51 protein-coding genes and 2 tRNA genes (1 of these 53 only partly in view) are annotated in these 56,981 nt (G+C 39.5%); 34 read left to right on the forward strand and 19 right to left on the reverse strand.

All coding sequences use genetic code 11. The features are described 5' to 3' along the window. The 6 genes from WA352_RS15730 to WA352_RS15755 form a co-directional block, all read left to right on the forward strand. On the forward strand, positions 1 to 2,466 hold the 3' portion of the coding sequence (locus WA352_RS15730; RefSeq protein ID WP_336143187.1) for a type VI secretion system Vgr family protein. 294 nt of this gene lie to the left of the window's left edge; only the last 2,466 of its 2,760 coding nucleotides appear in the window; its start codon lies beyond the left edge, outside the window; the stop codon is at positions 2,464 to 2,466. 8 nt (positions 2,467 to 2,474) lie between these two features. Then, positions 2,475 to 3,719 (forward strand): hypothetical protein, encoded by a 1,245-nt coding sequence (locus tag WA352_RS15735; protein WP_336143189.1) that lies wholly within the window; start codon positions 2,475 to 2,477, stop codon positions 3,717 to 3,719. Continuing rightward, positions 3,719 to 4,069, forward strand: coding sequence for a hypothetical protein (locus tag WA352_RS15740; RefSeq protein ID WP_336143192.1), 351 nt, complete (start codon positions 3,719 to 3,721; stop codon positions 4,067 to 4,069). Before WA352_RS15735 ends, WA352_RS15740 begins: the two co-directional genes overlap by 1 nt. A 120-nt stretch (positions 4,070 to 4,189) precedes the next feature. Next, positions 4,190 to 4,399, forward strand: coding sequence for a hypothetical protein (locus WA352_RS15745; protein ID WP_336143193.1), 210 nt, complete (start codon positions 4,190 to 4,192; stop codon positions 4,397 to 4,399). Then, complete coding sequence (locus WA352_RS15750) at positions 4,383 to 5,201, forward strand: DUF7738 domain-containing protein (protein ID WP_442892279.1); 819 nt, start codon at positions 4,383 to 4,385, stop codon at positions 5,199 to 5,201. Before WA352_RS15745 ends, WA352_RS15750 begins: the two co-directional genes overlap by 17 nt. 122 nt (positions 5,202 to 5,323) lie before the next feature. Beyond that, positions 5,324 to 5,611, forward strand: coding sequence for a hypothetical protein (locus WA352_RS15755; protein WP_442892280.1), 288 nt, complete (start codon positions 5,324 to 5,326; stop codon positions 5,609 to 5,611). A 59-nt stretch (positions 5,612 to 5,670) separates the two neighbouring features. Here the strand turns inward: WA352_RS15755 and purB are convergent, their stop codons facing one another. From purB to WA352_RS15780, 5 genes are all read right to left on the reverse strand, one after another. Next, positions 5,671 to 7,059 carry an adenylosuccinate lyase gene (gene purB, locus WA352_RS15760; protein ID WP_336143195.1) on the reverse strand — a complete coding sequence of 463 codons (1,389 nt, stop codon included), beginning with the start codon at positions 7,057 to 7,059 and terminating at the stop codon, positions 5,671 to 5,673. Between the two features lie 54 nt (positions 7,060 to 7,113). Further along, the gene (hflD, locus tag WA352_RS15765) at positions 7,114 to 7,845 is read right to left on the reverse strand and encodes a high frequency lysogenization protein HflD (RefSeq protein WP_004652818.1); all 732 of its coding nucleotides are present in this window, start codon (positions 7,843 to 7,845) and stop codon (positions 7,114 to 7,116) included. 18 nt (positions 7,846 to 7,863) lie between these two features. Next, on the reverse strand, positions 7,864 to 8,997 hold the full coding sequence (mnmA, locus tag WA352_RS15770) for a tRNA 2-thiouridine(34) synthase MnmA (protein ID WP_336143197.1): 1,134 nt from the start codon (positions 8,995 to 8,997) through the stop codon (positions 7,864 to 7,866). Positions 8,998 to 9,001: 4 nt separating this feature from the next. Continuing rightward, the gene (locus tag WA352_RS15775; protein WP_032865053.1) at positions 9,002 to 9,490 is read right to left on the reverse strand and encodes an NUDIX hydrolase; all 489 of its coding nucleotides are present in this window, start codon (positions 9,488 to 9,490) and stop codon (positions 9,002 to 9,004) included. 92 nt (positions 9,491 to 9,582) lie between these two features. Further along, a complete protein-coding gene (locus WA352_RS15780; RefSeq protein ID WP_336143200.1) occupies positions 9,583 to 10,275 on the reverse strand; it encodes a hypothetical protein in 693 nt (230 codons plus the stop codon). A 126-nt stretch (positions 10,276 to 10,401) separates the two neighbouring features. On the opposite strand from WA352_RS15780, the gene WA352_RS15785 reads away from it, so the two are divergent. The 3 genes from WA352_RS15785 to WA352_RS15795 all read left to right on the forward strand — a co-directional run bounded on the left by WA352_RS15785 (position 10,402) and on the right by WA352_RS15795 (position 12,949). Next, entirely contained in the window at positions 10,402 to 11,115 is a 714-nt protein-coding gene (locus WA352_RS15785) for a nucleotidyltransferase domain-containing protein (RefSeq protein ID WP_336143202.1), read from the forward strand. Positions 11,116 to 11,433: 318 nt separating this feature from the next. Next, on the forward strand, positions 11,434 to 12,609 hold the full coding sequence (fmdA, locus tag WA352_RS15790; RefSeq protein ID WP_004652821.1) for a formamidase: 1,176 nt from the start codon (positions 11,434 to 11,436) through the stop codon (positions 12,607 to 12,609). Positions 12,610 to 12,652: 43 nt separating this feature from the next. Further along, positions 12,653 to 12,949 carry an FmdB family zinc ribbon protein gene (locus tag WA352_RS15795; protein ID WP_336143207.1) on the forward strand — a complete coding sequence of 99 codons (297 nt, stop codon included), beginning with the start codon at positions 12,653 to 12,655 and terminating at the stop codon, positions 12,947 to 12,949. Positions 12,950 to 13,022: 73 nt separating this feature from the next. On the opposite strand, the gene WA352_RS15800 is transcribed toward WA352_RS15795, so the two are convergent. The 3 genes from WA352_RS15800 to WA352_RS15810 form a co-directional block, all read right to left on the reverse strand. After that, positions 13,023 to 13,565 carry a gamma carbonic anhydrase family protein gene (locus WA352_RS15800; protein ID WP_336143208.1) on the reverse strand — a complete coding sequence of 181 codons (543 nt, stop codon included), beginning with the start codon at positions 13,563 to 13,565 and terminating at the stop codon, positions 13,023 to 13,025. Between the two features lie 92 nt (positions 13,566 to 13,657). Beyond that, positions 13,658 to 14,806, reverse strand: coding sequence for a D-alanyl-D-alanine carboxypeptidase PBP5/6 (dacC, locus tag WA352_RS15805; RefSeq protein ID WP_004808276.1), 1,149 nt, complete (start codon positions 14,804 to 14,806; stop codon positions 13,658 to 13,660). A gap of 127 nt (positions 14,807 to 14,933) precedes the next feature. Then, complete coding sequence (locus WA352_RS15810; RefSeq protein WP_004808275.1) at positions 14,934 to 15,335, reverse strand: MCR_0457 family protein; 402 nt, start codon at positions 15,333 to 15,335, stop codon at positions 14,934 to 14,936. 329 nt (positions 15,336 to 15,664) lie between these two features. Here WA352_RS15810 and WA352_RS15815 point away from each other — a divergent pair, with 329 nt between their 5' ends. Continuing rightward, positions 15,665 to 16,027, forward strand: a complete 363-nt coding sequence (locus WA352_RS15815; RefSeq protein WP_336143210.1) for a VOC family protein — start codon at positions 15,665 to 15,667, stop codon at positions 16,025 to 16,027. 98 nt (positions 16,028 to 16,125) lie between these two features. On the opposite strand, the gene WA352_RS15820 is transcribed toward WA352_RS15815, so the two are convergent. After that, positions 16,126 to 16,500: an MCR_0457 family protein gene (locus WA352_RS15820; RefSeq protein ID WP_336143212.1), complete on the reverse strand. Its 375-nt coding sequence runs from the start codon at positions 16,498 to 16,500 to the stop codon at positions 16,126 to 16,128. Positions 16,501 to 16,837: 337 nt separating this feature from the next. Here WA352_RS15820 and surE point away from each other — a divergent pair, with 337 nt between their 5' ends. The 3 genes from surE to WA352_RS15835 all read left to right on the forward strand — a co-directional run bounded on the left by surE (position 16,838) and on the right by WA352_RS15835 (position 19,619). Next, on the forward strand, positions 16,838 to 17,608 hold the full coding sequence (gene surE, locus WA352_RS15825; protein WP_005202622.1) for a 5'/3'-nucleotidase SurE: 771 nt from the start codon (positions 16,838 to 16,840) through the stop codon (positions 17,606 to 17,608). A 119-nt stretch (positions 17,609 to 17,727) separates the two neighbouring features. After that, on the forward strand, positions 17,728 to 18,552 hold the full coding sequence (locus WA352_RS15830) for a peptidoglycan DD-metalloendopeptidase family protein (RefSeq protein ID WP_336143214.1): 825 nt from the start codon (positions 17,728 to 17,730) through the stop codon (positions 18,550 to 18,552). A gap of 137 nt (positions 18,553 to 18,689) precedes the next feature. Beyond that, the gene (locus WA352_RS15835; protein WP_004808267.1) at positions 18,690 to 19,619 is read left to right on the forward strand and encodes a LysR family transcriptional regulator; all 930 of its coding nucleotides are present in this window, start codon (positions 18,690 to 18,692) and stop codon (positions 19,617 to 19,619) included. Between the two features lie 45 nt (positions 19,620 to 19,664). On the opposite strand, the gene WA352_RS15840 is transcribed toward WA352_RS15835, so the two are convergent. Further along, the gene (locus WA352_RS15840) at positions 19,665 to 22,295 is read right to left on the reverse strand and encodes a Lon protease family protein (RefSeq protein WP_336143217.1); all 2,631 of its coding nucleotides are present in this window, start codon (positions 22,293 to 22,295) and stop codon (positions 19,665 to 19,667) included. A gap of 186 nt (positions 22,296 to 22,481) precedes the next feature. Between WA352_RS15840 and WA352_RS15845 the strand changes: the two genes are divergently transcribed. The 4 genes from WA352_RS15845 to rpmE all read left to right on the forward strand — a co-directional run bounded on the left by WA352_RS15845 (position 22,482) and on the right by rpmE (position 26,589). Next, the gene (locus WA352_RS15845) at positions 22,482 to 24,656 is read left to right on the forward strand and encodes an AmpG family muropeptide MFS transporter (RefSeq protein ID WP_336143219.1); all 2,175 of its coding nucleotides are present in this window, start codon (positions 22,482 to 22,484) and stop codon (positions 24,654 to 24,656) included. A gap of 2 nt (positions 24,657 to 24,658) precedes the next feature. Next, a complete protein-coding gene (gene gloA, locus WA352_RS15850; protein WP_004808260.1) occupies positions 24,659 to 25,060 on the forward strand; it encodes a lactoylglutathione lyase in 402 nt (133 codons plus the stop codon). 136 nt (positions 25,061 to 25,196) lie between these two features. Continuing rightward, the gene (locus tag WA352_RS15855; RefSeq protein ID WP_336143221.1) at positions 25,197 to 26,165 is read left to right on the forward strand and encodes a bile acid:sodium symporter family protein; all 969 of its coding nucleotides are present in this window, start codon (positions 25,197 to 25,199) and stop codon (positions 26,163 to 26,165) included. Positions 26,166 to 26,364: 199 nt separating this feature from the next. Continuing rightward, a complete protein-coding gene (gene rpmE / locus WA352_RS15860; RefSeq protein WP_004808257.1) occupies positions 26,365 to 26,589 on the forward strand; it encodes a 50S ribosomal protein L31 in 225 nt (74 codons plus the stop codon). Between the two features lie 87 nt (positions 26,590 to 26,676). Here rpmE and WA352_RS15865 read toward each other — a convergent pair whose 3' ends face one another. The 3 genes from WA352_RS15865 to epmB are packed head-to-tail and all read right to left on the reverse strand — an operon-like array spanning position 26,677 to position 31,533. Beyond that, entirely contained in the window at positions 26,677 to 28,767 is a 2,091-nt protein-coding gene (locus WA352_RS15865; protein ID WP_336143224.1) for an EAL domain-containing protein, read from the reverse strand. Next, on the reverse strand, positions 28,749 to 30,503 hold the full coding sequence (locus tag WA352_RS15870; RefSeq protein WP_005202631.1) for a hypothetical protein: 1,755 nt from the start codon (positions 30,501 to 30,503) through the stop codon (positions 28,749 to 28,751). The genes WA352_RS15865 and WA352_RS15870 overlap by 19 nt, the downstream gene beginning before the upstream one ends. A gap of 13 nt (positions 30,504 to 30,516) precedes the next feature. Next, positions 30,517 to 31,533, reverse strand: coding sequence for an EF-P beta-lysylation protein EpmB (epmB, locus tag WA352_RS15875; protein WP_005145955.1), 1,017 nt, complete (start codon positions 31,531 to 31,533; stop codon positions 30,517 to 30,519). 355 nt (positions 31,534 to 31,888) lie between these two features. On the opposite strand from epmB, the gene efp reads away from it, so the two are divergent. The 8 genes from efp to WA352_RS15915 all read left to right on the forward strand — a co-directional run bounded on the left by efp (position 31,889) and on the right by WA352_RS15915 (position 39,737). Further along, positions 31,889 to 32,458: an elongation factor P gene (gene efp, locus WA352_RS15880; RefSeq protein ID WP_004808248.1), complete on the forward strand. Its 570-nt coding sequence runs from the start codon at positions 31,889 to 31,891 to the stop codon at positions 32,456 to 32,458. Between the two features lie 196 nt (positions 32,459 to 32,654). Continuing rightward, on the forward strand, positions 32,655 to 34,757 hold the full coding sequence (locus tag WA352_RS15885) for a carbon starvation CstA family protein (RefSeq protein WP_336143225.1): 2,103 nt from the start codon (positions 32,655 to 32,657) through the stop codon (positions 34,755 to 34,757). A 2-nt stretch (positions 34,758 to 34,759) separates the two neighbouring features. Then, positions 34,760 to 35,062 carry a YbdD/YjiX family protein gene (locus tag WA352_RS15890; protein WP_004770453.1) on the forward strand — a complete coding sequence of 101 codons (303 nt, stop codon included), beginning with the start codon at positions 34,760 to 34,762 and terminating at the stop codon, positions 35,060 to 35,062. Between the two features lie 78 nt (positions 35,063 to 35,140). After that, complete coding sequence (locus tag WA352_RS15895; RefSeq protein WP_336143227.1) at positions 35,141 to 36,100, forward strand: AAA family ATPase; 960 nt, start codon at positions 35,141 to 35,143, stop codon at positions 36,098 to 36,100. 13 nt (positions 36,101 to 36,113) lie between these two features. Continuing rightward, on the forward strand, positions 36,114 to 37,031 hold the full coding sequence (locus tag WA352_RS15900; protein ID WP_336143229.1) for a DUF58 domain-containing protein: 918 nt from the start codon (positions 36,114 to 36,116) through the stop codon (positions 37,029 to 37,031). A 2-nt stretch (positions 37,032 to 37,033) separates the two neighbouring features. After that, positions 37,034 to 39,019 (forward strand): transglutaminase family protein, encoded by a 1,986-nt coding sequence (locus WA352_RS15905; protein WP_336143230.1) that lies wholly within the window; start codon positions 37,034 to 37,036, stop codon positions 39,017 to 39,019. Positions 39,020 to 39,054: 35 nt separating this feature from the next. Then, positions 39,055 to 39,131: transfer RNA gene (locus WA352_RS15910), tRNA-Val, on the forward strand. Between the two features lie 372 nt (positions 39,132 to 39,503). Continuing rightward, positions 39,504 to 39,737 (forward strand): hypothetical protein, encoded by a 234-nt coding sequence (locus tag WA352_RS15915; protein WP_336143233.1) that lies wholly within the window; start codon positions 39,504 to 39,506, stop codon positions 39,735 to 39,737. Between the two features lie 49 nt (positions 39,738 to 39,786). On the opposite strand, the gene WA352_RS15920 is transcribed toward WA352_RS15915, so the two are convergent. From WA352_RS15920 to WA352_RS15930, 3 genes are all read right to left on the reverse strand, one after another. Next, positions 39,787 to 40,470 (reverse strand): pirin family protein, encoded by a 684-nt coding sequence (locus WA352_RS15920; protein WP_251116898.1) that lies wholly within the window; start codon positions 40,468 to 40,470, stop codon positions 39,787 to 39,789. A gap of 194 nt (positions 40,471 to 40,664) precedes the next feature. After that, complete coding sequence (gene argG / locus WA352_RS15925; RefSeq protein ID WP_004652848.1) at positions 40,665 to 42,008, reverse strand: argininosuccinate synthase; 1,344 nt, start codon at positions 42,006 to 42,008, stop codon at positions 40,665 to 40,667. Positions 42,009 to 42,283: 275 nt separating this feature from the next. Continuing rightward, the gene (locus WA352_RS15930; protein WP_171548438.1) at positions 42,284 to 43,135 is read right to left on the reverse strand and encodes a LysR family transcriptional regulator; all 852 of its coding nucleotides are present in this window, start codon (positions 43,133 to 43,135) and stop codon (positions 42,284 to 42,286) included. Between the two features lie 156 nt (positions 43,136 to 43,291). On the opposite strand from WA352_RS15930, the gene WA352_RS15935 reads away from it, so the two are divergent. The 7 genes from WA352_RS15935 (at position 43,292) to WA352_RS15965 (ending at position 52,258) form a co-directional block, all read left to right on the forward strand. Then, on the forward strand, positions 43,292 to 44,209 hold the full coding sequence (locus tag WA352_RS15935) for a DMT family transporter (RefSeq protein ID WP_004808232.1): 918 nt from the start codon (positions 43,292 to 43,294) through the stop codon (positions 44,207 to 44,209). A gap of 300 nt (positions 44,210 to 44,509) precedes the next feature. Next, a complete protein-coding gene (locus WA352_RS15940; protein ID WP_004808231.1) occupies positions 44,510 to 46,540 on the forward strand; it encodes an NADPH-dependent 2,4-dienoyl-CoA reductase in 2,031 nt (676 codons plus the stop codon). A gap of 85 nt (positions 46,541 to 46,625) precedes the next feature. Next, positions 46,626 to 46,715, forward strand: a tRNA-Ser gene (locus tag WA352_RS15945). 343 nt (positions 46,716 to 47,058) lie between these two features. Continuing rightward, complete coding sequence (locus WA352_RS15950; RefSeq protein ID WP_336143238.1) at positions 47,059 to 47,268, forward strand: hypothetical protein; 210 nt, start codon at positions 47,059 to 47,061, stop codon at positions 47,266 to 47,268. Between the two features lie 38 nt (positions 47,269 to 47,306). Further along, entirely contained in the window at positions 47,307 to 49,184 is a 1,878-nt protein-coding gene (locus tag WA352_RS15955) for a potassium transporter Kup (RefSeq protein WP_336143240.1), read from the forward strand. A gap of 546 nt (positions 49,185 to 49,730) precedes the next feature. Beyond that, the gene (locus tag WA352_RS15960; protein ID WP_336143242.1) at positions 49,731 to 51,392 is read left to right on the forward strand and encodes a phosphoethanolamine transferase; all 1,662 of its coding nucleotides are present in this window, start codon (positions 49,731 to 49,733) and stop codon (positions 51,390 to 51,392) included. A 245-nt stretch (positions 51,393 to 51,637) separates the two neighbouring features. Further along, on the forward strand, positions 51,638 to 52,258 hold the full coding sequence (locus WA352_RS15965) for a thiol:disulfide interchange protein DsbA/DsbL (RefSeq protein ID WP_336143246.1): 621 nt from the start codon (positions 51,638 to 51,640) through the stop codon (positions 52,256 to 52,258). 212 nt (positions 52,259 to 52,470) lie between these two features. Here the strand turns inward: WA352_RS15965 and xseB are convergent, their stop codons facing one another. From xseB to WA352_RS15980, 3 genes are all read right to left on the reverse strand, one after another. Then, a complete protein-coding gene (gene xseB, locus WA352_RS15970) occupies positions 52,471 to 52,668 on the reverse strand; it encodes an exodeoxyribonuclease VII small subunit (RefSeq protein ID WP_004652856.1) in 198 nt (65 codons plus the stop codon). After that, positions 52,661 to 53,929 carry an exodeoxyribonuclease VII large subunit gene (gene xseA / locus WA352_RS15975; protein ID WP_336143248.1) on the reverse strand — a complete coding sequence of 423 codons (1,269 nt, stop codon included), beginning with the start codon at positions 53,927 to 53,929 and terminating at the stop codon, positions 52,661 to 52,663. The genes xseB and xseA overlap by 8 nt, the downstream gene beginning before the upstream one ends. 158 nt (positions 53,930 to 54,087) lie before the next feature. After that, positions 54,088 to 55,446, reverse strand: a complete 1,359-nt coding sequence (locus WA352_RS15980; protein WP_336143250.1) for an amino acid permease — start codon at positions 55,444 to 55,446, stop codon at positions 54,088 to 54,090. A gap of 111 nt (positions 55,447 to 55,557) precedes the next feature. Here WA352_RS15980 and WA352_RS15985 point away from each other — a divergent pair, with 111 nt between their 5' ends. Together WA352_RS15985 and WA352_RS15990 are read left to right on the forward strand one after the other, a co-directional pair. Further along, positions 55,558 to 55,914: a hypothetical protein gene (locus WA352_RS15985; protein ID WP_336143252.1), complete on the forward strand. Its 357-nt coding sequence runs from the start codon at positions 55,558 to 55,560 to the stop codon at positions 55,912 to 55,914. A 127-nt stretch (positions 55,915 to 56,041) separates the two neighbouring features. After that, the gene (locus WA352_RS15990; protein ID WP_336143254.1) at positions 56,042 to 56,764 is read left to right on the forward strand and encodes a hypothetical protein; all 723 of its coding nucleotides are present in this window, start codon (positions 56,042 to 56,044) and stop codon (positions 56,762 to 56,764) included. Positions 56,765 to 56,981 lie beyond the last annotated feature (217 nt).

A 56,981-nucleotide genomic window follows, 5' to 3' on the forward strand; every position in this document is an offset into this window, starting at 1 on the left:
GACGGTAGCTTAACTTTATATAAGCTGACACTCGAAGACCCAACTGCACTGTGGAAACAACGCCGTAACAGCCGCGTGTTTATGAACAAGAGCGTACGAGATGTGGTGGAAATCATTTTTAAAGAATGGCAACAAAAGAGTCCACTCTTTGCATCAAGTTTAAGTTTAGATTTAAGTGGACTCAGTCAAGACTATGATGTCCGTCCATTCATTATGCAGTCCAATGAAAGTGATTATGACTTTCTCACCCGTCTCATGCGCAGCGAAGGCATTAACTGGCTCATCGACGAAGCTGAGCGCACAGTTCCTCTCAGCAGTGCCGCTATCCAAGCACAAAAACTTCGTTTGATTGATGACAATAGCCAGTATCAAGCGCTCGATCGCAGACAGATTCGTTATCACCGTAGCAGTGCCACTGAACAATATGACAGTATGAGCAGCCTAGTTGGACAACGTTCATTACAGCCCAGTAGCGTCCATGTACAACGTTGGCAAGCCGATGCCTTAGAACAGGAAGAAGGTGCAGGTAGTGTACAAAGCACCCATAAGCACAGTGATCAGCATGACAATGCCAGTCTTGGTCTAGAACAGGCATGGCATTTCTCTCCCGCTTGGATGCAAGATATCAATGGTGAAGATGGTGCGACCAAATCGGGCAATGCCCAAATTGAAAAACTGAATCGGAACTTGGGTCAATACTACGATCTTCAATCCAAACAATTTACTGCCCATACTACCGTCCGTGACACGCATGTGGGTTACTGGTTTGAATTGGCTGAACATCCTGAAATTGATCAACACGCTGGCAGTGATAAAGAATTCCTGATCACAGGCAAAAACTTCTATAACCAAAATAATTTGACTAAAGATCTACATCAACAGATCAACCAATTATTAGTACAAAGCAATTGGCAACCCACGCAACAAAGCACAGAAGAACGCCAAGCCAACCAGCTGATTCTGCAACGCCGCAATATCAAAACCGTTCCTGAATTTAACCCATTACAACATCGTCCAACTGCCTCACCACAACGTGCCAAAGTGGTTGGGCCAAGCGGCGAAGAAATCTATGCGGATGAATGGGGACGAATTAAAGTCCGTTTTCTCTTCACTCGGAATGACGATCATAGCCACGATGGTGGTGCAGGTGCCAATGACAACGACACCGATTCAGCATGGGTGGATGTACTGACGCCTTGGGCAGGTGAAGGTTATGGCGCACGTTTCCTGCCCCGTATTGATGAAATTGTGGTGATTGACTTCTTTGATGGCAATATCGACCGGCCATTTGTGGTCGGACGCATTCACGAAGCTCATCGTAGTCCAACCAAGTTTGACAATGCAGGCAAGCTGCCAGATACCAAGAAACTAGCAGGAATCAAGTCCAAAGAAGTTCAAGGGGAAGGCTTTAACCAACTGCGCTTTGATGACACTACAGGTCAGATCAGTGCTCAGTTGCAAAGCAGTCATGCAGCCAGTCAACTCAATCTCGGCAAACTGAGTCACCCTAAAGCAACCGCAGAAAGTGAAGATCGCGGCGAAGGTTTTGAACTGCGCACTGACCAATGGGGTGCAGTACGTGCAGGTGAAGGTCTACTCGTTTCCACGCATAAACAGGATCAAGCCCAAGGCCAGCATCTTGATGCCCAAGTTGCTAAACAGCAGCTAGAAGGCAATCAAAACAATGCCAAGGCACTCAGCGAAGTGGCTAAGAATCAGCAAACTGATGAGGCTGAATCATTAGCACAGTTAAAAGCTTTTTTCGAGTCAATTGAATCGGATATTGCCAAGTTTAATAAAGCTGTACTTTTGCTCAATTCACCAGAGGGCATTGCTCTGAGTACGAATGAAGATATTCATTTATCTGCGGATGGCCAGATCAATCAGTTTGCTGGCGACAGTATTAATCTGAGCACACAAAAGAATCTGATTACACATGCGCAAAACAGAATCAGTGTGTTTGCAGCACAAAGTGGCATTAAACAAGTCGCAGCGAAAGGCAAGTTTGAAATGCATGCTCAAGGCGATGGAATGGATTTTCTTGCCAAACAAGGCATCCAGATTATTTCGACTGAAGATCGTATTGAAATCACTAGCCCGAAAGAGATTGTGATCACAGCGGGTGGTTCTCAGATCAAGCTCAATGGTTCAGGTATTTTTCCTGTGACCAGTGGCAAGTTTGAGGTGAAGGCAGGGCAACATTTGTTTATGGGTGGGGCAAATTTAATATTACCAAAAATTCAATTACCTGTCTTAGGTGATTTGAATAAGTACAATTTGAGGTATTTATTGCAAGACAAAGATGGAAATAGTTTTTCCAATTATAATTATGTCGCTTTTTTACCTAGTGGAGAGGTATTAGAGGGATCAACTGATGAAAATGGCTATACAGAGCTTTTTAAATCATTTCAGCCAGAAGAGATATCAATTCATTTATTCAAAGATGAGAAATTGGATGTAGAGTAGTTATTAAAATGTCAAAATATTATCCATATGTTGTTTTAGAAACGAATGTAAATCCCCAGCAATTGAAGTATAGATTATATGTCTATAATACGGTGAAAAATATTGTAGAAACATCTATACTCTTTACAAGTAATCAATTGAAAAAGGTGGGAAATAATCTTTATCAAACTAGACCTGTTGAGATTGATAGTACTAAATTAGGAGTGGAAGCTATTAGGGATTGTGTCATAATCTTTGATTTATATAGATTAAGCAACTCTGGAAAAGAAATTTTAGTGATAGAGCAGTATATTGTTCCTGATAAAATTGAATTATACCTCTCTCAAAACTATAATCAAAACTTAAATATACCAAAAGTAAAATATAATGAAGCTAATTATGTAACTAAAGTAGTTGATGATGATAAATCTAAAAATACTTTTCAATTAGCTATAACAAGAAATCGTGCCTTTCAATGTATAGATTCTGGCTGTAGACCTGGTGAGGCTAAAGATCCTTTCTCTAAAATTCAGATAGAGGCTGGTCTACAAGCGCGATTAAATGAACCTTTACCTAATCAAGACTTTGCATCTTTGTGTGGACCAGCAGTTTATTTCTTTTGTTTAATTAATTTAAGCCAAAATAGATATAAATTGGCAGTTAAACAGTTATGGGAAACTGGCCAAACTAAGATTGGAGACTTAGAAATAAAACCATCATTAGATGGATGTAGGCGTGTTAAAAATTTTTATCGTAAAAATGGAATACCTAAAATCCCCCCTATTGATTGGATGACGTTAGCTAGTTTGAGGGAATCAGAAAATACAGTTCTCATTTTAAAAGATCCGAGTCAAGAGGTCGCAGGTATTACACTTTGGGGAGCAATGAAAAACTGGTTTGAAAAATCAGGTTTTAAAGGAATTAAGAGCTTTCCATTTTATATTAATGGATATAATCCGAGTTTAATTGATGAGATTAATAAGTACGCAGGGTCTGGTTATTATGTTATTTCGTTAATTTCTGCGAGTCTTTTAGATGGTGGGGCTAGTTCTGGTACACAAATTTTCCCAGATCATTGGGTAGTTTGGACTGATAAGTTAAGACACACTAATGGAATAGCCGTAACAAAAGAAGCTAACCCATATACTTCTGGAGTAATGTTGAAACTATTCTCTTGGGGTGAAAATAGACAACAGCTTAAGAGTAATATATCTTTATATGATTTTGAGCGGAAAGTTTTTTTTGCTATGGTTATTAAAAAGGAAAAATTTTAATGAAGAAAATATTTTTATTGACTATATTCTCTTTGATGGGGTGCAGCCAAAGTTATCAAGCACAACCTAGTGAATTACCTATTGCTCATATTAATGAAAATTATAGTCAGGATATTATGATTACAGGTGGAAGAGTTGTAGAAAGAAGTTTTGAAGTAAAAACAAACTTCCCAAGTGATATGGGTGTTGAAGTAAAGCCTATTAATATAAATGATATAAGTGCATATAATAAATTAAGGGTAGAAGGAGTCCCAAAATATAAGGGAGTCTATGATATTAGTATTTCTATGGGTTTTTATGGGGCGGGTGATGATGAGTTTAGTAAAACCTACAAATTTGTTGTAGATTAAACTTTTAGAAAATAACTTTCTAAATTATAAAAAGCAGAGCTGAAGCTCTGCTTTTTTTTGAGTCAATTAGTTTTAGACACCGCTAAAAGTTATTTTAGACATCCAAGTCGATGTAATTTGATGGATGAAACAATCAAACAATGGGCTAGAAAGAATGGTGATAAAATTAGCCAAGCAAGTGATGGTATTGGGCAGAAAGCATGGGATGGAACTAAACAGGGAGTATATAAGGGAGGCAAAGCGGTACAAGGTGCATACAATGATGCGAGTAAATCTGTGCAAGAAGGTTTAGACAAAGTATTCGGTGGTAAAAATGATGAATTATTCTAAAAAGGTTCTACTAGGCTTTTTACCCGTTATTTTATGTATCAGTTGCAGTAATGACCAGTCAACTGCTCAGACAGATTATGATACCGAAGGGTTTATAAAAAAATTAAATCCGCAACATCGGTTTAAGGTTCATGGCTGTGCAATTAATTATAACGGTACAGATCTTTATATGAATTCCGGCGTTGAACCTTGGATTAAGGTATTCGGAAAAAATTATAGAAAAGTGGACAGTACCGATGGGGCTAATTTAACCAATTTATATATCTATGATGATATAGGCGTTCGCTTGGTTGAGAGAAAACATGATAAGCAAATCGATAGTTTTCGATTTCGTTTAGAAAGGCCAGAGCACGATATAAAGAAAGAAACAGATGCAGAAATAGAAGAAGAGCTAAAGAAACCTGATACAGAACAAGTGAGAAGCATATTTAAAGATGGGATTGATGTAGATGGTGTACTCGTTGGTGCTTATCCAATGCATGATGAAATTAGAAGTAAATTCCATTCAAAAACACGGGTGAGCTATAACCTTACGGCAGATTGTAATGAAAATCAAAAAGGTGAAGCATTTGGAATTGAGTTAAGTACCAGTTTTAATGATCCCGAAGTGATTGATCATATGTATTTTTATAATTATTTAGATTCGATGACCGAAGAGCAAAAAAAGGCATTAGGACGTAGAACTGATGAAAATGGTAGAGAAATTTGTGGTGATTATATGGATGTAAAAACTATGAAAATTGTTCCAAGTTACTGTACGCCAGAGGAGTTAGAGGAGGAAAAGAAAAATACTCATAAATAATTTTGTCAAAATATAAAGTGTTTGTAGAGAAATATTGAGATGAGAAATTTTATTTTCTAATGGCGGTTATAGACTAAATAATTTTAGGTTGTTGAAATCAAAAGATGAAGAGCGATCAGCCAATGAAAAATATAGATAAAATGAAAAAGTCGAGTATAAGGTTAATTACCATATTTTTATTATTTGGTTGTACGAATTCACAAGCTAAATATCAAGAGAAGTTTATGGCTCATGTCGCAGAAAAAGTGCCTGCTCCTTACAAGGAATGTATGGTTAACTTCTTAAAAGAGAATTGGGATGAGGCTTGGAAAACTTATAATAATGAGAAAAAAAGAGAACCCAGAGGGGATGCTGACATAGTAAACTTTATGGTTGAAAAATATATTGATCAGTGCAAAAAAGAAAAATAATTGTATGCTGATGAAATAAAAAAGCAGAGCCGAAGCTCTGCTTTTTAAGTTAATCAGTTTTAGATATTGCTGATCAAATCGTTGATTTGTTTTGCTTGTTCAGCTGCATTACCAGTATAAGTTGCAGGTGTTAACTCAGCTAGACGAGCACGTTCGTCTGCTGGCACTTGTGCAAGTTCATCACCATTGACGAAGTTCACCATCATTTCACGTGTCATTGCTTGACCACGAGTAAGTGCTTTTAATTTCTCGTATGGCTTTTCAACGTTATAACGACGCATAACAGTTTGAATTGGTTCTGCAAGAACTTCTTGTGCTTGGTTTAAATCTTCATCTAAACGTGCAGCATTCAACTCAAGTTTGCCAACACCTTTTAAGCAAGCATCAAAAGCAATTAAGCTTTGTGCAAAACCAACACCCATATTACGTAATACAGTTGAGTCAGTGAGGTCACGCTGCCAGCGAGAAACAGGAAGCTTTTCACCTAGGTGACCTAAAACAGCATTGGCAATACCTAAGTTACCTTCTGAGTTTTCGAAGTCAATTGGGTTGACTTTGTGCGGCATAGTTGAAGAACCAACTTCACCATCTTTTAACTTTTGTTTGAAGTAACCCAGCGAGATATAACCCCATACGTCACGGTTAAAGTCGATTAAGATGGTGTTGTAGCGACGTAAAGCATCAAACAATTCAGCCATATAATCATGTGGCTCAATCTGCGTGGTGTATGGGTTGAAGCTTAGGCCTAAAGACTCAACAAATGCTTGTGCATGTGCAGCCCAATCAATTTCTGGGTATGCAGAAAGATGTGCATTGTAGTTACCCACAGCACCATTGATTTTGCCGAGTAACTCAACATTTTCGAATTGCTTGATTTGACGTGCCAAGCGATACGCAACGTTTGCCATCTCTTTACCCAAGGTAGTAGGGCTTGCAGTTTGACCATGCGTACGAGACAACATTGGTTGTTCAGCATGCGTTGTTGCCAAAGCTGAAATCGCATTGAGAAGTTGCTTCATGCTTGCAACTAAAACTTCACGACCATTTTTCAACATCAGCGCATGAGACAAGTTGTTGATGTCTTCAGAGGTACATGCAAAGTGAATAAATTCGCCTGCATTTTGTAATTCATCAATGTTGGCAATTTTTTCTTTAAGGAAATATTCAACTGCTTTTACATCGTGGTTGGTGGTGCGTTCAATTTCTTTAATGCGGTTTGCATCTTCTTCAGAGAAGTTTGAAACGATTGCATCTAAAGCAGCATTGGTTTCATTTGAAAACGGCGCAACTTCAATAATTTCTGCACGATTTGCAAGTGCTTGTAACCAACGCACTTCAACCGTGACACGAGCGTGGATTAAACCAAACTCAGACAAAAAAGGGCGTAGGGCATCGCATTTGCTAGCGTAACGTCCATCAAGTGGCGAGAGTGCGGTTAAAGCATTCATACAGATTCCTTAATTTTGGAATAAACATAAAAATAAATTCGTTGTAGCATCGGTCTATACCACCTGATACTGCAAACGAGCGAGAGCTTGAATATCTTGCAATAATTTGCGTTTACTAAAGATCATACTCCAAGAGCTTCCACCGAGCTGCTTCCATAAATGCGCAAGTTGTAAGCCTGTAAAGAGGCATGCACGAATACGGTTGGTATGATTGATGTCTTTAAATGCTTCGGCATTACCACGGACTAAAATACGCGGATTAATCTGTCCTGCCGTTTCTACATAGGTTTGTGCAAGGTTGGCAATGATGCTTGGGTGTAAATAGTTATTATCGAAAAAGGAGAGTTGCTTTAAGATTTTTTGTTGCGAGCTTTCTATAATTTTTACGTATTCAGGGTTACTGTAGACTTTCTTTTCCAACTGCAACAGGGCCATCGCATAGGACATGGGTAGTTTTGCTGTCGACATTTTAGGAACTCGGGATTTTGGTGCGGTATTAAAAGGCTGGGTAATACAGCCTTCTAATGTTTTTAATCCGAGTGAAATGTCTGCAAGTTGATTAAAAAAATCTAAGGTCTGAGTGGCATTATTTGCTGCAGGACGAATATTCAGACTGGCTTTAATCAATAACTCAAAATAGAAATTACCACTATCGCCAATGCTTTGCTGGCCAGCCATCGCAGTCATATGTGTTAACTGAGTTGCCTGAAAGACTGCGGCCAATGCTAGAGCACGGTTCTGTCTAACATTCAACGCTTGAGTGTGCTGAAAGGGTAACTCGACCATGCTTCGCTTCCAATTTCCTTAAATAAAATCTGGTTCAGGTGCATTGGTATGATGAATAACACCACCACCTAAGCAGACCTCTCCAGAATAGAACACCACGCTTTGTCCTGGAGTCACAGCGCGTTGCGGCTCATCAAACTCAACACGGATACCATTTTCAGTCTGTTCATCACGATATATGGTACACGCTTTATCAGGTTGACGATAACGGGTTTTCGCTGTGCAGCGGAATCCAGCCGATGGAATGTCCTGTTCACCTGCAACCCAATCAATTGACTCACTCCAAAGCTGCGTACTTTGCATCAGTGGGTGTTCATGTCCTTGACCAATCACCAAGCGATTATTGGCAATATCTTTATGTAATACGAACCATGCACCTTCTTGTACACCTTTCATACCACCGATACCAATACCACCGCGTTGACCCAGCGTATAGTACATCAAGCCATGATGTTCACCAACTTCTTTACCTGATTCCAAAACAATTTTTCCGGCTTGTGCAGGTAAGTATTGTTTAAGGAAGTCTGTAAAGCGGCGCTCGCCAATAAAGCAAATACCCGTTGAGTCTTTTTTCTTGGCTGTTGCTAAATCAAGTTGTTCTGCAATACGACGGACTTCTGGCTTTTCAATTTCACCCACAGGGAACAGGGTTTTGTTAATTTCACGGCCATGAACTGCATGCAGGAAATAGGTTTGGTCTTTATTGTTATCGACACCGCGGAGCAATGGGGCATAAGTCTCGCCGCGTGAGTTTTGTGTGCTTGCACCACGACGTGCATAGTGACCTGTTGCAATAAAGTCTGCACCCAAAGTCATGGCATGATCGAGGAAGGCACGGAATTTAATTTCTTTATTACATAAGATATCAGGGTTTGGTGTGCGACCTGCAGCATATTCAGCCAAGAAGTGCTCAAAGACACGATCCCAATATTCCATGGCAAAGTTGGCAGTATGCAGTTTGATGCCAATTTTATCCGCAACGGCTTGAGCATCTGCTAAGTCTTCCAGTGCTGTGCAGTAATCCGTACCATCATCTTCTTCCCAGTTTTTCATGAAAAGGCCTTCAACTTGATATCCTTGTTGAAGTAATAATGCGGCAGAAACGGAGGAGTCTACACCACCAGACATACCGACGATGACACGTTGTTGCATCTAATTAAGCATCCAAATGAGAAGTTAATGAGGGAGAAAAAGGGTGCTCATAAATAAGCGATAAAGGATATTTTTTGCCAGCTAGGGCATCTTCAACGGCTTTTAAAACCAATGGGCTACGCGCACGTGCTGTTTCTTGTAACTCATCCAAGTTCATCCATACAGCACCAACAATACCTGTATCCAGTTGCGCATTTTCTTCAACTGCCGTGACATGGGCCAAGAAGCAAAAACGGTAGTAGGTACGATCAGGAAACATTGGTGGGGTATAGGTATAGATTCCAAGCAGATGATCAATTTCAACATGATGACCTGTTTCTTCTAAGGTCTCACGGATCGCTGCTTGAATAATGGTTTCGTCACATTCGACATGACCTGCCGGTTGATTAAACACGGTATGTACAAAGCCCTCGCTGTGTTCTTCAACAAACAGAAAACGTCCGTCTTTTTCGACAACAGTGGCGACTGTGACATGAGGTGTCCAAGCGGTCATAGAAAGCACCATGATTTTAAAAAACGTATTCTACAAAATTTGAGAGTTTTTGGCTATGGTGGTTGAATCGTAGATTTAGCCGCTAACTGCTTTTATTCGTGTTTAATTTTACTATTAATAAATTTTCGTAGTTCTTTTGCCGATTGGCATGCTGGATCATCACCTCCATATTTACAACTATAGTTGAGAACATTTAAAGCTTTTTTATAGTTAGGTTCAGTATTTTCCTCAGAAATTAATTGGTCTGCGAACATGGTGCATCCCCAAGGATCACGCCAGTCACAAGTTTTCTCAAATGTTGAAAAAATACACTTTTTTTGTTCAGCAGCTAAGTGTTCTTTAAAATTCAACATTCCAGCAGCCCTGTTGGTGCAACCTGAGGCGATCCCTAGCTCACAACTTCTTTGAAATAATTGTTCGGCTGGAAGTTTATAATTCGCTTCTTGTAGTGATAAGGCTGAAAAGTAACAAGCAACGGCGTCATTTTTTAAACATAATTGATAACATTCTGATTGATTATCTTCACAAGCATTTATTGTGCTATCAGAAGTGCTTGAAAGTAATGTTTGTATTATGGGAGAGGAGCTTGCTGGACATTTCTGTAAATTATTTCTAAAAACTTCTTTGTTTTTTATATCATTTACTATGGAATTGAGAACTAAATTAAGTGATGGAGCAGTAGAAGAGCTGTCTAAAATATCTTTATCCAATGTCGTTTTAGTACATGCTGATAAACAAACACAACTCCATAGAGAAAAATATAAATAGTTTATTTTTTTGCTCATAAAAATTCCTGAAGTATTTAATACTATTAATTAATTCAATAGAAAATATAACTAATATAGGGTATTTATTAAATAAAAATAGACGGTGATGGTCTTTTTAATATATTCCTGCGTAGAGATATAAATATGATTCAAAAGGCATATCAGCCAGTTTTAAAAGATCTAATCTCGGTTTTTACCAGAGAGTTCACAACTGAGCTTGATAGCCTTTATATTTATGGAAGTGTCGCGAAAGGGAAAGCGGTTGTTGATCGGTCAGATTTAGATATATGTGTGGTTTTTAAGCATCAAATTGAGCATCTGGATCAAAAAATTGCTGAAATTAAAGTAAAGCTTATTAGTATCTATCCATTTATTGCAAAGATTGATGTCGATGTTGGCTATTTAAACGAAGTTCTGCATGAGAAAAATAAGAGTCGATGGGGAGCGTGGATTAAGTTTTTTTGTACCAATATTTATGGGAGGGATTTAAGCTGTTTTTTCAAGGATATCGAGATTGATAGACAGGTGATCCAAGCAATCAATGATGGATATCACGAGGAAATACAAGCATATTTGGATGTGTTGGAAGTAAATGACAAGCCTCAAGCTGAGTTGCTCAACTTAAAAAAATCTTTAATTAAAAGAATGATTCGCCTATTGCCTTTAACAATGAGGCATATTGAGGAATGGCCATTAAGTTTAAATGACACCGTCGAAGAAACGATACAGGTCTATCCTCAGCAAAAAGATCGACTGTATTTCTTGTTGCAAGAACTTGATAAACCCACGTTAACTGATGTGATTTCTTTAAATCGCTTAAGAGAGACGTATGCTTGGATAGAAGCTCATTTGCTGTAATTTTTGCTTATCCCATTACTGGTTGAAATAAATACCCTTTACCTAAGAGTATAAAATTTGACTGTTTTTGGCTACATAGGAAGGTTAATTGGCTAAAGTAGAAGAAAAATATTTGCTGTGACCCGTGTGTATTTGATGTGTTGAGAATCGAAAAGGAATTGCTTCAAAAAAACAGAATGTGCTAGTGTATTTTTTGACCGCAAGGTAAAAATAATAATTCCGTCTAAGCGATGTATTATTTGCTTAGGCCTTTCAATAATTTAGAAGTAGAACAGATGAAGAATTAGGCTCATATACAGCACACGGAGTTAAAGTATTATGCAACATATTAAAATTAAACCTGGTGTCGCTTTAGCAGAACAAGCAGAGATTGGCCATAATCGCTGGCATCCAGATATTCCATTTTTAACATCGGTGAAACCAGGCGAAGAAATTCTCATTGAAAGCCTAGATTTCTTAGATGCACAAATTAAAGATACCGATGATGTGTCTGATGTAAAACATGTTGATCTCACTCGAGCACATCCTTTGACAGGACCTTTTTATGTCGAGGGTGCTGAGCCGGGCGATTTATTGGTGATTGATCTTTTGGATATTCAACCAATCTCAGCAGTTGGTTTTTCTGGCGTTTTTGCGAAAGAAAATGGCGGTGGTTTTTTAGCGGATTATTTCCCTGAAGCGGATAAGGCAATTTGGGATTTAAAAGGATTATTTGCAACGTCACGTCATATCCCTGGTGTTCGTATTGCGGGCTTAAAACATCCAGGATTAATGGGGACGCTTCCTTCACATGAGCTTTTAAAAGAGTGGAATCGTAGAGAGGCCTTATTGGTGCCTAAGGGGCAGGCTAATCCACCTGATCCAAGAACTGCGGTGTTACGAGGTGTGACTGGGGCAGAGTTTGATCGGATGGCAGTTGAAGCGGCTCGTACAGTGCCGCCGCGTGAACATGGCGGTAATACCGATATTAAAGATCTAGCTGCGGGCAGTCGTATCTATTTTCCTGTGTATCAGAAAGGCGCTGGCTTCTCGATGGGTGATCTACACTTCTCACAAGGTGATGGCGAAATCGGATTCTGTGGTGCGATTGAAATGGATGGGGTAACGCGTGTTGGTTTTGACCTGATTAAAGGAGGAATGGAAAAATATAATATTGATTCACCGATCTTTGTTCCAAGCAATGTCAGACCTAATTACGATCAGTGGTTAACCTTTGAAGGCATCAGTGTGGAAAATGGGGTAAATCATTACTTGGATGCTACGGTTGCTTATCGTCAGGCCTGTTTAAAGGCGATTAAATATCTTGAGAATTTTGGTTTTACGGGATCTCAGGCCTATATGTTGCTGACCGCTGCACCTGTTGAAGGGCGTATCGGTGGTATTGTGGATATTCCAAACTGTGCCTGCACAATTTCTTTACCAACCTCTATCTTTGAGAAGAATATTTTGCCGCAAGGTGCCTTAAACGAGAATAAGTTTTGGGGACATCGTTAGTCTTGGATGAATGCAAGATTGATCGCTAAAGAAGGATTTTAAGATGCCACTGTATGATTTTAGATGTGAACATTGTGAAGGGATTTTCGAGCAGAATGTCCCAATGGCCAGTATTGCAAGGGATAACATATCTTGCCCGTATTGCCAGCAATCCATTTTATTGAAACCAATGATTACAGGGCATCAAAAGATCTCAGTCAAAAATAAATGGCGACCCTCATCGAGTGCCGAGCAACTGGCAGGGCCCTTGGTTGGAGGGCCTGGGACCAGCAAAAAAAGTGCTCGGACATCGGTGTTGCATAACTGCCGAGGTGTGAATTGTTCTTTATGTGAGCTTTAATATCTCACTACTCTTAGTGTTTAAGACACATATTTAATCACCATTTAACACCTGTTATATGCTGATTTTAAAATTACTTATCTTGATCTAAATAATTATCCTTCACTTTTACATAATGACGTGCTGAATAAGGAAGGAATTCCATTTCCTTTTCAGTCAGTGCACGAACTTGCTGTACCGGGCTGCCAACATAGAGATAACCGCTTTTTAACACTTTACGTGGTGGAACAAGGCTACCTGCACCAATCATCACATCATCTTCAATAACAACATCATCTAACACCACGGTATTAATCCCGATCAAGACACGATTACCAATGGTGCATCCATGTAAAGTCACATGATGCCCAACAGTTACATCTTCTCCAATGACCAGCGGAGAACCATTCGGTTTGGATTGATTCTTGTGGCTGACATGTAACATACAGTGATCTTGCACATTGCTGTTTTTGCCGATTTGAATCGAATTTACATCACCACGAATCACAGCAAAAGGCCAGACGGAAACATTCTCTGCTAATTTGACATCACCAACTACAACTGACATCTCATCTACATAGCAGCTTGAACCAACGTCAGGTTTTTGGTCTAAATAAGGACGGATGTTCTTTGGCATAATGGCTTTCGATCGGAAAATTTAAAGGAATTATAAAATAAAAAAGCATCCATGCCCAAGAGCATGAATGCTTAATCGTACTCTTCTAAAATTTAGAATAAGTTACTGAAGAACATTTTGATATGGTCAATCATACGTGCAAAGAAGCTAGCTTCTTCAACAGGTTTTAATGCAACCAGTGGTTTTTCAGCAATCACTTTGCCATCAAGACTCGCGACTAATTTACCAACCACTTGACCTTTGGCTAAAGGTGCATTCAGTTTTGGTTGAACCACAAGCTGAGTTTTAATCTTGTCTGCTTGGCCTTTAGGCATAGTCACATTGAAGTTTTCAGCTAAGCCAATTTGAACTTCGTCTTGTTTACCAAACCATACTTTTGCTTTTGCAAGAACTTGGTTAGCAGGTTGAACGTTTGCAGTTTCAAAGTTTGCAAAGCCCCAAGCCAATAATGTACGTGTTTGGCTGGCACGTTCATTCATGCTTGGTGTACCAAAGATCACCGAGATCAAACGCATTGGACCGCGTTTACTTGACGTGGTTAAGCAGAAACCTGCTTCATTGGTATGACCTGTTTTTAAACCATCAACACTTGGATCTGTATAAAGCAGGGCATTACGATTGCCTTGCTTAATCCCGTTGAAAGTAAATTCTTTTTCAGAATAAATTGGGTAGTATTTAGAGCTATCTTTGATAATGTGCTGAGCAAGAATTGCCATATCTTTTGCTGTTGAATAATGACCATCAGCTGGCATACCTGTTGAGTTGATGAAATGCGTATTCACCATACCCACACGTTTTGCTTCTTGGTTCATCATGTGGGCAAAAGTACCTTCATTGCCCGCAATGTGTTCGGCCATTGCTTTAGATGCATCATTACCTGACTGGATAATAATACCACGTAGCATTTCTAAAACTGTTGCCGTGCCATTTAAAGGAACGTACATACATGATTCAGAACTGCTACCACGACACCACGCAGATTCATTCATGCGTACTTGTTCGTTTTCAGTTAATTCACCCTTTAAAAGTTTCTGCTCAATGATGTAGCTTGTCATCATTTTTGTCATTGAAGCAGGTGCAAGTTTTTCATCTTCGTTTTTAGCAGCGAGAATCTGTCCAGTCTCGTAATCCATCAATACATAAGATTTATTATTTAATTCTGGTGGAGCAGATAGGACAGTTGCTGCATATGAAAAGCTTGGCAAAAGGAGTAATGCAGCAAGAGCGCTTTTTTGAGTCATTCTAGGTGGTTCCAATATCTTGTATGAAGCAGACGAGCCTAGCATTTTAGGACAAAGCAAAGCCGACTTCTACGGGGGAAGTCGGCTTTTTCATACAGTATTGTAACCTGAAGCTTAATTGGTCGGATTATTTCGAGTAATAATTACGAACATCATCGCAAATCTGGCGATTATCATCATCAGAAGCTGCTTTTGCATCAGCACGCGCTTCTTTTAATGCCTCTTGGTAGTCTTTGCCTTTGACGCGTTTATTGAGGGTTTCAACGGCATTCGCTTCATTGTTTAAATAAGCTTTAACGAGGTTGTCATAGGCTTTATTAAATTTTAAATCTTTGCCAATTAAACTTGGACAAATTTCAGAAAGAACATAGATAGCAGCAAGTTCTTGCTTGGTCACACTATCAGACATAGGCGTGACTTCAATCTTTTCAGGTTCTGACTTTTTTTCAGCTGCAAATGCTGTTGGCGCAAGCGCACTTGAGGCGATGAGGAATGATAAACCTAGTGTTTTAAAAACATTTTTCTTCATAACAAATCAAACTCAAAAACAAGACTTAAAGAATTTGAACAACTTATAGCACAAAAGCATGTTAAAAAATGTATGTTTGCTGTAGGAAGCATGGAGAAAATGTGGGTATAGATATAATGTAGTAATCTTTTTGAGGTTTGATGAGCTATGTTTTGACATGCTTGCTTGTACATGGTTTGCTTTAAAAGTAGGCGATTTAAGATGAGTTTATCTTAATAGGATTGCGATGAGCATGGAAGAAGCCACTAAGCCACAGGATGATAGGCACGCAAAGTAAATAAAAAAATGCGAGAGAAAATAAGAAGTCTGTAGATAACAGGAGTAATAAGATGAAAGCAAAATTCACAGGTGGTGTTGATATTGCACTTAAACTTCCACCACATCAATTTGAAGCTACCGTCGAGTTTTATCGTGATGTGATTGGGCTTAAACAAATTACAGAAAAACTGCCTGATATAGGCTTTGAACTTGGACCCGTTAAATTATGGATCGCTGCGGCACCTGAGATGAGTCAAGCTGAGCTTTGGCTTGAATTGTTTACCGATAATTTCTCAGAAGCTGCTGAATATTTGGAAGCGGCGGGTGTAATTCGTTGTGATGCAATTGAACCCTTAGCAGAGGGATTTCGAGGAGGGTGGATTGCTAGTCCAGCTAATATTATTCATATGGTTCGTGAACCGGATGCTTGGTAAGTATTATTCGAGCAATATCAGAACTTTTATTAATTAGATACAGCGAAGTGGTTTTAACTCATTCAATCGTTAAAACCACATCAGATTTCTAAAAGTGATTAACCTTCAAAATTAATTACTTCTTCACATACTGATTTTTGTTCGGCTTTATCCATTTCTGATGCTGCTTCACGAGCATCTTTTAGCAAAGTTTTAAACTCAGCATCTTTCTGTAAGCTGTCCAAAGAAGCAGATTTATCAGAATAATTACTTAAATATGAACCCATCATTTTTTTGATATTTTGGTCAAATTTAGCATTTTTACCAATCAAGTTTGGGCACATTTCAACCAGTACTTGTGCATTGGCGATATCATCTTTAATCAATGCATCTGCTTCTTTTACAGAAACCGCTTCATCAGCAAAAACAGTAGGTGCTGCTAAAAGTGTGAAACTCACCCCAAAAATTCGGATAAAATTAGATAAATGTCTCATGGCTGTATAAATTTCTAATACTATGAAGACCTAAATATATATAATTCAAGGAATAATTCAATTGGAAAAACTGTTGAGTAAGCTGAGGTCAGTTGACAGTTCAACGATGTTGATGGCATGGGTCATATTCAGTTTATCTTATCAACTTTGTTGAACGTTCAAATCAATTTGTGTCAGGTTCTTTGCGCGCAGTTTATTAGAATTGTCTCTAATTCGAGGATGAAACTTGACAAGGGCAGTGTCATTGCCTAGGTTTCATGCCTGATTTAAATTATGTTGGCCTAAACACAGGGAGTGGCTGAAATACCAGTTATCCCCAAATAGAGAATAGATTCCAGTGAATATCTTAATAGCAAATGATGATGGTGTGTTTGCACCTGGGCTACAAGCTTTAGCGCAAGCATTAAAACCTTTGGGCCGTGTTGTAGTGGTTGCGCCAGAAAGTGAGCGCAGCGGTTATTCTAGCGCTTTAACACTTGATCGCCCTTTGCGGCCTATACAAATTTCTGAAGATGTGTGGGCAGTCAATGGAACACCTGCGGACTGTGTCTATTTATCCATGAATGGGCTATTTGATTTTGAATTTGATCTTGTCGTGAGTGGCATCAATAGTGGTGCAAATCTTGGCGATGATGTTTTATATTCAGGTACGGTGGGTGCAGCTTTTGAAGGGCGCTTGATGAAACATCCTGCGATTGCAGTTTCTTTAGCTGGATCAAATGTACGTTCTTATGAACACCCACAACATTATGCAGTGGCAGCGCAGTGGGTTCATGATTTTATCGCGAAAGGACTCCCTGTTTTACCACCACGTCATATCTTTAATATTAACATTCCAGATATTGAACAGCTTAAGGGCGCACAGGTAACCTATCAGGGGCGTCGTGCTCAATCCAAGCCAATTAGTAGTCATGTTGATCCGCGTGGTCGTCAGGTGTATTGGATTGGGTTGGCAGGAGAGGCGATTACCGATCCACAAGCAGTATCCAGTGATATTCAGTCCGATTTCTTTGCGGTTTCGAACGGTTATGTCAGCATTACTCCAATCCAGATGGATGCAACCAACTATGCTGTGCTTGAAAATTTGCATGCTCATGTAAATGGTTAGCCGTATGAATGTTATAACTTTGTGAATATAGAAAGTGAGAACTCGTTTTTTCTCACTTTTTTGGTACTCTTAGGCGCAAATGTAATAATGAATTAAGGTTTTTTTCGATGAGGGCGAAGATGCACTTAAACCATGTCTCGGTTTTTCTATCACAGAAAATGATTAAAACAATCGTTTTGTCTATGGCGGTTGCAACAGTGGCAGTTATGACGGGTTGTGCATCTAAACCGCAAGTAAATGGTGGCGCGCGTTATGTGCAAGCACCAAATTATTATACGGTTCGCTCTGGCGATACCTTAAGCGCGATTTCAAATCGTTATGGCTTGAACTACTTAGATGTTGCAGCTTTGAATGGTATTGCGCCGCCGTACCGTATCTATGTCAATCAATCTCTACGTTTAAAAGGTTCTGTCGCACAACGTACAACCTCTACGCAAGCAATGACACAGACCGCACCAATTCAACGTCAAAGCATTAATTTACCGACTCAGCAACCTGTGGCTCCAAAAACACAGCCTGCGATCCCAAGACCAGTGGTTCCAGCAGTGCCTGTGAATCCATCTACGACCTTGGCATCAAGTCTACGTTGGGTGAAGCCATCGAATGGACCAATTATTCAAAGCTATAATATGGCGAGTAATGTAAAAGGAACGCGTTATGGTGGTAATGAAGGGGATCCAATCTTCGCAGCAGCAAATGGGCAAGTTGTCTATGCCGCAGATGGTTTAAAAGAGTACGGTAATCTTGTTTTAGTCAAACATATCGATGGTTATATCACGGCTTATGCTCATAACAGCAAAATGTTAGTCAAGAGTGGCGATACCGTGACTGCGGGGCAAAAAATTGCAGAAATGGGTTCATCGGGCGCTTCACGTGTCATGATGGAGTTCCAAGTCCGCTTAGACGGGAAACCTGTGAATCCAGTCACAGTTTTACCAAATTAACCTTAAGATTATTAACAATATTTCAATTATTTATTAATAATCCTCTAGTGCGTAAATAGACTTCCTTGTATACTGAAATGAGATTGCTTTCATTAGAACAATAAGCATATTAATAAATTAAGGTAAGAGGGAAGTCTATGCTAGATCAATTGCGTGCAATGGGGGTGTTCGCCTGTGTTGTGGAAAAAAGCTCTTTTAGTGGTGCAGCAAGAGACTTAGGAATTACAACCAGCGCAGTCAGTCAACAAATCCGTTCTTTAGAACAAGAAATGGATGTTACGTTACTCCATCGCTCAACTCGAAAACTCAGTCTCACAGAAGCAGGACAAGCATTCTTTTTAAGTTGCCAAGAAATGTTAGCTGCGGCTGAACGTGGCAAAATCAGAATCAATGAATTGCGGGACGATCTCGTTGGAGATTTACGTATTGCAACTACGCCAGAGTTGGGTGCACTACATGTGATTCCCGCACTGTCACATTGGATGTCAGCGCATAAAGGCTTAGCCATCCATTTTGAAGCGGATCACCGTTATATTGATTTAATCGAAGAACGTATTGATATTGCGATTCGTATGAGTCTGAAAGTTGATGATCATCAATTAGCAGCTGTACCTTTAGCTCGTGTAGATCAGGTGTTGGTTGCTTCACCAAGTTATCTCAATCAAGCTCAGCCGATTACTCGTCCAGAAGATTTACGTCACCATGAATTACTGCCAATCACGTTAATGCAAGGCTACCAACATTTTGCATTCCGTCATGGTACCAGTGGTGAAGTTGTCAATGTGGATATGAAATCACGTTTAGGGACTAATAATGTCTTTGTCGCAAAATCACTATGCCAACAAGGGCATGGTGTTGCACGTATTTTGTATATGGATATTCAAAAAGAATTGATTAATGGTTCTTTAGTTGAGGTATTACCCGATTGGCAATTGCCAGCGTATACCTTGCATGCTTTAACCTCTAAGCGTGAGCAATACCCAATGAAAGTACATCGTTGTATTGATGCGCTGAAGCAATATTTTGCTCAACTTCCTGGTGGGCGTTCCTTGCAGGGCGTAGCCTAATAAAAAAAGCCATGTTCCTGAAGGAACATGGCTTTTTCTTTAGCTCTATTTTCGTTTCTTTTTGCTGAGTGGTTTTAAGCTCTTTGCTTCAACCGCTGTTTCTTCAGAAGTTTTCGCCGAAACTTCATCCTTCTTGGTTTTTTTTCGCTTCTTCTTTTTCTTTGGCTCCTCGTCCTCAACGGCTTCGCCATCCTCGATCGCTTGCCAATATTCAAGTTGCTCCATCACTGCAGCATAGATCGAGTTTTTGCTATAGCGACCCTTTTTATCAAGGGTTCCGACTGGACGTGCCATTAAGATTTCTAAAGCTTGATCAATGGTATCAATCGCATGAACATGGAATTGTCCAGCTTGGACAGCATCGCTTACATCCTGACGTAACATCAAGTGCTGCATATTTTGACGCGGGATGATGACACCTTGTTTGCCAGTTAAACCTTGCAATTTACAAGCGTCATAGAAGCCTTCAATTTTGGCATTGACACCACCAATTGGCTGTACTTGACCCAACTGGTTCATCGAGCCTGTGATTGCCCAAGACTGATCAATTGGAATTTGGCAGATCGCAGAGATAAGCGCTGAAAGTTCTGCAACCGTAGCACTATCACCATCGACTTGCCCATAGCTCTGTTCAAACGCTAATGCAGCAGAGAAGTGTAGAATTTGCTCACGACCGAAATGAGCTTTTAAGAAGCTCGACATCAGCAAGACGCCTTTGGCATGCAGTGAACCACCGAGTTCTACACTACGCTCAATATCGAGGATATCACCGCCACCTTGATACACAGATGCGGTCAAGCGAGAAGGTAGACCAAACTCAACATCAGCATAGTGAATCACAGAGAGGGCATTGATCTGACCAAGACGATGTCCTGAAGTCTCAATCAGCTGTGTTCCACGAGACAGGTCTTGCCAATACAATTCACGTAAATAGCCTAAGCGATATTGACGATGATGTAAGGCCTGATTAACGTGCTGATCAGTGACGATCTTGTCATCCGCTTTAAAAGCATGATGATGCGCTTCACGAATTAAATCACCCAGCGTTGAGGCGTGGAGTGATAGTGAACTTTGATCTTCGGCTTGGCGGCTTGAATCGGTCAATAAAGCCGCGAGCGCAGAGCGATCAAATGGAAGGAGCTTGTCAGCTTGCACATAATCGGCAATCAACTGCATGTAAGCTTGTTCGTTACTGTCATTACGTTGTAATGTATCGGTAAAGTCAGCACGGATTTTAAAGACACTACCTAGCTCTGGCTCAACTTCCAGAATTTCATAATAAATTTCAGGTTCGGCCAATAAAATGACTTTAATATCAAGCGGAACTGAAGCTGGCTCAATTGAAATACTCCCTGTTAAGGTCAGCATGTGTTCGAGTGATGAGAGCTTAAGTTGTCCTGATTTTAAGGCACGCTTTAAACCTTGCCATGCATACGGCTGCTCAAGCAATTGTTCAGCTTCAAGCATGAGAAAGCCACCATTGGCTTGATGCAACGAGCCTGGACGAATCAAAGTGAAGTCAGTCGTGATCGTACCATTATGTGTGAGTTGCTCAACGTGACCCAATAAGTTGTAGTGGGTTGGAAAATCTTCAAAAATAACGGGAGCACCGCTATTCGGTTTATTGGCAACAATCACATTGGCTTGATAACGTGACGGGACACGATTAAATAAGGCAGGGGTAAAGTCATCTTCTTCTTGCTCTAAAATCAGTTCAACATTATCAATAATGTCTTCAGCATAGTGTTTTAGAAACAAATCTAAGCCTTTCACCTCTTTATTCTTATTTAAGATGGACTCAATGCGTGGCATGACCACTTGCGTCGCAATATCTCGATTGAGGCTCGAAACTTGATCGCGTGCATCATCTTCTAAATCACCTAGATGTAAACCTAAGCGCTCTAGCTTTTTCTCCATATAACGAATATTAGAATTAATTTCTGTACGTTCTTTGGTTGGGAGTGCATTGAGCTCATTCTGCGTTAATTCATGATATTCATCATTTCGTAACTGCATTGCTATAAAGACATGTTTGTCATTGCGAGAAACTAATTTTAAATCGAGCTCTTCGCCTTCTTTAGTGAGTTCAACCAAAGCTTGCTGTTGTACATCTCCAGTATCTTGACGAATACGCTCAATACGGTTGTGATAACTTTCTGCACTAAAACGGCGTTCCAATTGTTTCAAAATGATTTGCCATGCTTGTTGCAATGTATTTTGAAATTTGGTGCCTTGTCCTGCAGGAAAGTGCAGCGCGATTGGTTGTCTTGGATTTTTGAAATTGTTTACGTAGACCCAATCATTTGGTGTCGGCATGGTTTTGGCGTGTTGCTGCAGCAAACGCTTGATCATGGTACGTTTACCTAATCCGGCCGTGCCAACAGCAAAAATATTATAGCCTGAGTAGGGTAATGAAATACCAGCTTCAACAGAGGCACGTGCGCGATCTTGCCCTAAAAAATTATTGAGCGGCTTGATGCGTTTGGTCGAACTTGGTATTTCAGCTAGGTCTGGAATATGAGTGAGTTGGTCTGCACGTAGTGCGGTTTTAATCAGTGTTGCTTGTATGTCCGTCTGGTCAAATGCGCTTGGTAAAGAGTTTATATTTGCGGTGATAGTGTTTGTTGGTGTTAATGATAAAGTTGTTGCAGTCATTTGATCGAGTTTTTGGGTCACTGTTGCTATCCAACAAATAAACTAAAGTTGAGTAATTAAAGGTATACAGTTTTAGCCCTAAAGATCAAGCGAACTTGTGTTTTTTATCGACAAAACAAAAGAATGATTGCATAAAGCAACTTGCAAGCAAGGGCAAGAAACGATTGAATAAGCACATTCACGCATGTTCATGGAAAATAATAACCAATGACAACTCAAGCCTCTGGTTGGGCATCGGCATTTAAAGCATTTTTGGATCGCCGTGCTCTGATTATGTTATTTCTTGGTTTCTCCGCAGGGATTCCAATTTTATTGATTTTTTCTAGCTTATCGTTATGGCTAGGTGAGGCTGGTATTGATAAAAGTGCAGTCACTTTTTTTAGTTGGGCCGCGTTGGGTTATTCCTTTAAATTTGTTTGGGCACCATTAATTGATGAATTACCGGTCCCATTTTTAACCAAGAGTTTAGGTCGTCGCCGTGCTTGGTTGCTTATTGCACAATGTTTAATTATCTGTGCAATTTGTATTATGGCTTTTTCAGATCCTGCGCTTGGTCAAAGCTATTTAATCCAAATGGCATTTGGTGCAGTATTACTGGGCTTCTCAGCTGCAACACAAGATATTGTGATTGATGCTTACCGTATTGAGTTGGCTGAAACTGAAATGCAAACTGTGTTGGCTTCAACTTACAATGCGGGCTATCGTATTGGGATGATTGTTGCTGGTGCAGGAGCGTTATTCTTGGCAGCCTATTTGGGAACGGCCAAAGGTAATTACATCTATGAAGCTTGGAAATATACCTATTTAACCATGGCCGCAGTGATGGTGGTAGGTATTATCACCACCTTATGTGTTCGTGAACCGCAAGTGAATCGCGTTTATAAACATTATAAAACCACGGATTACTACCGTTTGGTGTTTGTGTTTTTTATCGCGGTTGCAACTTTTGTGGTGAGCTATATTTATTCAGGTAACGTTACTGAGGCCATTGCCAAGGCAGCAGCAATTAAAGACACCGCTGCATTATTTGGTTTAGAAGCGCTGCGCTTTTTAACTGCAACCGCAACTGCCTTATTGATCGGTTTTGGGCTGGTTAAAATGGGTGTTGTCAATCAGCAAATGGCGAAAGAAACATGGGTCGCACCGATTCTGGATTTCTTCAAGCGCTATGGCGTTAAACTAGCATTGGTTTTATTACTGTTAATTGGTTTCTTTCGTATCTCTGACATTATTGCAGGGGTGATTTCAAATGTGTTCTATCAAGATCTAAACTTTAGTAAAGAGCAGATTGCTGAAGCGGTCAAAATCTATGGTGTAATATTTAGTTTGGTCGGTGGCTTCTTAGGTGGCCTGTTGGCGCAACGTATGAACATTATGAAACTCATGTTCGTTGGTGCAGTATTGGCAAGCTCAACCAATTTGATCTTTATCGGTTTAGTTAAATCTGGCAAGCCATTGGATCAGGTTGAAGTCCAAGTGGGCGCTCAGTATTATCAAGTGCAGACCGACGAGGTGGGATATTGGAAGTTACAAGTCCCAAATGAAGTCTTAGCTAAAGCAAATACGGTTCAGGTCAGTACTCAATATCAAAACCAAGCAGACTCGAAGGCTCAGTTTGAAGTTCCTTATCTGGTGAATGCGCAACACGCCCAGATTCAACTGCTACCAATGAGTGGTGATGATCAACTCACGCCGAAAGAGTTAAAACAAAGTCTGGTAATCAAAGGTCAGTTAGCCGGTGTAAAAGCTGAGCAACTCAATGCAGAACGTCCTGTCGTTTTAACATTAGATGGGCAGGAATTTGTAGCGAAAGTTGATCAAAATGGCTTATTCACAGGTGTGATTGATGGCAAAATTTTGCAAGCATCACCGACCAAGACCATTATGGCTTTGGCTAATTTAACCAACAATACGGGCAGTGAATTGTTGGCAAGCAGACAATATCGGGTTGATACGGCATCTCATGCAGAGACGGATTTAAATGTGGATATTCAACCGATTACTGTGGTTGATCCAGCTCAATCAGGTATGGTTGAATTGTCTGGTAAGGTGATTAAAAGTTATAGCTCGTTATGGTTATATTTTGCCATTATTGTCGATAATTTAGCTTCAGGTTTAGCTGGCGCGGCATTTATTGCCTTTTTATCGAGTTTAACCAGCGTATCATTTACTGCAGTTCAATATGCGATTTTCAGTTCATTAATGACTTTAACACCAAAATTATTGGGTGGTTATTCAGGAACGATTGTCAGCAATATTGGTTATCCGAATTTCTTTTTAATGACGACTTTAATTGGTATTCCAATTTTAGTTTTAGTGGTATGGGTTGCGAAACTGTTACGCGATCATGAAAACCAAACAACTCAACAGACAGGTGAATAACTATGCGCATGTTACATACGATGCTACGAGTAGGTAATTTAGAACAATCTTTGAAGTTCTACACTGAGGTACTTGGTATGAAATTGCTACGCCAACGTGATTACGAAGAAGGGCGTTTTACCTTGGCTTTTGTTGGCTACGGCGATGAAGAAAACAACACTGTGCTTGAGCTCACGCATAACTGGGACACAGCCAGCTATGATTTAGGTAATGCTTATGGTCATATCGCCATTGGTGTTGATGATGCTTATAAAGCATGTGAAGAAATCAAAGCACGTGGTGGAAAAGTCGTACGTGAAGCGGGTCCAATGAAAGGTGGTGTTACAGTGATTGCCTTTGTTGAAGATCCAGATGGTTATAAAGTTGAATTGATTCAACAGGATCAAAACGCACGTAATAATTAATCTTTGGTCTATTGAGTCCAAGATTTCTAATCTAAAGCCCTAGCTTTATTTATATAGCCCAGTATGATGATGCGATCAAATGATCAACAACATCATATTGGGCTTTTTAGTTTTAGTGAGTAGATAGGGATAAGTTATGTTGAAGCAACTGGCAGTGGACCGCTTTACAATATTATTAATCGCAATGGTAGTACTGGCGACTTTTTTACCCGTCTCAGGTCAGATTGCACATTATTTTAATATTTTAACCACGGTCGCAATTGCTGTGCTGTTCTTTTTACATGGCGCTAAGTTATCACGTGAAGCCGTGGTTGAAGGGATGCTGCATTGGAAAATGCATGCTTTGGTGTTTGCTTTTACGTTTGTGATTTTTCCTGCGATTGGATTGCTGGCTAAACCTGTGTTGGAACCTCTACTGGGGCAGCAGTTGTATTGGGGTTTCTTATTTATGTGCTTTTTGCCATCAACAGTACAATCCTCTATTGCATTTACTTCGATGGCTAAGGGTAATGTGGCAGCCGCTGTATGTAGCGCATCCTTCTCCAATATTATCGGGATGTTTATTACCCCGATTTTGGTGAGCTATTTTATTTTGGGACAAAGCCAACATGGTTTTGATCCGACCACATCAATTATTCAAATCACCTTGTTACTACTGGTGCCTTTTATTTTAGGGCAATTATTACGTCCTTATGTTTTTCCATATATGGTCAAAGTCCCTAGTATCGTCAAAGCGTTCGATCAGGGATCGATCTTAATGGTGGTTTATGGGGCATTCAGTAGTGCTGTAGTGGCAGGTTTATGGCATCAGGTCAGTGGTTTAACCTTGTTGTATCTGGTATTTGCATGTTCGGTATTATTGACTCTCGTGATGTTGCTTGCGTTGTATGTACCTAAGTGGTTAGGTTTTAATCATGCTGATCAAGTGACGATCTTCTTCTGTAGCTCCAAGAAAACCTTGGCGAGCGGGGTGCCAATGGCTCAAATCCTGTTTATCGGGCAGCCTTTAGGTATGATCGTACTGCCAATTATGATTTTCCATCAAATTCAGTTGATGGTTTGTGGGATGATTGCGAATCGTTGGTCAAAATCAAATCAGGAATAGTTCGCAAAATTTAATTTTTTGGCGTATAATCTTCGGCACTTGTTGGCTTTGCTCTGACCTTTAGAGTCTCGGTGAGTCAAAAGAAATGGTCTGTTGTGGTGTTGATCTGCAAGTGTGAAAACACTTTGCTTTCCTCAAGTTGAGAGTGATCAATTGCGATAACAGCTTAAGCCTTTCTTACTAAATAGGAGCATCGACCATGCGCGCCGATATTCACCCTAAATATGAAAACTTAGTTGCTACTTGTTCATGTGGTAACGTAATCGAAACTCGTTCTGCTCTTGGTAAAGAAACAATTTACCTTGACGTATGTTCAGCTTGCCACCCATTCTATACTGGTAAACAAAAGAATGTGGACACTGGCGGTCGTATCGACAAATTCAAACAACGTTTCTCTGGTATGTCACGTTCTGTCAAACGTTAATATCAAGAAAGAAAAAACGGGCGATATGCCCGTTTTTTTGTGCCTATATTTTATCGATAATGTATATAGACAGTGGTGTACAAGACCTTATTGGTCTTGTACATCGGTTAAGCGATCAAGCTTTTTCTGGAAGTAGTTCCCTTGTAAAAAACGTGCTTCAACATTCCATGCATTGGCAAACAGGTTCATGTCATTGAGTTCCATCAAGAAAATTTCCACAGGTTTTTGGCCAATAAAATGCAGGATTTTTTCTTGTAAGTTTGCCATGTCTTTTTCAGAGGCAAGCATTTTGGTCAATTTGCCATGTAGACTCAAATATTGAGCATCAATCTGTTGCAGCATCGAGTCACTATAAAGTGAATCACCGAAACCTCGGATCGAAACTTCAGCACCATGTTGACGCAACAAGGCAATTTGTGGCTGTGCTTGCGATAGGTTCTGTTGCAGTGCTTGTTCAGAAAATTGCAGAATTAATGGGTGTGCTTGTTTACTGCCAATAATAGTGAGTAATTTTGCAACTAACTCTGGGAGTTTTTGATCATTCAATAACACATGATGATTGAGGTTGACAATCAGCTTGGCTTTTGGATATTGAGTGATGAAGTTATGTAATTGCTTACATGCCTCAACAAGAATCCAGCGGTCTAGTTGAACTGATAATTCAACATCATCTTTAAGATCGGCTAGATCACTTAAGTCTTGCCATTGATTGTTATAGATAAAACCGCCAGAAACCTCATAAGTATGTGTATGCTGATCTTGTTTATCATAAAGCTGCTGATATTTAAGATGAATATCACCGATATCCAGTTTCTGTTTTAGTTCTTGTAACAAGCTTAACTGGACTTTTGTTGGAATGTGTTCGGTTGTTAAACCAATATCAGTATCAATTTTTGGACTATTGAATACTGGTAAAGCCGTAGTGAATGCTTTACTTAGGACTTGCTCAAAAACCGCTTCATCTGGAATGGCTTGTGCAAGTTCGCAATAACCCAATTTAAGATGCAAAGGGAAGGTATGTTGAGCGGTTGCTAACAGTTGTGGTTTCTGCAAGCTATTTAAACCGATCAGCAATGAATTTAAAACATTCTTAGATTCAGTTTGAAACAAAGCAACGTAGAGTGTGTTATCGACTGGATAAACAGGAGCGCTGACTTGTTCTTTGATAAAGTTTTGGATATTGGCAAAATAAGCTTTAGTGCTACGCCAATCACTTTGAAAAACCTCATTTGGACAACTGCTCAGGCTAAACAGCACAACTGCATTGGCATTGGCTGGATGATTGGTCAGCTGTCGATTAATCTGTTGTAAAGCACTATTTAAATTGGATACTTTCTCAGATGAAATGACAGTTGCAGGTGCTGCAGTTACTTGTGATGATGTTCCACATTCAATATTGAGTTGAATTTCCTCTTCATTGCCTGAAGGTAAAAACTCAAGATGTAATGGGTTGTTCTTCACAGTTGTATTTTGAGTACGCAGCTCAAAACGTCCTTGCTCGAATTGACCTTGAGAAATCTTTTTAAAGCGCAGTTTAAATTGTGCTAAATCTTCAGGTTGCAAAACATCGAGGATCGGTAAGCCAATCAGTTCATCTTCACTCGCAAATCCAAATAGGTTGGCATATTCAGTATTGGCACTGATGTGAATACCTTCTTGTAAAATGGCAACAGCTTTATGCGTCTCTGCGACTAAGGATTGAGCTTGCGTTTGCGCTGCTTCCAGTTCATTGAGCAAGCGGTGTTCAGCTTGAACCAGACGACTATAAGACAATGCACGGATCATGCTGATATAGAACGTTTCAGGTACTTTAAGATTCAAAACATCATAGATGCCTTTGTGAATATAGGTCTGATAGTGATCATGGTTATAGTCATCAGGTTCCAGTAACAACACAGGTAAGCTTGGCTGCGATGAAGCTTGAATCAAGGATAGGGTTTGTTCGATTTTTAAGTCATAAGCACGACCAAAAATCACAATATCCCAGGGTAAATTTAACTGTTTTTCAAATGTTTTAAGATCATCTAATAAGGTGGCATGAATTTGATGATCTTGCCCCTTAAAGATCGCGGCAATTTGATTATAACGAAGTTGATTGTCGTCAATAATTAGTAAACGGGTTTCTGTCCGTTTGAGTTTCTTAGACAGTAAAGAATTTCTCACTTTAATGCTTCCCATAAATCTTGATCAATTGTGTCCATATTTTTTTGTGCCATATATTTTTGAAGAACCGGAAGTTCCTCATCATTTAGCAGTTCAAATTCAAATTGAACAAAACTCTGGGTAATTAATTGTGCGTTTAATAAATACACCTTGACTTCCTCTTTCCCCAATCTTAAATGAACAGCTTGATGTTCTCTAAAAATTTGCGAACCTGGTAAAATTAAAGTTGTTTTTGTTTCATCCAGATTTTGGTTTTTTAATAAAAGTGTTGGATGATAATTACTGATATGTCGATCAGCCTGTATGCGAACAGCACAAGGGAAGATCTCTTGTGCTAATACTTCTAAACCGAGTTCTAGACTTTTCTCGCTTGATTGTTTGAGCCAACGAATGACGCCTCCACGCCAATGCCCATGTGATGTTTCTTTGACTAAAATATATTCGCCAGTTCTTAGATTCTTTGGTGCTTCTCCAGACCACTTAATACGATAACCATTGACACTAATATCTAGAATATCAGCTTGATAAACGGCTTTACTTTCACGACTTAAACGTTGAATCGCAGACTCTTGGTTGTCAGAAGCACTTTTTTTGTCCCAAGCCGACATAAACTTCGATTCATTTTGTAGACCATAACTGTGGTCTAGCAATAAGGTCTCTGCGAAATTCTTAGCTTTGGAGAGATAGAAGTGCGCAGTCAGTAAACCAAAGCAAATATGCAGTTGCGCTGAGTATTCATAACGCTCATGACGGCGTTCTGCAGTTGTACCTAAAATAGTTTGCACATGAAATTTCAGTGCTGGGGTTAAATAGATTTTTTCATTTTTAGAAATATATTCTGCATTTTTATGCAGTGTTGCTGTGACATGATCCAACAAACTATGTGTGCTGATAAAGATGTTTGGGTTGAAGCCAGAACTTTGTTTTTTATTATAAATCGGCGGATGGTCTTTACTGGTATCTACTACATACTTGGTTAAATCTGTTTCCTTCGCCAAAATTTGAACCATTTTTGCCCAGTCAAAACTACACTGAAACAGAGCCTGTATTTCAGATTGGCGAATTTGATTGGTATTAAAAATATCCATCAAGATCAGTTGAGCATAGGCCTGAGTAATATTGGTAATCGAACTTGGTTTACCCTGAGACTGATCTAAGTTGGTATGCTGATATTTATGTGTCACTGCTGCATCATAGAGCTGATGGGCAATTAACCACTGCCCAGCAACTGGCTCGCTATACAACATATGTTGTTGATAGAGTAATTGGGTCAGTTGCTGTAACGATTGAAAGGTGGCAAGTGTTCTTGCTGTTTGCAGATTTTTCTTTTGATTCAGAGCGAAAATAGAAAACTTTTGCTGATCAAGCTGGTCATTACTGCGACGCACAATATTGATATAGATTGCAGCGAAGTAGCAACGCAGTAACATGGCCAGTTCAATAATATGTTCATTACGATCTGAACTAATCACGCCCTGATTGAAAAAGTTCTTTTCCAGACTTCCCAAAACATTTTCAATGGTTGGGTGCAGAACCTGAACCAAGTCAAAACGTAAAGTTTCCGAACATTCCAGTTCACTCAGCTCTAATAAAGCTGCAAATAGTGCTTTGGAGGTATCGCCCAACTGCATAATGGATAGATTTGAAATCCATTCATTCAGGCTTTTAGAATTGGTATCACAAAAGCTAAGTTTGTCCCGTCTTAAGACTGTTGGAATTTGAAAAATATCCGAAAAAGCATTATTCATCATTGTGTTATCAATCTCAGAATGTTTGAACCCCAAAAAGCGGTGTTTTATTTTTTTCGCCCGCAATTTCCCTGACGAGTTTCGGGACGAGATATCCTGGTAAACTCGCTAATACATCACTGTATATCTGATCTATCTCTGAAGATCTTAAATCAAAATGCTGAGCACCTTTAACTTTATCCAAAACATGAAGGTAATAGGGCATTACTCGTGCTTCAAATAAACGGCTACTCAATGCATTTAAAGTTTCTGCAGAATCATTCACACCTTTGAGCAAAACTGCCTGATTTAGGACGGTTATATGCTGGAATGACAACTGTAGCAACTTCGAGCAAGTGAAATCATCAAGTTCAGCTGCGTGATTTGAGTGTACCACTACTACAATACGTAGCCTACTGTTTTTTAATATAGAAATCAGCTCTTCATCAATACGATTCGGGATCACAATAGGAACCCGTGAATGAATTCTCAATATCTTAATCTGAGGGAGAGATGCGACTCGTTCTAGCCACAACGAAATTTTTCGATTGTTTAACGTAAGGGGGTCACCACCACTCAAAATCACTTCATTGATTTGTGGATTTTGCTCAATATACTGTTTGATATTTAACCAATCGTCATTTTTAGGAAGATTTTCCTGATACGGGAAATGACGACGGAAACAGTAGCGACAGTGAATCGCACATGCACCTGTTAAGGTCAGCAAAAAACGTGATTGATATTTATGTAAAACCCCCGCCATTTGATTTGCGGCTTCTTCGCCTAAAGGATCCGTCACAAACTCAGGATGTTCTTCCAGTTCGAGATGATGGGGTAAGACTTGCAATAGCAGAGGGTCAAGCGGATCGCCAATGGTCATTTTTCCGACGAATGCACGTGGCACGCGCAATTTAAACTGTTCAGAGGCGAGGATTGCCCCTGATAATAGTTGATCGGTAGATAACTCAAGCAGATTTAACAGCTCTAAAGGATCAGTAATTAGGTCACTGAGTTGTGATTGCCAGTTTTGCTCTTGATGTAAATAGTTTATCATGCCATACGTAAAAATAGTGTTAGCCGCAGCTGTGTGCCTAGTCTAGCATTGGGGCTTGTTTAACGTTCATATATGAATTGCGTTATCGGTTAAAATTTAATCATGCGAGGCGTGAAACGCAGGGAATGGCTATTCCCTTGCCAAGTTTCATAACGAAGTATGAGGAAATTTTAGCCATAACCCTACGGGACAGGGAGATTTTTTTGTAGCTACTGCGTTATGTATGGTTCATTTAGAATAACTAAATTTCACCATCCATGCCTTGTATCGTCGAAAAAATCTCCTGTGCCGCAACCAAATATGAATGTTAAACAAGCCCATAAGATTTGATTTTTAAGTTTGGAGTGCGCCTTTCATGGCCTATTATTCTACAAATGATTTTAAAGCAGGCCTTAAGGTTATGCTTGATGGCAACCCATGTTCAATCATGGAAAATGAATATGTAAAACCAGGTAAAGGTCAAGCGTTTAACCGTGTGAAATTACGTAACCTTCGCTCTGGTAAAGTATTAGAAAAAACATTCAAATCAGGTGATTCTTTAGAAGCAGCTGATATTGTAGAAGTAGAAATGGATTACCTCTACAACGATGGCGAAATGTGGAACTTCATGGATCCTGTATCTTTCGAGCAAATCGCTGCTGATAAAACAGCAATGGGCGATGCTGCGAAATGGTTAAAGGACGATTCAAATGAAAAATGTACGATCATGTTATTCAATGGCGTACCTTTGAACGTAAATCCACCAAACTTTGTTGTGTTGAAAATTATTGAAACTGATCCAGGTGTACGTGGTGATACTTCTGGCGGTGGCGGTAAGCCAGCGAAGCTTGAAACAGGTGCGGTAGTACGTGTTCCATTATTCGTACAGCAAGAAGAAAGTGTTCGTGTAGATACGCGTACTGGTGACTACCTAGAACGTGCATAATTGTGAATGAGTAGCCAAGCTACTCAAGATATACAATTATCGAAGGGATGATTAAACAATCATCCCTTTTTTTATGCCAAAGTATTAGATAAATAATTGAAGCTAGAAGGTAAACTTACAAAGATATTTCTTCTACAGAAAATATGGAAAGGGAAATCTAAATAACCACGCGTTATGTATTTGAGAGGTTTTTTGAATGGAGACAACACAAGCAAAGTCATCACTTCCCTCAAAACTCCTATGGAGTTTGGTTGCCATTGTCGGGGCAATTTCATTTGGGATATTGGCGGTTAGTCGTGGTGAGCATGTCAATGCGGTCTGGTTAGTTCTTGCCGCAGTATGTGTATATAGCATTGCATATCGGTTCTATAGTTTATTTATTGCAAACAAAGTTTTTGAATTAAATCCTAAACGGTTAACCCCAGCTCATCGCCTTGCCGATGGTCTGGATTATGTTCCTACTAATAAATTTGTTCTATTTGGTCATCACTTTGCAGCTATTGCCGGTGCAGGGCCTTTAGTCGGTCCAATTCTCGCAGCACAAATGGGTTACTTACCGGGCACAATATGGCTTTTAGTCGGTGTGGTGATTGCAGGCGCGGTACAAGATTTTCTGGTTTTATTTATCTCCACACGGCGTGATGGTCGCTCTCTAGGCGAAATGGCAAAACAAGAACTCGGTACTTTTGCGGGTGTGATTGTGATGCTGGGTACGCTGGGGGTCATGATCATTATCCTTGCAGTACTAGCACTGGTCGTCGTGAAAGCATTGGCGCATAGCCCATGGGGCGTGTTCAGTATTGCAGCCACCATTCCTATTGCATTATTCATGGGCGTGTATATGCGTTATCTACGCCCAGGAAAAATTGCAGAGGTGTCGATTGTCGGTTTTGTACTGATGATGGCGGCAATTGTGTATGGTGGGGATGTTGCAAAAGATCCCTATTGGGGGCAGCTATTTACCCTGAGTGGTACTCAATTGACATGGGCATTGATCATTTATGGTTTTATCGCCTCTGTTTTACCAGTTTGGTTGTTATTAGCACCGCGTGACTACTTATCAACCTTCCTTAAAATTGGTGTGATTGCAGGTTTAGCGATTGGGATTATCTTCGCGATGCCTGATCTGAAAATGCCAGCAGTGACCCACTTTGTTGATGGAACAGGCCCTGTATTTGCGGGTAGTTTATTTCCTTTCCTCTTTATTACCATTGCCTGTGGTGCGATTTCAGGTTTCCATGCCTTGGTTGCATCAGGCACAACACCTAAATTGGTCGATAACGAGGTCAATATTCGTATGATCGGTTATGGTGGCATGTTGATGGAGTCTTTCGTCGGCATCATGGCAATGATCTGTGCGACAGTACTCGATCCTGGAATCTACTTCGCAATTAATGCACCAGCAGCAGTTTTAGGGACCTCGGTAGAGACCGCTGCGGAAGCTGTGCGTAATCTTGGTTTCGTGGTGAGTCCAGAAATGTTGACCTTATTGGCTCAGGAAGTGGGTGAGAGTTCAATCCTGTCTCGTACAGGTGGTGCGCCTACATTTGCAATTGGTATGGCACATATTATTTCAGAGATTTTTAATAATCGCTCAATGATGGCGTTCTGGTATCACTTTGCGATTCTGTTTGAAGCATTATTTATTCTAACTGCGGTAGATGCGGGTACACGTGCTTGTCGTTTCATGGTGCAGGATACAGTCGGTATCGTGGTTCCAGCGATTAAACAATCGAGTTCATTCTTTGGGAACTTGGTCGGGACTTTTGTCGCAGTGGCAGGTTGGGGCTTCTTCGTGTATCAAGGTGTAGTTGATCCACTTGGTGGGATTAACTCATTGTGGCCGTTATTTGGTATTGGTAACCAGATTCTTGCCTCGATGGCTTTAATTTTAGGAACCGTCATTTTATTCAAGATGAAGAAAGAGAAGTATGTTTGGGTCACGATCGTCCCGACGATTTTCTTATTCATTACTTCAATGACTGCGGGCTGGCAAAAGATTTTCCATGAAAATCCAAAAATTGGCTTCCTTGCACAAGCGAATCGTTTCTCGGATGCAATTGCGCGTGGTGAGGTGCTTGCACCAGCCAAAACCGTTGCTGAAATGCAAACGATTGTGATGTCAAATCAGATCAATGCTGCACTGTGTGGCTTCTTTATGATTGTTGCGATTGTGATGATCATTGCTTCGATTGGTATTGTCCGCAGAGCATTGGCGAGTCCTACACCAACAGTGAACGAGGCACCAGCAGTTTATTCAGAAACCCCGATGACTGCGAATAGCATCAAAGGAGAGTAGCGATGGATTTTAAAATTGCTCGACAAGGCAGCGCAGTGATTGTGAAGATTATTAAATTCACCATCATGTCGCAAAAACATTTACTTTTATCACCTAAGAATTGGTCGCGTATTGCTGTGTTATGGCAGCGTTTGCAGCAGAGTTTTCGGTTGATGGTTGGTGTGCCAGATTATGAAACTTATGTGCAGCATATGAAAGCACATCATCCTGATTTAACGCCTATGGATGCCAAGACTTTTTATCGTCACTGTATCGATGCACGTTATCCTTCTGCGGGTGGTAATATGAAAAAATGCCCTTGCTAGAAATCAATTGATTTCGTTGAAAAAAAACCAAAACAGTGTATGTTGAAACATACACTGTTTTATTTTGGGGATAAAATTATGTGGGGCACGGATCAGGCTTCAATTCAAGACAAAAAACGACAAAACCAAGCATTAGAACAAGATATTAAAAGCTTTGGTCAAAAGATTGAGCAATTTTTAATTGAAGTCAATCAGCTCATTTTAGATAAGCCGCAACAAACCAAACTGGCACTGACCTGTTTGCTGGTAGGTGGTCATGTATTGTTTGAAGACTTACCTGGACTCGGTAAAACAACCTTAGCCAGTGCCTTGGCGCGTTTGGCAGGATTACATTTTCAGCGAATTCAATTTACCAATGATATGTTGGCCAGTGATGTGATTGGCATCAATATCTTTAATCAGAAAGAACACGTATTTGAATTTAAGCAAGGTCCTGTTTTTACTCAAATCCTCCTCGCAGATGAAATTAATCGCTGTAGTCCCAAAACTCAAAGTGCTTTGTTGGAAGCGATGGAGGAAGGGGCTGTTACGGTAGATGGCGTGCATTATGAATTGCCACAACCTTTCTGGGTCTTGGCTACGCAAAACCCACTCTTTCAAAGTGGAACTTATGCATTGCCAGAGTCTCAACTAGACCGCTTTTTGATGCGATTGTCATTGGGTTATCCATCTCGTCAAGCAGAAAAATTATTATTACAACAAAGCTCACGTCAAGTTCTGATTCATCAATTAGATGCTGTGTTTAACCAAGCCGATATTTTACATTTACGTGAATTGGCAAAACAGATTTTCCTCAGTGACGCCGTACTCAATTATATTTTAGACTTAGCTGCTGAAACACGTAAGCAACGCCATGGCCTATCAACACGCGGGGTATTAGCACTGAAATCGGCAGCACAAGCTTATGCGTTGGTTGAAGGACGTAGTTTCGTGACCACGGATGATGTACAAACGGTATTTGTGGCTGTGGTTGCGCATCGTTTAAGTTTAGGTGAGATGGAGGTAAAACAGCTGTTGCAGTCCGTTGATACATTGTAGGTGAGTACAGACTATGCAAACTGGACTTAAACAACAGGTTAATCAATGGATCGCAAAACGTTTTCAAGTGGATCGCAGTAAAACCCTGCGACAAAAGGACGTTTTGGTTTTTATCTATAAACAAGGTTTTCTATATCTGGTCCTGATTTTAATTACCTTTATTGCTGGAATTAACTATGCAAACAATCTGATTTTAGGATTTTGCTTTTTAATTAGTGCCATTCTTTGTATTAGTTTTTATCTGACCTTTAAGCAATTACATGATTTACAAATTGATGTTGTGATGCCAGAAGTCGGACAAGTCGATCAAGCAATTATTTTAAAGCTGCTATTTAAACAACCCATAGGAGCAGCACGTTATCTAAGAATCCAGTGGCAAACTCAAGAGCAATTGGTTTTTATAGATCAGACACAACACAGTGTTGAGCTTGCAGTTATGGCTGACAAACGCGGACTTTATGAATTTGGTGCCGTTAAAATTTATTCTACTTATCCATTAGGATTAGTCCGAGCATGGACTTATTTATATCCAAAACATAAAGTCTGGGTTGCCCCCAAGGGCTATGACTGGCAGAAAGAACATAAAAATAAGCCAACTTCTGCCCAAGATAGCTTAGATGAGTTTAAAGAGTTACGTGGCTTTCAACACGGTGATTCTTATCAAAATGTGGCGTGGAAACAGGTCGCACGTGGGCAGGGATTTCTGATTAAAATGTTTGAAGCTCAGGCGAATCACCAGCATCTGGAAATTGACTATCAGCAGATCCCAGCTCAAAGCCATGAAGATAAATTAAGCTTTATGATGGGTTTAGTCGAGCAATGTGAACAGTTAGGTGATGATTATGCACTTATTTTGCCGCATGCACGCTTGGAAAGTGGGCAGGGACAATCTCAGTTAATTAAGGCAAAACTTTTATTAGCGCAGGCATAATGATGACTAAGCAAATCTACTTCTGTGTTTTAGCTGTCTTGGCTTTCGTATTACTTGGGCAGACCGCTTTCGCACCTGCTGCTTTAATTGGATTATGGGCGGTGGTTTGGCTGTTATTGGTTCGCAGATATCGTAAACAGAGCTGGGTGCCTTTTCCTAAATGGTTCTTGGTGTTATTTATTCTATTGTCTTTAGGTATCGTTTATATCAATTATCAAACCATCCTTGGAGTAGAAGCGGGCGTCGCCTTTTTAAGTACCTGTTTATTTGCCAAATGTTTAGAAGCTAAAAACAGCCGTGATTTATTGATTGTCTTTAATTTTGCTCTATTTGTCAGTGCCAGCCTATTGTTACATAGCCAAGCTTTTTGGATGGCACTGATTGTATTTACAGCCTTTGTGATGTGTTTATTGGGTTTGTATCGGATACAGACGGGATTGTTTAATCAAACGAAACTATCATCAAATCAACTTAAACAAGATGTGAAGCAAATTTTTAAATTTGTAGGCATTGCAATTCCTTTCTTTCTCATCTTATTTATTTTCTTCCCTCGATTGCCACCGCTCTGGGCAGTTCCAATTCAGAAGGATCAAGCTACGACAGGAATCAGTGACCGGATGTCGCCTGGAGATATTGCGCAATTATCGCAATCTTCAGCATTGGCTTTTCGGGTGGTGGCGGATATGTCGCAGTTTCCAAGCAGACCAGAATTGTACTGGAGAGCTTTAGTCTTAGATCAATATGATGGAACGACTTGGACCAGTAGTTTTTTTAATCAACAAATTAAAAATGTGCAGTCCACCCAAAGAAGCGTACCTTATCAATATTTAGCAGCAGATGAACAAGCCAATTGGATCATGGGTTTGGAATACTCGATTCCGCAAGAACGTTATTTGCAGTTGTATCAAGATAATAGTATTCGCCCAACAAAATTAGTTAAGCGCAATGTACCGATACAGATGTTGTGGTTGGGGCGCATGTCGGCAGAGCCTATTTTGTTGTCAGCACGTCAACTTGAGTTAAACCTTAGGTTTGATGAGGGACGGGATCTTAAAGCACAGCAATTGGCGCATGAGCTGTTTGAAAAAAGTCAGAAGCAACCTGAACAATATCTACAATCAGTGCTGTCATGGTATCGAAAGAATGGCTTTGTATACACTTTGATGCCTGGGACTTTAGGTGGGGATCGTATAGATCAATTCTTGTTTTCCAGTCGGAAAGGATTTTGTGAGCATTATGCATCTAGTTTTGTCATGCTAATGCGTTATGCGGGTATTCCCGCACGGGTAGTGACGGGTTATCAAGGTGGTCAACTGGCGCCTGATGGGCAAAGTTGGGAGGTTCGACAACTGGATGCACATGCTTGGAGTGAGGTCTATCTAGATGGAAAATGGAAAAGAATTGACCCAACAGCCATGATTGCACCGCAACGAATTGATACGGGCATGCAGGATTATTTGGCACAAGATCAAACTGTATGGGGAGATGAAAGTAAAGCTTGGCGTTTGCAACAGTTTAAGTTTCTAAAAAATATGCGGATTTGGAGTGATTATTTAAGTTATCAATGGCAAAGTAAAGTCGTTGGTTATGATGCAAACAAACAGAAGAACTGGTTATCTCGATTAGGTCTGGATTCAAGTTATGCATATGCAATTGTGTTGATTGTTGGCGTATTCGCTATTTTGATGGTTTACGTGGGTATCTATTGGTGGAAGCAAACAAGGCAGCAAGCTGATTATCAAAGAGCTGTACTTAAGTTTCAGAAGCAACTACCTAGAAATCTGCATAAACAACACGCAGAGACTTTTCAAGTGTGGATGCAGCGTTTGGCAAGTCAGGTTGAAAATAAACAGGTGTTTGAACAAGCGATTGTGTTATATCAACAAATTGTTTTTTTAGAGCAGCAAGATGGTGCAAATATTGAAGAATTTAAGCGCTTGCTTAAAGACTGTGCGATTGCACTGAAACAGTCACAAAAAAACTTGTGAAGCTGAGAAAAAATGAATATGATGCTTCTCATTCTAGGTGTATAGCTCAGTTGGTTAGAGCGCTACGTTGACATCGTAGAGGTCTCCAGTTCGAGTCTGGATATACCTACCAAGATTTTTAGGTTTTATTGCTTCGAATGAAGTTACGAAAACTCCAAAGCCCTGAGTCGAAAAGATTCAGGGCTTTTTTTATTCCAGCTTATTTTTAGAAAATTAAGCGACTTGACCTAACCCACTATTGGTGCTAATTTAATCAATAAGGAAGTCATATACTATTTGGGATTTAAGAGAAATCTTGCCTAAATGAACAAAGATATGACAACCTGAACACACAGCTAACAACGAACGAAACGGTTTAGATCGTTTTTAAAAATGTTCAAGGTTGTAGAAAAGCCCGTTAATCGGGCTTTTTTAATGCCGATTATTTTTGAATGAAATTTAGGCTATAGTGAAATAAAGATTGGAGGAGCAATAGGGGATTGTGATGCTGATGTTTATTATTTTGGTCATCGTGATTGGTTTGGTTTTATTAGTGTTCTTCGCAAAGAAAACAGATGCTACACAGGATACATCTGATTATAGTTATCCTTATTCTTCCACAACTTCGAACTGTGATTCATTTCAGGACAATAATGATCAACGTATAGATGATTGTGGTTCTAATGCAGACTTGAGTTCAGACTCAAGCGGTTGTGATAGTCGTAGCAATAATGATTAAAAAAAAACGTGTACCCCTTTGAGGGTAAGAGGTACACGTTAAACCGAGCTTAAGGTAGGTCAAACCAAATCATTTGACTGTCTTGTAATGCAGTAATCGTTGCAGTCTCATCAAATAGTAAAGCATCGCCTGCTTTAACCAAATGATCGGCAATCATTACTTCGCCTGAAATCACATGCACATAGTTTACTTTTTTCTGTGCTGTAATCTCTAAATGTTGATCTTTCTCAATGACTGCAGTTTTCACTTCAGCATTTTGACGGATCGACATTGGCGCAGATCCATCACCAGCAATCAAGTGCCATTGGTTTGGATGATCTTTCGGATTCAGCTGAATTTGCTGATAAGTTGGTTCAGCATCTTGTACATTCGGTTGAATCCAAATCTGTAATAGATGCACCGCTTTATCATGCTTGTTCATTTCACTGTGGGTGACCCCAGTTCCAGCGCTCATCAACTGCCATTCACCGGCATTGATCTGGCCTTCATTACCCATGCTGTCTTTATGGGAAATGGTGCCATCAAGTACACAGGTCAAGATTTCCATGTTGTCATGGGGATGGGTACCGAAGCCATTATGTGCAGCAACCGTATCATCATTAATCACGCGAAGCGCACTGACGCCCATATATTTCGGGTTATACCAGCTACCAAATGAAAAGCTATGATAGGTGTCTAACCAGCCTGCTTTGACATGACCACGGTTTTCACTACGATGTAGATAAGCATTCATCTTTCATCTCCCAAATTATTGTGTTTTGCTTAATGCTTATATTATCGATTCATAATGACGATAAATAGTCTTTAATTGCGACATATTGTTCTATTAATGCAATGATACAATCGTGTGTATGTTCTTGGATAAAATAAAAAAGGCTGAATAGAAATATTCAGCCTTTCAAATAGGTAAATTAATTTACCTATCTTTTATTTAGATTTGTTTTCCAATTGAGGAATTGCAGAGCCTTGACCAACTGCAAGCAAACCTGTTTCGGTATAGATACCCAATTTTGCACGGGTATCGGTAATGTCGAGGTTACGCATAGTTAACTGACCGATACGATCCATTGGCGTAAACATTGAATCACCTTTCTCCATGGTCAAACGCTCAGCTTCATACGTGAGGTTAGGAGATTCAGTGTTCATGATGGTGTAGTCATTACCACGACGTAATTCTAAAGTCACCGTACCTGTAATGGCTTTAGCAACCCAACGTTGTGAAGTTTCACGAAGCATTAATGCTTGTGAATCGAACCAACGACCTTGGTAAAGTAGGCGACCTAAACGTAAACCGTTAATACGGTATTGTTCAATCGTATCTTCGTTATGAATACCAGTCACCAAACGCTCATAAGCGATATGTAACAGAGCCATACCTGGTGCTTCATAGATACCACGAGATTTCGCTTCGATAATACGGTTTTCGATTTGGTCAGACATCCCTAAACCATGACGACCACCGATACGGTTCGCTTCAAGAATGAATTCAACTGGATCTTCGATACGTTGACCATTCAATGCAACTGGCATACCTTGTTCAAAAGTAATGCTCACTTCTTCTGGTTGGATTTCAACGTCATCTTTCCAGAATGCAACGCCCATGATTGGGTCTACGATTTTAATACCTGCATTCAAGTATTCTAAATCTTTGGCTTCGTGCGTTGCACCCAACATATTTGAGTCAGTTGAATATGCCTTTTCTTTTGACATTTTATAGTCAAAACCGTTGTCGATTAAGAATTGCGACATTTCGGCACGGCCGCCTAACTCATCAATAAAGGTTTGGTCTAGCCAAGGCTTATAGATTTTTAGGGCAGGGTTAGTTAATAAACCGTAACGATAGAAACGTTCAATATCGTTGCCTTTATATGTTGAACCGTCACCCCAAATGTTGACGTCATCTTCTTTCATCGCGGTAACAAGCATTGTACCTGTCACTGCACGACCTAAAGGTGTGGTATTGAAATAAGGTACACCGCCAGTGCTGATGTGGAACGCGCCACATTGAATTGCAGCAATACCTTCAAGTGCAAGTTGTAAACGACAATCGATTAATCGAGCTTTGACTGCGCCGTACTGTTCAGCTTTCTTTGGAATAGCATCATAGTCATCTTCATCAGGTTGACCCAGATTTGCAGTATATGCATAAGGCTCTGCACCTTTCTGTTTCATCCATAATAAAGCTGCTGAAGTGTCTAAACCACCAGAGAAGGCAATCCCAACTTTTTTACCTACTGGTACATGCTGCAAGATCGTTGCATTATCAGTCATTGCTAGTCCTAACTATTTCGAAATAGGCACCCTAATACTTCGGTGACCAAAGAGAATTTATACGTCCCGTACTATATCACTTTTCAAATCGATTTTTTTTCTGTTAGGAAAGGAATTCTTTTTTTTTCATTTGAAAAATAGATTAACATCAGAAAAATATAAAGTTTTACGATAAGCATTCACAATAAGGCGTTAACAGACCCTGAACTTTAAAAAGTCTCAAGTGAAAAGTACATCAAGAGATTGCAAGCACTCTTTATAAAAAAGTGTCTTAGTTAAAGTGAATCATTTAAACCAATAAATTGCTTCTCAATTGGGGTAAATACATGATCGTGACGTGCAATTAGATAAAGACCGATATCCCGATATTGTTCAGGCGTTTCGCGATAGTATTGGATGTTATATTTTTCAATCAAAGATTTGGCAATCATCGAGATGCCCATACCTAATTGGGTAAAGTGAATTAGAGCTTCATGATCGTAAATATGGGTGAGTTCACCCTTTTTAAGGTTATAGTCTGTGTAGATGCTGTCTAAGGTGGTGGCGTAGCAGCATTGTTCAGAAGCCAGCAGGATATTTTGATGATTCAGACATTCTTCCAGACTGTCATGGTTGATCATGTTTTTACCAATAATCACCAATTGATCATCCGCTTTTTGAATATATTGCAGATTTTTATGTTTAGGATGTCCTAGGGCATAAGCGATATCCAAATTGCCCGCTAAAATCTCATCCTCGATGTAACCTGTTGGACCTGTTTTCATAGTGATGGAAAGATCAGGGTAGGCTTCATATAGCTGACTAAAGGAAGGGTAGAAACGCATCCCGCCTAGACTGGTATTGGTGCCAAAGCGCAAAACGCTTTCTTGCTGATAGATTTTATTTTCAGTTTCTTCCCAAGTAAAAATCATCTTTTTGTATTGGGCATATAAATTCATACCCGATTCGGTCAGTTCAACACCTTTGGGCTTACGAATAAACAGTTGGCGTTTATAGTGATTTTCAATCTTTTTAATTTTCGCAGTCATATTGGACTGTAAATAATTGAGCTTATTTGCCGCGGCAGTAATGCTTTTCAGCTCGGCCACAGTCACAAATGATCGGATATCGCTAATATCAATATTCACGGCAAGTCCTCAATATTTCAATTCAAAAGGTGCTATCAAAAAGAATGAATTGAATTGGGCATCAAAAAAAATGATGTATCTATTAAAACATAGCATTATTCATGATGTCATTTATTTTATACACTAAGCTTACTTTTTATCGGTTGAGTACAACACGTGAATATTCGAGTCGTGAGTGCCATTGCGTTGCTATGTTTGGTATGGGGTTCGTTATGGGGCTTGGTCAAACATAGCCTACAAGTGTTTCCACCATTTTTATTTATCTCTACACGGTTGATTCTAGCTGCATTGACATTAATGCTGATACAACGGATTTTAAAAAAATCCATTTTGCCTGAGCAAGCTGAGTGGAAGCCCTTAATCATTTTAAGTGTATTGATCTGTTTTGGTTTTTATGCCACGCAGACCTTTGCAATGCAATTTGTGGGTTCAGGTTTATCAGCTGTATTGGTATTTACCATGCCGATTTTTATTGCTGTATTAGCGCATTATTTTTTAAATGAAAGGTTGAATACCCAGAAAATCTTGGGGCTCGTTTTAGGAACCTTAGGACTCATCGCAATTTTATGGCCGCAATTACATCATGTGCATATGAATATGTCATTGCTGGGACAGGTGTTACTCATTGGTTCAGGCTTTTTCTGGGCATTATCGACGGTTTACATCAAAAAGAATTTTGCGGCTTATGACAAAATCAAACTCACCATTTGGCAGCTATTACTTGGTGGAAGTTTAATGTTTGCCATGGCCTTATTGTTCGAACCTGTCGATGCACAAGTTTGGCTAAATCCTTTAAATGAGTCTGCATTGTTTTATATTGCGGTGGTAGGAACGGGTTTTGCCTTTGTGCTTTGGAACTGGATTGTCAGTCAGGTGGATACTTTTGTGGCTTCAATTTCGATTATGTGTATTCCAATACTCAGTCTATTTTTTGGTTCTTTGATCTGGCATGAGCCGCTGACTATCAATATCCTGATTGGTGCTGTTTTTATCTGTATGGGTATTGTGATGAGTTCATTCAAAATGAAAGTACAGAAAAGTCGCTTAGCTTATTCAGGTAATCAACAACATTAAATTGAGCAGCATTGGTCTGTATGAGAATAAGCCGAAGCGACTATCAAGACTATCAATAAGTCGGAGCTTAATGTTTTAGGTTAAATAAAAGCAGTCACTATTATTGTGGCTGCTTTTTTATGTCGACGTTCTTCTGTAATTAAGCAATCTTTATAGAAGATGTAGCAGAAGCTTAAGTAGGTTTAAGCCAAATTGACACTTTCAACAGCTAAATTTTTAGATAGAGTCATCCCAAATCAACAAAAAAGTATTAAAGTACTATGCAACAAGTTGCAAAGCCAAAATTAGAGAAGGAATACCATGACTAGCTATGCAAATATCTTAAAGCCATTACATTTGGGTTTTACCACCATTAAAAACCGTGTGGTAATGGGTTCGATGCACTCAGGTTTAGAAGACCGCTTCTTTAACTATCCAAAACTCGCTGCTTATTTTGGTGAGCGGGCGAAGGGCGGTGTAGGCTTGATCATTACTGGAGGAATTTCTCCAAACCGTCAGGGCTGGTTGCTCCCTGCGGGCGGAACCATGAATAGCTTGGCGGATATTCCTCATCATCGTTTAGTTACCCATGCAGTACATAAGCATGGCGCAAAAATTTTGATGCAAATCTTGCATTCTGGCCGTTATGGTTATCATCCATTTTCGGTTTCATCATCTCCGATTCAAGCACCCATCAACCCATTTAAGCCACGCCAAATGTCTGATTCTCAGATATTGGCAACGATTAATGATTATGCACGTTGCGCGAGCTTGGCTAAAAAAGCAGGTTATGATGGCGTCGAAATCATGGGGTCGGAAGGTTATTTAATTAACCAGTTTCTCAGCAGTCATGTGAATAAGCGTACTGACCGTTGGGGCGGTGATATTGACAATCGTATGCGTTTCCCCGTTGAAATTGTCAAAGCGATTCGCGCTAAAGTGGGTGAAAAATTCATTATTGCATTCCGTTTGTCTTTGCTTGATTTAGTACATGATGGCAATACTATGCAAGAAGTGATTGTGGTTGCCAAGGCATTAGAAAAAGCAGGAATTACGCTATTAAATACAGGAATTGGTTGGCACGAAGCTCGTGTTCCTACGATTGTAACCTCTGTGCCGCGTGCCGCTTTTGTGGATTATACCGCTGCTGTAAAACAGCATGTTTCTGTTCCAGTGATTGCATCAAACCGTATTAATATGCCTGATGTTGCTGAAGAGATTATTGCTTCTGGCAAGGCGGATATGGTGCAAATGGCACGTCCATTCTTGGCAGATGCTTATTGGGTGAATAAGACTGCAACCAATCGTGTGGATGAAATTAATACCTGTATCGCGTGTAACCAAGCGTGTTTAGATCACGCATTTAAAAATGAACGTGTCAGCTGTCTAGTTAATCCACAAGCGTGTCATGAAACAGAACTGGTTTATATCAAAACTAAAAAACCAAAGCGTATTGCTGTTGTCGGTGGTGGTGTCGCGGGTATGTCTGCTGCCACGGTTGCTGCCAGTCGAGGTCACGCCGTAACTTTATTTGAAGCAAATAACGATGTTGGTGGTCAGTTTAACTTGGCGAAAGTGGTACCTGGTAAAGAAGAATTCCATGAGACCATTCGTTATTTTAAAGTGCAACTGAAACAAACGGGTGTAGATGTCCGTTTAAATACTCGTGTAAGTCGTGAGCAGTTAGAACGTGAAGGTTTTGATGAAGTAATTGTGGCAACAGGTGTTGTACCACGTGCATTAAAAATTCAAGGCAGTACCGCGCCTCAAGTGTTGTCATATGCAGAAGTATTACGTGGCGCAGAAGTTGGGCATAAAGTTGCGGTGATTGGTGCAGGTGGGATTGGCTTTGACGTATCCGAGTTCTTATTAAAACCACCACACCAACCTCAGCCGCAACCCTTAGCAGAATGGCAACGTGAGTGGGGTGTAGATCCAGATCCTAACTATATCTCTGAAGGTGGAATGCAACGTCCAGAAGTTGAAATTCCAGTGCGTCAGATTTATTTATTGCAGCGTAAAACTACGCCGCTTGGAATTGGTTTAGGTAAAACCTCTGGTTGGGTACATCGTGCGCAATTGAAAAAACATGCTGTACGTATGTTGCGTGGTGTGCAGTATAAAGCAGTGACCGATGAAGGGTTATGGGTAGAGCATAATGGCCATGATCAATTATTGCGTGTAGATACCATTGTCGTATGCGCGGGGCAAGAGTCAGTAAAAGATTTAATGCCTAAAGATGGTGAAAACACTTCGGCGAACTATCATATTATTGGTGGGGCAAAGCTTGCAGCAGAGTTAGATGCCAAGCGCGCGATCCGAGATGGTGCTGAATTAGCCGCAAAACTCTAAAATTGATGAAACATTATGCATTTGAATACATTGCAATTAAATTTCTCTTGTATAAAGAGGGCAAGCTTTGTATTCTTACGCACATGGAAGCGTGGCAGAGCGGTTTAATGCACCGGTCTTGAAAACCGACGAGGGTGTGAGTCCTCCGTGAGTTCGAATCTCACCGCTTCCGCCAAATTTTGAATTAAGCCCTTGTTAATACAAGGGCTTTTTTCTTATCTGCGCTAATCCCATTTAAATTGGGAATATGAACCAAGACCATCCTCTTTACTCTGTGTGATATCGAACAAGTTCAACTATTAAAAAGCAAGCATCTAGAATGCCGGCTTCAGTACTATCTGGCCAAAGTAACCCAAACTTAAATTTATTTCTTAAAGTTAGATCTTCGAATGTGGTTTTAGGAGAACTTGGACATGTTGTGCTTAGATGACGTAGCCTAAAAATTTACGCAAATTTTACGCGGCCATTTTTTTAAGTTTATTAAAATACACTTTGCAATCATTCTTATGGATAGGTTAATGGGTTTCTTTAATACATCTGATCAAGACAATCATTTTCATAACCTGCTTCTTAATAAAAAAGACATACTCATGGGGTATAGCGTGGATGTGCTGGTTGAGAAATATGTCGGTGCATCGAAAGAAATACAGCAGATTATTGTTCAGATTCTTAAAGAGAGAGGGTATTCTTCGCGAGAAATAGAGCATATGCTTAAAGAAAATAAATGACCAAAGTCTTGCCCTATAACAGTTAAAGAAAGCTCATTATGCAAAATACTACAAAAAAAGCAGCATTGCCTGCCACAGCGTTGGCAGCGCTCGGGGTGGTCTTTGGAGATATCGGAACAAGTCCTCTCTATGCATTAAAGGAATCCTTCCATGCGGCTCATGGTTTGGGGATTCAACCTGAAAATGTATTAGGTATTTTGTCGATTATCTTCTGGTGCTTAATGCTGATCATCAGTATTAAATACATCGCGATTGTCATGCGTGCAGACAATAATGGTGAAGGTGGGATCATGGCATTATTGGCCTTGAACCTGCGTAAAGCAAAATTATCAGAAACAAAAAAAATTTATCTGATTGCGATTGGTTTTATCGGGGCATCTTTATTCTTTGGAGATGGGATTATCACCCCAGCCATATCCGTTCTTTCTGCAGTAGAAGGTTTATCCATTGCCACCAATGTGCTTGATCCCTTCATTGTGCCAATTGCAATTGTGATTGTGACCACGCTGTTTTTGATGCAGAAACATGGCACAGCCTTTGTCGGTAAGTTTTTTGGACCAATCACCTTAGTCTGGTTTTTGTCACTTGGCATTTTAGGTATTACCAGCGTGATACAAACACCTGTGGTACTAGGGATGGTGAGTCCACATTGGGCAATACAGTTTATCTTTACCCATCCAGTCCAGTCCTTTTTTATCATGGGAGCCGTGGTGTTAACGGTCACTGGAGGAGAAGCATTGTATGCTGATATGGGACACTTTGGCCCACGTCCGATTCGTTTTGGATGGTTCAGTGTCGTGTTACCTTGCTTGGTTTTAAACTATGCCGGCCAAGGTGCGTTATTACTGCGTAATCCAGCCGCAATTGAAAACCCATTTTATTTATTGGTGCCTAGTTGGGCGCTATACCCAATGATTATCTTGGCGACTATGGCTGCAGTGATTGCTTCACAAGCGGTTATTTCTGGGGTGTTTTCCTTGGCACGCCAAGCAATTCAATTGGGTTATTTACCAAGATTAGGGATTAAACATACTTCTGATTCAGAAGAAGGGCAGATTTATGTGCCTTTTCTAAACTGGCTATTACTGATTGCAATTTTAATTCTAATTTTAATCTTCCAGACCAGTTCAAACCTTGCCAGTGCTTATGGTTTAGCGGTCACATTAACTATGCTGTGCGATACGATTTTGGTCGCTGTCTTTATTTACTATGCATGGAAATGGAGCTTACCGAAGGTATTTCTACTTATTATTCCATTTTTCATTCTAGAGTCAGTTTTGGTTGCCGCTGCATCTTTAAAAATATTCTCAGGTGGTTGGGTGCCATTATTAATTGGTGCTGTAGCAATGATCATTCTAATGACTTGGAAGCGAGGTCGAGAGCTCACTTTTGCCAAGCTTGAACATGACACATTGTCACTCGACTTATTCATAAGAAGTATTGGCGATAATGTACATCGTGTGCCAGGAGATGCGGTATTCCTGACAGGTACGCCGAATGTGGTTCCACATGCCATGTTGCATAATATTAAGCACAATAAAGTGTTACATGAACGTAATATTCTGGCGACTGTGTTAATTGAAGATGTTCCTTTTGTCCCGCAAGAAGAGCGTATTCATGTTGAAACTTTAGATCAGCAATTCTATCGCATCAAAATTTTCTATGGCTTTAAAGATGAACCGAATGTGCCTCGTGCATTGGCTCAAGCCTATGAACAGCTAGAGTTTGAATACGATTTGATGCAGATTAGCTTCTTTATCTCACGTGAACGTATCATGCATAGTGTTGGGGATGGCATGGCACCTTGGCGGGAGCATTTATTTATTTCAATGCAACGTAATACCAGTCCAGTCAGTGATTTTTATCAAATCCCGACCAATCGTGTAGTGGAACTGGGTAGCCAGATTGAAATTTAAAAATGTGCGCTAAGCATCTATTTAGCTGTGATTACTTTAGCTAAACTCAGATAGCCCTTGTAATAACAAGGGCTTTTTCTTGCTTGTGCTTTCCAATCATCATGAGCGCTAACACAGGCCTGAGGGAAGAGCATGATATTCAATATGAGAATGCCCAAGCATGATGCTTTCATTTCAGTTTCATTTAAGCAAAAAGTTCTATTCTAGAGCCATAGTAAAGCCGAACAAGCATCGCTACACTTTTTGCCACATCCTCAGATGTGGTTTTTTTATGCCAATTTTTTGCTATTCCGACTTTTTACACTGCATGGAGTACATTAAATAATCATGGTTAAATTAATAGGGATATAAAGTGTTTTATTTACTCTTATATTTAATTTAATGCTTAATTTTTTAAAATATGACGGGTAAATTACATTTTTGTCATATTAAAAAAATAGATTGAATTTGAGATATAATTTTTTAAGTAGAATGATTTATTTTTCGGGTTTTAATTTTTATTTATTTTTTAAAAAAGCTGGGGTGTCTGGTTTTCGGGATTTTAAAATGCTTTGGCTTAAAAAAACACTTGGAAGAGATGTTTCATTATTAACATTTAATTTTATATTGGCAATCTGGTTAGGTCTGTTTTTAAATTTTTCATTCTTTATCAAAATTCAAGACCTAACCCCTTATTCTGGTATCCAAAGTTTTTTGTTTTTGATTGCTTCTGTGTTGGTTGTGGTCTTTACATATAATTTTATATTTCAGATTTTTAACTGGCGCTGGACAGCAAAACCCATTGCGATTGGTCTGATCTTAATTGGTGGATTTGCATCCTACACTGTGACTTCGCTTGGTGTATGGATTACTTCTGATCAAATCCAGAATCTGATGCAAACCAACTTTACAGAAGCACGAGATCTTTGGTCTTGGTATCTTTTGGTCTGGATGTTTGGACTGATCATTCTGCCTATTTTTGTTGTTACTGTGGTTAAAATTAGACATGAAGCGAAACCCTTTATGTTTCAATTTACTCAAAAAATTCTAACTGCTGTTGTCTCTTTATCTATTGTCATCGTTATGCTGTTTATTTTTTATGTCGATTTTGCAGCTATTTTCCGTGAAAATCGCAGTTTAAAAGGAATGATTTCGCCACAAAATATGATTAGCTCTTTTGTTTCATATTACAAAAAGAAGGCGCCAAAAAAGAACCAACCCTTCATCAGTTATGGTGAAGATGCGAAGCTTTTTCAACGGGAAAATGCATTACCTAAGTTGATGGTACTTGTGGTGGGTGAAACAGCAAGAGCGGAAAATTTCTCTTTAAATGGATATAACAAACTCACTAATCCTGAAATGGCTCAACAAGACATCTTGAATTTTTCTAAAGTGAGTTCGTGTGGTACGGCAACGGCTGTTTCTGTTCCGTGTATGTTTTCAGGGATGCCACGTAAATCCTATGATGAGCGCTTAGCCATTCGTAGAGAGGGCTTACTTGATATTGCGCAACGTGCTGGTTATCAGGTCACTTGGATTGAAAATAATTCTGGTTGCAAGGGTGTTTGTGACCGGGTTGAGATGTATAAGATTGCAGAACCGATTCAGAAAAAATGGTGCAAGGGCGGAGAATGTTTTGATGAGATTTTAATTGATAGTTTGCAATCTTATCTCAAATCTATTCCTCAAGGGGATACACAACCTCGTTTGCTTGTATTGCATCAATTAGGCAGTCATGGTCCAGCGTATTACAAGCGCGTCCCACCCCAATTTAAAGTTTTTAGGCCCACATGTGATACCAATGCTATTCAAGGATGTAGCCGTGAAGCTTTGCAAAATACCTATGACAATACGTTGTTATATACCGATTATATCTTGAGCCAACTGATTGAAACTTTAAAACAGAATACACAGTATGAAACAGGCTTATGGTATTTGTCGGATCATGGGGAATCCACAGGTGAAAGTGGGATGTATTTACACGGAGCCCCTTATATGATTGCACCTCAACAACAAACACATATTCCGATGATCATGTGGTTTTCTGCACTTTGGAAACAGTCCAATCCTGAGCAGATAAAATGCTTGTTGAATCAAAAAAATGAAGTATTGAGTCAGGATAATTTATTTCCAACCATGTTAAGTTTATTGGATATAAAAACGAAAGTTATTGATGCTGAAACGAATATGCTAGCGAATTGTTCATCCATAGCGCGTAAAGTTAATTAAACAGACGAATTTGTTTATTTTTGTGATGTAATATTTATTTTAATGGTGAGGGTGTGATAAAAATAGCAGCTTCACGATATACATTCCTCCAGTGAAATATTTATATCGTTATCCCATTCACTTTGCGAAGTGTTTGGGATTTTTTAAATGAGTAATCATTAAGTCGGGGTTAATGTCTAATTAAAATATTTATTTTGATGCGTATATTACCTCGTTTAAAAGTGACTGTAAGAGCTATAAGTTTAATGAGAAATTTTATTTTAACCAGCGCAGCGGCAATCGTTGCCGTATGTTCAACACAGAGCATGGCCGCAGATTTTGTTGCTGGTAAAGATTATACCGTGGTTCAAAATCCAGTAAAAACATCAGCACCAGCCAATACAATCGAAGTGAGAGAGTTTTTCTGGTATGGATGTTCTTATTGCTTTAAATTAGAACCACATATGCAATCTTGGTTAAAGACCATTCCGAAAGATGTTTACTTTCTGCGTACGCCAGCGGCAATGAACCCGATGTGGGAACAAGGTGCGCGTGCATATTATGTGAGTGAGGCTTTAGGTGTGCGTAAACGTACCCATTTACCTTTATTCCATATCAATTTTTCAGGTAAGGAAAAGGTTTTACAAAAAGAGGCTTTTGCTAAGTTTTTTACTCAATATGGCATTCCTGAGGCTAAATTTAATAGCAGCTATGATTCTTTCCCGATTACAGCAAAAATTGCAGAATCAAACCAATTGGCGCAAAAATATCAACTTACGGGCGTTCCAGCTGTTGTAGTCAATGGTAAATATATCGTCCAAGGCGGGGATAATAAAGTTGTTCAAGTTGTTGAATATCTAGTGAATAAAGAGCGTAAGGCTCAGTAATTTTGATGTTTGAACCGATGGCAGACATTTAAAGTCTGTGTCGTAAATCAAGCGCGTATGAAGGTGTTGTCAGTACGATTGCTACAACACTTCTTCGTTTATGTAAGTGTTTAAGATTTAAAATAAAAAGGCTGAGTCCGCGCAGCATCGTTTTGCGGCCTTGTCATGGTTTCATACGATTCATGATCAAACTGACTTCTTTATACTAAAAATTAACTCTCTTTAAAGGTTTCATTCAATGCTTGTTGCACTGCATCTACACGTGATTTACAGGCTTTGTATGCATTCATTGACTCCTCAACAATCTTCATTAAGTTATCAATATCAGGCTCTTCCTGAGCTTCGAGCAGCGCCGCATTTTTTTTGAGCAGGCTATAACCGTCTTTAAAGCTTAATTCTTTTTTACTCATGATCAATGACCTCTTTGATATGACTTACATTGGCATGGATATAACCATCATGCATTTCAACCGCAATGTTTGAGCCGACTTGTTGCACAGAGCGAATTGCTTTGTTTTCACTACGCACAATCGCATAGCCTTTGGCTAAAACATGTTTGGGATTTTGCAGTAATGTTTCCCGCATCAAGGCTTCGATTTGGGTCGAGGCTGTTTTAAGTTGCTGTTTCGCAAAATATTGCAGGGTTGATTTAGCAACTTGAAGGTGTAAATTACTGGTGCTGATTTGATTCTCAGCCTGTGATTTGATGACACTCATCAATCGATCATTTTGGCTTTGATAGGCGGTAATTTGATGTTGAGACAGTAGTTTGATGGTTTGTAGATGATTGACGACATCTTGTGAGCGTTCTGCGATCAGATTCCGAATCCCTGCAATGACTTTACTGGGTGTATCAAAGGAACGATGTGCAATCTCATCTAAAATGGTTCGGTCTTTTTCATGTCCAATACCCACCCAGATCGGGACTTTGCGTTTACACAGCAGGGCAGCCAGATCATAGTCATTTAAATAAGCTAAATCGTTGACTGCACCACCACCACGAATGATCACGATCAGATCTGGCGGTAGGGTATAATCTTTTGCCCACTGGCGTAGCCCTGAGCCTAAAGACTCCATAATACTGTGTGCGGCGGTATTACCTTGAAAAGTCGCGGTGTGATAAACAAATTGACAGACACCTGCTTTATGTAATGCATCGGCATCTTTCTTGAAGTCACCTAAACCTGCTGCATTTTCCGGAGCAATCACCAGTACATTTTCAATATCAAATGGGGCGGGGAGTTGTTTATTAAGCTGAACCAATCCTTCGCTGCTTAATCGCGCAAGAATCTGTTGATAACGCTTTGCTATATCACCCAAGGTAAAGCTTGAGTCGATATCTTCAATATTGACCGAAAAGCCATATTGAGGATCAAAACGAGCCTTGATTTTAATCAGGACATTTAAATCTTTTGATAGTTCAATACCACTTTCGCGCTCAAACTTGAGCACCATTTTAGCCGCAGTGAATTTCCAAATCGTGGCTTTACAGCTTGCGATGACTTTATCGGTATCTTGTTCTTTTTCAGCCAGTTCAAGATAGTAATGCCCGCCTTTAATATTTAAATTCCGAATCTCTGCTTTGACCCAGACAGGCTCATCAAAAGACAGACGAATGACTTCCTGTACCGCTGAGAGATAATCGCTAAGAGAGAATTGAGGTTCGGACATTGGATTGAGTGATAAAGGGGACAGCACTATAGTAGCAAATTGAGTTAGCTGATAACAAATCAGGCCTAAGATGTCGAAACTTATGCTTCAGATCGGCAGATAACGCATCTACAGCGTATTCGTGTTGAATCCTGTAGATGCGAATGAGTGGTCATGCTTTAAAGTGATTTATTCCATTTCAAGACTTTAAATAATCCAAACATAAACATGATCCAGACAGGAATTAGAATCACAGACTCTTTAAAGCCTTGGGTCCACATGATGTACAGAATCATGACAATAAAGGCGAGAACCAGATAGTTGCTAAGTGGCGAGAACAAGGCTGGAAATTTTACAGTTTTGCCTTCTAATCGAATAGCCCGTTTAAATTTTAAATGGGTAAAGCTAATAATCGCCCAGTTTAGAACCAAGGCAGCGACAGCCATATACATCAGGTGGCTTAGCGCTTGTTCTGGCACAAAATAGTTCAGTAATACACAGCCAAAAATCAAGATTGAAGAAAAGATCACCGCTGGCATTGGCACGCCTTGCTTGCTGACTTTAGCAAAAATCTTAGGTGCATTGCCTTGTACTGCAAGCCCGAACAGCATACGACTATTGGCATACATGCCGCTGTTATAAACCGAGAGTGCTGCGGTCAAAATAATAAAATTGAGTAAATGCGCGGCCCAATCAATTCCCAATTGACTGAAAATCATCACAAAAGGGCTCTTGTCCAAACCACCCAGATCAAGTTGATTCCAAGGTATCAATGACATGATGATCGCCAGCGACGCTACATAAAAAATCAAGATTCGGAAAATCACCTGATTGATGGCTTGAGGAATACTTTTTTCTGGATTTTCTGCCTCCGCTGCGGTCATACCGATCAATTCAATGCCACCAAAGGCAAACATTAAAAAGGCCAGCATATAAAACAAGCCTGAGAAGCCATGCGGAAAAAAGCCACCGTGTTGCCATAAATTGGCGAAGCTTGCTGTCGAATCAGCTCCAGCGGTCAGTAATAGGTACAAACCAAACAGGATCATTGAAATGACGGCAACAACTTTGATAATGGCTAACCAGAACTCGGATTCGCCGTAAAACTTTACATTGCCCAGATTTAAGCAGGTGACGACAATGAAGAAAAATAAAGTTGAGATCCATGCAGGTATATGTGGCCACCAATAATGGATATATTTAGCAATCGCTGTCAGCTCAGTCATTGCCACCAAAATATAAACCACCCAGTAATTCCAACCCGACAAGAAGCCAGCAAAGTTTCCCCAATATTTTTGTGAGAAATAGCTGAACGAACCCGCGACAGGTTCTTCAACAATCATTTCACCCATTTGTCGCATGATCAGGAATGCGATCAAACCGACAATGGCATAGCCTAAAATAATTGAAGGGCCTGCGGACTGAATCGCCTGAGCTGAACCTAAAAACAGACCTGTACCCACAGCACCACCCATCGCAATCAATTGGATATGGCGGTTTTTTAGTCCACGTTTTAATTGGGGAGAGGAATTACTCAAAATACGCTGCGCTGAACAAAAAGAAGTGATTGTAAAGGATAGCGAGGAGATCGACTAGTTTGAAAATTGGATTATGATCAATAGGCAAAATATAATCATGAGATTGCTGATATGGGGATGCTTTATATAGTTGGGTTTAATGAGAAACAACCTTTTGGCTATCAATGGACAGAATTTGATTGTAATTCTACTACTAATTTCTATCTTCGTAGTTTAATCACAAGAGCAATTCAGGATACCCATCCAAAGCTTTATGAAAAAATTACAGAAGAGCTATTTTTTGAGCAAATCAGATTTGATGGACTATCTTCACAGCAATTTATGGATATTGTATTTGCTATTAGAACAGCAATAAGCTCAAATGAATTATCAGAAGCGCAAAGGCAAGGCGCAAAAATCTGGGAGGCAGCAATTGAACCGCTCGTTGTGGTGGATGAAAGATATCATCTTTATTTTAAGATAAAATAGAGTCTTATACACAGCTTTAGTTTTGATTCTAAAAATTGAAAATAGAAATGGTTGTGCCAAACCTGTACTGAGTTTAGAGAATAAAGTTATTTAGATGGCCTAAAATAAGAGGTGGATGAAAACGATTATGAACTCAGATTTAAATGAAAAAGATTCTCCTTTTGCTATTATTTTAAAAGGTTTTTCAACTTTTGGGCTAATCTTTGTTTTTTCTGGTTTTTATTTAGGACTTTCTATTGAATTATATAGCTATACTGGGTTTAATGTAGATGATATTGCTCTATTTATTTGGTATATAACATATTTTTATCTAGCATATTTGCTTGGATTTTGTATATTGAAGCAAGTGTATATACGTAATAAAGATAATTTTTCTTTTGATAAAGTTCGAATTTTAATTTACTTTTTATTGGCTTCTTATTATTTTTTAATATTTCCTCGATATTATTTTTTGGATGGTAAGCACGACTTATATGGTTTTAGGCTTATGCTGGGTTTTATATATCCTTTTTGGATACTAACACCATTATTTTTTTCTAATTCAAAAGTTAAGCTAAATGTATATTTATGTATTGTACTTTGCATAGCGGAAATCATATTTTGGATTTTATTTTTTAAGATAAATTTTTCTGAATTCTATAAAAGATCAACTTTTGTTAGTGTGATGATTAGCTCACTTATATTTACTCTAACTTTCCCCTGGTATCTATCATGGTTACAAAAAATAGATGTTGATAAATGGGTGGCTCCATTATTTTTAAAAAAAGAGAGAATTATCTCTAAGATACTATCTTGGATAGCAATGGTATTGGGTGGCTTATTTATGTTTTTGTTTTACCTTACCTTTTAAAATTAAGAAAATGTTGGGGAAATGATCATCATTAAAATTTAAATAAAGGTTATTGCAAATAATCCTTTTATTCCTGATAACGCTGGTGGAACTAGGCTAATGATAGATTTTTTACCTGAAGCAGCAAGGGGTAATCAAGAAGGAGTTCAATGTGTAATTGATATTGGAGATAATATCATTATATTGGTTAGTCCTACATCGACTGTAGGTGACAGAG

This window comes from Acinetobacter sp. 102 (assembly GCF_037028485.1).
Lineage (GTDB): Bacteria > Pseudomonadota > Gammaproteobacteria > Pseudomonadales > Moraxellaceae > Acinetobacter > Acinetobacter higginsii.

Bases quoted from the DNA above. Each gene is read 5' to 3' on its own strand.
- WA352_RS15735 (WP_336143189.1), top strand. From the start codon at position 2,475: ATGTCAAAATATTATCCATATGTTGTTTTAGAAACGAATGTAAATCCC.
- WA352_RS15740 (WP_336143192.1), top strand. From the start codon at position 3,719: ATGAAGAAAATATTTTTATTGACTATATTCTCTTTGATGGGGTGCAGC.
- WA352_RS15745 (WP_336143193.1), top strand. From the start codon at position 4,190: ATGGATGAAACAATCAAACAATGGGCTAGAAAGAATGGTGATAAAATT.
- WA352_RS15750 (WP_442892279.1), top strand. From the start codon at position 4,383: ATGATGAATTATTCTAAAAAGGTTCTACTAGGCTTTTTACCCGTTATT.
- WA352_RS15755 (WP_442892280.1), top strand. From the start codon at position 5,324: ATGAAAAATATAGATAAAATGAAAAAGTCGAGTATAAGGTTAATTACC.
- purB (WP_336143195.1), bottom strand. From the start codon at position 7,059: ATGAATGCTTTAACCGCACTCTCGCCACTTGATGGACGTTACGCTAGC.
- hflD (WP_004652818.1), bottom strand. From the start codon at position 7,845: ATGGTCGAGTTACCCTTTCAGCACACTCAAGCGTTGAATGTTAGACAG.
- mnmA (WP_336143197.1), bottom strand. From the start codon at position 8,997: ATGCAACAACGTGTCATCGTCGGTATGTCTGGTGGTGTAGACTCCTCC.
- WA352_RS15775 (WP_032865053.1), bottom strand. From the start codon at position 9,490: ATGACCGCTTGGACACCTCATGTCACAGTCGCCACTGTTGTCGAAAAA.
- WA352_RS15780 (WP_336143200.1), bottom strand. From the start codon at position 10,275: ATGAGCAAAAAAATAAACTATTTATATTTTTCTCTATGGAGTTGTGTT.
- WA352_RS15785 (WP_336143202.1), top strand. From the start codon at position 10,402: ATGATTCAAAAGGCATATCAGCCAGTTTTAAAAGATCTAATCTCGGTT.
- fmdA (WP_004652821.1), top strand. From the start codon at position 11,434: ATGCAACATATTAAAATTAAACCTGGTGTCGCTTTAGCAGAACAAGCA.
- WA352_RS15795 (WP_336143207.1), top strand. From the start codon at position 12,653: ATGCCACTGTATGATTTTAGATGTGAACATTGTGAAGGGATTTTCGAG.
- WA352_RS15800 (WP_336143208.1), bottom strand. From the start codon at position 13,565: ATGCCAAAGAACATCCGTCCTTATTTAGACCAAAAACCTGACGTTGGT.
- dacC (WP_004808276.1), bottom strand. From the start codon at position 14,806: ATGACTCAAAAAAGCGCTCTTGCTGCATTACTCCTTTTGCCAAGCTTT.
- WA352_RS15810 (WP_004808275.1), bottom strand. From the start codon at position 15,335: ATGAAGAAAAATGTTTTTAAAACACTAGGTTTATCATTCCTCATCGCC.
- WA352_RS15815 (WP_336143210.1), top strand. From the start codon at position 15,665: ATGAAAGCAAAATTCACAGGTGGTGTTGATATTGCACTTAAACTTCCA.
- WA352_RS15820 (WP_336143212.1), bottom strand. From the start codon at position 16,500: ATGAGACATTTATCTAATTTTATCCGAATTTTTGGGGTGAGTTTCACA.
- WA352_RS15830 (WP_336143214.1), top strand. From the start codon at position 17,728: ATGCACTTAAACCATGTCTCGGTTTTTCTATCACAGAAAATGATTAAA.
- WA352_RS15835 (WP_004808267.1), top strand. From the start codon at position 18,690: ATGCTAGATCAATTGCGTGCAATGGGGGTGTTCGCCTGTGTTGTGGAA.
- WA352_RS15845 (WP_336143219.1), top strand. From the start codon at position 22,482: ATGACAACTCAAGCCTCTGGTTGGGCATCGGCATTTAAAGCATTTTTG.
- gloA (WP_004808260.1), top strand. From the start codon at position 24,659: ATGCGCATGTTACATACGATGCTACGAGTAGGTAATTTAGAACAATCT.
- WA352_RS15855 (WP_336143221.1), top strand. From the start codon at position 25,197: ATGTTGAAGCAACTGGCAGTGGACCGCTTTACAATATTATTAATCGCA.
- rpmE (WP_004808257.1), top strand. From the start codon at position 26,365: ATGCGCGCCGATATTCACCCTAAATATGAAAACTTAGTTGCTACTTGT.
- WA352_RS15865 (WP_336143224.1), bottom strand. From the start codon at position 28,767: ATGGGAAGCATTAAAGTGAGAAATTCTTTACTGTCTAAGAAACTCAAA.
- WA352_RS15870 (WP_005202631.1), bottom strand. From the start codon at position 30,503: ATGATGAATAATGCTTTTTCGGATATTTTTCAAATTCCAACAGTCTTA.
- epmB (WP_005145955.1), bottom strand. From the start codon at position 31,533: ATGATAAACTATTTACATCAAGAGCAAAACTGGCAATCACAACTCAGT.
- efp (WP_004808248.1), top strand. From the start codon at position 31,889: ATGGCCTATTATTCTACAAATGATTTTAAAGCAGGCCTTAAGGTTATG.
- WA352_RS15885 (WP_336143225.1), top strand. From the start codon at position 32,655: ATGGAGACAACACAAGCAAAGTCATCACTTCCCTCAAAACTCCTATGG.
- WA352_RS15890 (WP_004770453.1), top strand. From the start codon at position 34,760: ATGGATTTTAAAATTGCTCGACAAGGCAGCGCAGTGATTGTGAAGATT.
- WA352_RS15895 (WP_336143227.1), top strand. From the start codon at position 35,141: ATGTGGGGCACGGATCAGGCTTCAATTCAAGACAAAAAACGACAAAAC.
- WA352_RS15900 (WP_336143229.1), top strand. From the start codon at position 36,114: ATGCAAACTGGACTTAAACAACAGGTTAATCAATGGATCGCAAAACGT.
- WA352_RS15905 (WP_336143230.1), top strand. From the start codon at position 37,034: ATGACTAAGCAAATCTACTTCTGTGTTTTAGCTGTCTTGGCTTTCGTA.
- WA352_RS15915 (WP_336143233.1), top strand. From the start codon at position 39,504: ATGCTGATGTTTATTATTTTGGTCATCGTGATTGGTTTGGTTTTATTA.
- WA352_RS15920 (WP_251116898.1), bottom strand. From the start codon at position 40,470: ATGAATGCTTATCTACATCGTAGTGAAAACCGTGGTCATGTCAAAGCA.
- argG (WP_004652848.1), bottom strand. From the start codon at position 42,008: ATGACTGATAATGCAACGATCTTGCAGCATGTACCAGTAGGTAAAAAA.
- WA352_RS15940 (WP_004808231.1), top strand. From the start codon at position 44,510: ATGACTAGCTATGCAAATATCTTAAAGCCATTACATTTGGGTTTTACC.
- WA352_RS15950 (WP_336143238.1), top strand. From the start codon at position 47,059: ATGGGTTTCTTTAATACATCTGATCAAGACAATCATTTTCATAACCTG.
- WA352_RS15955 (WP_336143240.1), top strand. From the start codon at position 47,307: ATGCAAAATACTACAAAAAAAGCAGCATTGCCTGCCACAGCGTTGGCA.
- WA352_RS15960 (WP_336143242.1), top strand. From the start codon at position 49,731: ATGCTTTGGCTTAAAAAAACACTTGGAAGAGATGTTTCATTATTAACA.
- WA352_RS15965 (WP_336143246.1), top strand. From the start codon at position 51,638: ATGAGAAATTTTATTTTAACCAGCGCAGCGGCAATCGTTGCCGTATGT.
- xseB (WP_004652856.1), bottom strand. From the start codon at position 52,668: ATGAGTAAAAAAGAATTAAGCTTTAAAGACGGTTATAGCCTGCTCAAA.
- xseA (WP_336143248.1), bottom strand. From the start codon at position 53,929: ATGTCCGAACCTCAATTCTCTCTTAGCGATTATCTCTCAGCGGTACAG.
- WA352_RS15985 (WP_336143252.1), top strand. From the start codon at position 55,558: ATGGGGATGCTTTATATAGTTGGGTTTAATGAGAAACAACCTTTTGGC.
- WA352_RS15990 (WP_336143254.1), top strand. From the start codon at position 56,042: ATGAACTCAGATTTAAATGAAAAAGATTCTCCTTTTGCTATTATTTTA.